Annotated in this window: 51 protein-coding genes (2 of these 51 only partly in view); 28 read left to right on the top strand and 23 right to left on the bottom strand. The window is 73.5% G+C overall.

Translation table 11 applies throughout. The annotated features are described in order from the left end of the window. Positions 1-2,393 carry the 5' portion of a penicillin acylase family protein gene (locus FHS88_RS10740; protein ID WP_184484409.1) on the bottom strand. 7 nt of this gene lie to the left of the window's left edge, so the window shows 2,393 of its 2,400 coding nt (coding positions 1-2,393); its start codon is at positions 2,391-2,393; its stop codon lies off the left edge, out of view. A 397-nt stretch (positions 2,394-2,790) separates the two neighbouring features. Here FHS88_RS10740 and FHS88_RS10735 point away from each other — a divergent pair, with 397 nt between their 5' ends. Next, entirely contained in the window at positions 2,791-6,261 is a 3,471-nt protein-coding gene (locus tag FHS88_RS10735) for a tetratricopeptide repeat protein (RefSeq protein ID WP_184484407.1), read from the top strand. 62 nt (positions 6,262-6,323) lie between these two features. Here FHS88_RS10735 and FHS88_RS10730 read toward each other — a convergent pair whose 3' ends face one another. The 3 genes from FHS88_RS10730 to FHS88_RS10720 all read right to left on the bottom strand — a co-directional run bounded on the left by FHS88_RS10730 (position 6,324) and on the right by FHS88_RS10720 (position 9,336). After that, complete coding sequence (locus FHS88_RS10730; RefSeq protein WP_184484405.1) at positions 6,324-6,776, bottom strand: surface-adhesin E family protein; 453 nt, start codon at positions 6,774-6,776, stop codon at positions 6,324-6,326. Continuing rightward, positions 6,776-8,287: an aldehyde dehydrogenase family protein gene (locus FHS88_RS10725; protein WP_184484403.1), complete on the bottom strand. Its 1,512-nt coding sequence runs from the start codon at positions 8,285-8,287 to the stop codon at positions 6,776-6,778. Before FHS88_RS10725 ends, FHS88_RS10730 begins: the two co-directional genes overlap by 1 nt. A gap of 74 nt (positions 8,288-8,361) precedes the next feature. Further along, positions 8,362-9,336, bottom strand: coding sequence for a Bug family tripartite tricarboxylate transporter substrate binding protein (locus tag FHS88_RS10720; protein ID WP_184484401.1), 975 nt, complete (start codon positions 9,334-9,336; stop codon positions 8,362-8,364). 156 nt (positions 9,337-9,492) lie between these two features. Between FHS88_RS10720 and FHS88_RS10715 the strand changes: the two genes are divergently transcribed. Then, the gene (locus tag FHS88_RS10715; RefSeq protein WP_184484399.1) at positions 9,493-10,698 is read left to right on the top strand and encodes a CaiB/BaiF CoA transferase family protein; all 1,206 of its coding nucleotides are present in this window, start codon (positions 9,493-9,495) and stop codon (positions 10,696-10,698) included. Positions 10,699-10,728: 30 nt separating this feature from the next. Then, positions 10,729-11,562, top strand: coding sequence for an alpha/beta fold hydrolase (locus FHS88_RS10710; RefSeq protein WP_184484397.1), 834 nt, complete (start codon positions 10,729-10,731; stop codon positions 11,560-11,562). Here FHS88_RS10710 and FHS88_RS10705 read toward each other — a convergent pair. Continuing rightward, complete coding sequence (locus FHS88_RS10705) at positions 11,556-12,350, bottom strand: SDR family NAD(P)-dependent oxidoreductase (protein WP_184484395.1); 795 nt, start codon at positions 12,348-12,350, stop codon at positions 11,556-11,558. The genes FHS88_RS10710 and FHS88_RS10705 overlap by 7 nt on opposite strands. A gap of 167 nt (positions 12,351-12,517) precedes the next feature. Here FHS88_RS10705 and FHS88_RS10700 point away from each other — a divergent pair, with 167 nt between their 5' ends. Both FHS88_RS10700 and FHS88_RS10695 read left to right on the top strand, forming a co-directional pair. After that, positions 12,518-13,822, top strand: coding sequence for an NAD(P)/FAD-dependent oxidoreductase (locus FHS88_RS10700; protein WP_246419796.1), 1,305 nt, complete (start codon positions 12,518-12,520; stop codon positions 13,820-13,822). Positions 13,823-13,835: 13 nt separating this feature from the next. After that, positions 13,836-14,222, top strand: a complete 387-nt coding sequence (locus tag FHS88_RS10695; protein WP_184484391.1) for a DUF5368 domain-containing protein — start codon at positions 13,836-13,838, stop codon at positions 14,220-14,222. A 37-nt stretch (positions 14,223-14,259) separates the two neighbouring features. Here the strand turns inward: FHS88_RS10695 and FHS88_RS10690 are convergent, their stop codons facing one another. The 6 genes from FHS88_RS10690 to FHS88_RS10665 form a co-directional block, all read right to left on the bottom strand. Continuing rightward, on the bottom strand, positions 14,260-14,580 hold the full coding sequence (locus FHS88_RS10690; protein WP_184484389.1) for a hypothetical protein: 321 nt from the start codon (positions 14,578-14,580) through the stop codon (positions 14,260-14,262). Next, on the bottom strand, positions 14,573-15,628 hold the full coding sequence (gene hemB, locus FHS88_RS10685; RefSeq protein WP_184484387.1) for a porphobilinogen synthase: 1,056 nt from the start codon (positions 15,626-15,628) through the stop codon (positions 14,573-14,575). The genes FHS88_RS10690 and hemB overlap by 8 nt, the downstream gene beginning before the upstream one ends. Next, positions 15,625-16,950: an O-acetylhomoserine aminocarboxypropyltransferase/cysteine synthase family protein gene (locus tag FHS88_RS10680; RefSeq protein WP_184484385.1), complete on the bottom strand. Its 1,326-nt coding sequence runs from the start codon at positions 16,948-16,950 to the stop codon at positions 15,625-15,627. The genes hemB and FHS88_RS10680 overlap by 4 nt, the downstream gene beginning before the upstream one ends. A 159-nt stretch (positions 16,951-17,109) precedes the next feature. Continuing rightward, positions 17,110-19,374, bottom strand: a complete 2,265-nt coding sequence (locus FHS88_RS10675; RefSeq protein ID WP_184484384.1) for a glycosyltransferase — start codon at positions 19,372-19,374, stop codon at positions 17,110-17,112. Next, positions 19,355-20,311 (bottom strand): glycosyltransferase family 2 protein, encoded by a 957-nt coding sequence (locus FHS88_RS10670; protein ID WP_184484382.1) that lies wholly within the window; start codon positions 20,309-20,311, stop codon positions 19,355-19,357. The genes FHS88_RS10675 and FHS88_RS10670 overlap by 20 nt, the downstream gene beginning before the upstream one ends. A gap of 3 nt (positions 20,312-20,314) precedes the next feature. Further along, positions 20,315-20,923 carry a hypothetical protein gene (locus FHS88_RS10665; RefSeq protein ID WP_184484380.1) on the bottom strand — a complete coding sequence of 203 codons (609 nt, stop codon included), beginning with the start codon at positions 20,921-20,923 and terminating at the stop codon, positions 20,315-20,317. A 116-nt stretch (positions 20,924-21,039) separates the two neighbouring features. Here FHS88_RS10665 and FHS88_RS10660 point away from each other — a divergent pair, with 116 nt between their 5' ends. Both FHS88_RS10660 and FHS88_RS10655 read left to right on the top strand, forming a co-directional pair. Further along, a complete protein-coding gene (locus tag FHS88_RS10660; RefSeq protein WP_184484378.1) occupies positions 21,040-21,870 on the top strand; it encodes a sulfotransferase in 831 nt (276 codons plus the stop codon). Then, on the top strand, positions 21,867-22,781 hold the full coding sequence (locus FHS88_RS10655; protein WP_184484376.1) for a capsular polysaccharide synthesis protein: 915 nt from the start codon (positions 21,867-21,869) through the stop codon (positions 22,779-22,781). Before FHS88_RS10660 ends, FHS88_RS10655 begins: the two co-directional genes overlap by 4 nt. 27 nt (positions 22,782-22,808) lie before the next feature. On the opposite strand, the gene FHS88_RS10650 is transcribed toward FHS88_RS10655, so the two are convergent. From FHS88_RS10650 to FHS88_RS10640, 3 genes are all read right to left on the bottom strand, one after another. Further along, entirely contained in the window at positions 22,809-23,729 is a 921-nt protein-coding gene (locus FHS88_RS10650) for a sugar kinase (RefSeq protein WP_184484374.1), read from the bottom strand. A gap of 1 nt (position 23,730) precedes the next feature. After that, complete coding sequence (locus FHS88_RS10645) at positions 23,731-24,357, bottom strand: bifunctional 4-hydroxy-2-oxoglutarate aldolase/2-dehydro-3-deoxy-phosphogluconate aldolase (protein WP_184484372.1); 627 nt, start codon at positions 24,355-24,357, stop codon at positions 23,731-23,733. Between the two features lie 73 nt (positions 24,358-24,430). Continuing rightward, positions 24,431-24,730, bottom strand: coding sequence for a hypothetical protein (locus FHS88_RS10640; RefSeq protein ID WP_184484370.1), 300 nt, complete (start codon positions 24,728-24,730; stop codon positions 24,431-24,433). A 340-nt stretch (positions 24,731-25,070) separates the two neighbouring features. On the opposite strand from FHS88_RS10640, the gene FHS88_RS10635 reads away from it, so the two are divergent. Next, positions 25,071-26,369, top strand: coding sequence for a hemolysin family protein (locus FHS88_RS10635; RefSeq protein ID WP_184484368.1), 1,299 nt, complete (start codon positions 25,071-25,073; stop codon positions 26,367-26,369). A gap of 4 nt (positions 26,370-26,373) precedes the next feature. On the opposite strand, the gene gpt is transcribed toward FHS88_RS10635, so the two are convergent. Together gpt and FHS88_RS10625 are read right to left on the bottom strand one after the other, a co-directional pair. Next, positions 26,374-26,850, bottom strand: coding sequence for a xanthine phosphoribosyltransferase (gpt, locus tag FHS88_RS10630; protein ID WP_184484366.1), 477 nt, complete (start codon positions 26,848-26,850; stop codon positions 26,374-26,376). Continuing rightward, entirely contained in the window at positions 26,850-27,191 is a 342-nt protein-coding gene (locus FHS88_RS10625) for a tRNA-binding protein (protein WP_184484364.1), read from the bottom strand. The genes gpt and FHS88_RS10625 overlap by 1 nt, the downstream gene beginning before the upstream one ends. 188 nt (positions 27,192-27,379) lie before the next feature. Here FHS88_RS10625 and ggt point away from each other — a divergent pair, with 188 nt between their 5' ends. From ggt to FHS88_RS10610, 3 genes are read left to right on the top strand one after another with little or no spacing between them, the layout of a single operon-like run. Next, positions 27,380-28,990: a gamma-glutamyltransferase gene (gene ggt, locus FHS88_RS10620; RefSeq protein WP_184484362.1), complete on the top strand. Its 1,611-nt coding sequence runs from the start codon at positions 27,380-27,382 to the stop codon at positions 28,988-28,990. 27 nt (positions 28,991-29,017) lie between these two features. Then, positions 29,018-29,521, top strand: a complete 504-nt coding sequence (locus FHS88_RS10615) for an O-acetyl-ADP-ribose deacetylase (RefSeq protein WP_184484360.1) — start codon at positions 29,018-29,020, stop codon at positions 29,519-29,521. Next, entirely contained in the window at positions 29,518-31,014 is a 1,497-nt protein-coding gene (locus FHS88_RS10610) for an amidase (protein WP_184484358.1), read from the top strand. Before FHS88_RS10615 ends, FHS88_RS10610 begins: the two co-directional genes overlap by 4 nt. 177 nt (positions 31,015-31,191) lie before the next feature. Here FHS88_RS10610 and FHS88_RS10605 read toward each other — a convergent pair whose 3' ends face one another. After that, complete coding sequence (locus FHS88_RS10605) at positions 31,192-31,476, bottom strand: hypothetical protein (protein WP_184484356.1); 285 nt, start codon at positions 31,474-31,476, stop codon at positions 31,192-31,194. A gap of 138 nt (positions 31,477-31,614) precedes the next feature. Next, entirely contained in the window at positions 31,615-31,869 is a 255-nt protein-coding gene (locus tag FHS88_RS10600) for an Lrp/AsnC ligand binding domain-containing protein (protein WP_184484354.1), read from the bottom strand. Between the two features lie 188 nt (positions 31,870-32,057). Between FHS88_RS10600 and FHS88_RS10595 the strand changes: the two genes are divergently transcribed. From FHS88_RS10595 to FHS88_RS10575, 5 genes are all read left to right on the top strand, one after another. Continuing rightward, positions 32,058-33,110, top strand: a complete 1,053-nt coding sequence (locus FHS88_RS10595) for an ABC transporter ATP-binding protein (RefSeq protein WP_184484352.1) — start codon at positions 32,058-32,060, stop codon at positions 33,108-33,110. Continuing rightward, the gene (locus FHS88_RS10590; protein ID WP_246419795.1) at positions 33,107-34,099 is read left to right on the top strand and encodes an ABC transporter ATP-binding protein; all 993 of its coding nucleotides are present in this window, start codon (positions 33,107-33,109) and stop codon (positions 34,097-34,099) included. The genes FHS88_RS10595 and FHS88_RS10590 overlap by 4 nt, the downstream gene beginning before the upstream one ends. Before the next feature lie 73 nt (positions 34,100-34,172). Next, entirely contained in the window at positions 34,173-35,291 is a 1,119-nt protein-coding gene (locus FHS88_RS10585) for an efflux RND transporter periplasmic adaptor subunit (RefSeq protein ID WP_184484350.1), read from the top strand. Between the two features lie 15 nt (positions 35,292-35,306). Continuing rightward, positions 35,307-38,432: an efflux RND transporter permease subunit gene (locus tag FHS88_RS10580; RefSeq protein WP_184484348.1), complete on the top strand. Its 3,126-nt coding sequence runs from the start codon at positions 35,307-35,309 to the stop codon at positions 38,430-38,432. Between the two features lie 64 nt (positions 38,433-38,496). Next, positions 38,497-40,260: a thiamine pyrophosphate-dependent enzyme gene (locus FHS88_RS10575; RefSeq protein WP_184484346.1), complete on the top strand. Its 1,764-nt coding sequence runs from the start codon at positions 38,497-38,499 to the stop codon at positions 40,258-40,260. Positions 40,261-40,332: 72 nt separating this feature from the next. Here FHS88_RS10575 and FHS88_RS10570 read toward each other — a convergent pair whose 3' ends face one another. Further along, entirely contained in the window at positions 40,333-40,728 is a 396-nt protein-coding gene (locus FHS88_RS10570; RefSeq protein WP_184484344.1) for a carboxymuconolactone decarboxylase family protein, read from the bottom strand. Between the two features lie 50 nt (positions 40,729-40,778). Between FHS88_RS10570 and FHS88_RS10565 the strand changes: the two genes are divergently transcribed. Beyond that, a complete protein-coding gene (locus FHS88_RS10565) occupies positions 40,779-41,270 on the top strand; it encodes a flavodoxin family protein (protein ID WP_184484342.1) in 492 nt (163 codons plus the stop codon). Positions 41,271-41,309: 39 nt separating this feature from the next. Here the strand turns inward: FHS88_RS10565 and FHS88_RS10560 are convergent, their stop codons facing one another. After that, positions 41,310-42,281 (bottom strand): Bug family tripartite tricarboxylate transporter substrate binding protein, encoded by a 972-nt coding sequence (locus tag FHS88_RS10560; protein ID WP_184484340.1) that lies wholly within the window; start codon positions 42,279-42,281, stop codon positions 41,310-41,312. Positions 42,282-42,410: 129 nt separating this feature from the next. Next, the gene (locus FHS88_RS10555; RefSeq protein WP_184484338.1) at positions 42,411-43,652 is read right to left on the bottom strand and encodes a class I SAM-dependent methyltransferase; all 1,242 of its coding nucleotides are present in this window, start codon (positions 43,650-43,652) and stop codon (positions 42,411-42,413) included. A 98-nt stretch (positions 43,653-43,750) separates the two neighbouring features. Here FHS88_RS10555 and FHS88_RS10550 point away from each other — a divergent pair, with 98 nt between their 5' ends. From FHS88_RS10550 to FHS88_RS10530, 5 genes are all read left to right on the top strand, one after another. Beyond that, on the top strand, positions 43,751-44,269 hold the full coding sequence (locus tag FHS88_RS10550; protein ID WP_184484336.1) for an invasion associated locus B family protein: 519 nt from the start codon (positions 43,751-43,753) through the stop codon (positions 44,267-44,269). Further along, positions 44,266-45,453, top strand: coding sequence for a 23S rRNA (adenine(2503)-C(2))-methyltransferase RlmN (rlmN, locus tag FHS88_RS10545; protein ID WP_246419794.1), 1,188 nt, complete (start codon positions 44,266-44,268; stop codon positions 45,451-45,453). Before FHS88_RS10550 ends, rlmN begins: the two co-directional genes overlap by 4 nt. Before the next feature lie 96 nt (positions 45,454-45,549). Further along, positions 45,550-46,752, top strand: a complete 1,203-nt coding sequence (locus FHS88_RS10540) for a pyridoxal phosphate-dependent aminotransferase (RefSeq protein WP_184484332.1) — start codon at positions 45,550-45,552, stop codon at positions 46,750-46,752. After that, positions 46,749-47,735, top strand: coding sequence for a GNAT family N-acetyltransferase (locus FHS88_RS10535; RefSeq protein ID WP_338146523.1), 987 nt, complete (start codon positions 46,749-46,751; stop codon positions 47,733-47,735). Before FHS88_RS10540 ends, FHS88_RS10535 begins: the two co-directional genes overlap by 4 nt. An 18-nt stretch (positions 47,736-47,753) precedes the next feature. Beyond that, positions 47,754-48,275 (top strand): DinB family protein, encoded by a 522-nt coding sequence (locus FHS88_RS10530; RefSeq protein WP_184484330.1) that lies wholly within the window; start codon positions 47,754-47,756, stop codon positions 48,273-48,275. Positions 48,276-48,279: 4 nt separating this feature from the next. Here the strand turns inward: FHS88_RS10530 and FHS88_RS10525 are convergent, their stop codons facing one another. Continuing rightward, the gene (locus FHS88_RS10525; protein ID WP_184484329.1) at positions 48,280-49,164 is read right to left on the bottom strand and encodes an alpha/beta fold hydrolase; all 885 of its coding nucleotides are present in this window, start codon (positions 49,162-49,164) and stop codon (positions 48,280-48,282) included. Between the two features lie 101 nt (positions 49,165-49,265). Between FHS88_RS10525 and FHS88_RS10520 the strand changes: the two genes are divergently transcribed. The 3 genes from FHS88_RS10520 to FHS88_RS10510 are packed head-to-tail and all read left to right on the top strand — an operon-like array spanning position 49,266 to position 51,378. Next, entirely contained in the window at positions 49,266-49,679 is a 414-nt protein-coding gene (locus tag FHS88_RS10520) for a carboxymuconolactone decarboxylase family protein (RefSeq protein ID WP_246419793.1), read from the top strand. After that, complete coding sequence (locus FHS88_RS10515; RefSeq protein WP_184484327.1) at positions 49,679-50,587, top strand: NAD(P)-dependent oxidoreductase; 909 nt, start codon at positions 49,679-49,681, stop codon at positions 50,585-50,587. Before FHS88_RS10520 ends, FHS88_RS10515 begins: the two co-directional genes overlap by 1 nt. Then, on the top strand, positions 50,584-51,378 hold the full coding sequence (locus FHS88_RS10510; RefSeq protein ID WP_184484325.1) for an N-acyl homoserine lactonase family protein: 795 nt from the start codon (positions 50,584-50,586) through the stop codon (positions 51,376-51,378). Before FHS88_RS10515 ends, FHS88_RS10510 begins: the two co-directional genes overlap by 4 nt. A 12-nt stretch (positions 51,379-51,390) precedes the next feature. Here FHS88_RS10510 and FHS88_RS10505 read toward each other — a convergent pair whose 3' ends face one another. Beyond that, a complete protein-coding gene (locus FHS88_RS10505) occupies positions 51,391-51,717 on the bottom strand; it encodes a multidrug DMT transporter permease (RefSeq protein WP_184484323.1) in 327 nt (108 codons plus the stop codon). A 49-nt stretch (positions 51,718-51,766) separates the two neighbouring features. Here FHS88_RS10505 and FHS88_RS10500 point away from each other — a divergent pair, with 49 nt between their 5' ends. The 3 genes from FHS88_RS10500 to thrS all read left to right on the top strand — a co-directional run. Beyond that, on the top strand, positions 51,767-52,903 hold the full coding sequence (locus FHS88_RS10500; RefSeq protein ID WP_184484321.1) for a glycosyltransferase: 1,137 nt from the start codon (positions 51,767-51,769) through the stop codon (positions 52,901-52,903). After that, on the top strand, positions 52,903-53,808 hold the full coding sequence (locus FHS88_RS10495) for a glycosyltransferase family 9 protein (protein WP_184484319.1): 906 nt from the start codon (positions 52,903-52,905) through the stop codon (positions 53,806-53,808). The genes FHS88_RS10500 and FHS88_RS10495 overlap by 1 nt, the downstream gene beginning before the upstream one ends. A gap of 61 nt (positions 53,809-53,869) precedes the next feature. Beyond that, positions 53,870-54,429, top strand: the start of a protein-coding gene (gene thrS, locus FHS88_RS10490; RefSeq protein ID WP_184484317.1) for a threonine--tRNA ligase. 1,381 nt of this gene lie beyond the right edge of the window; the window shows 560 of its 1,941 coding nt (coding positions 1-560); it begins with the start codon at positions 53,870-53,872; the stop codon falls past the right edge of the window.

Here is a 54,429-nt window from a genome sequence, read left to right as displayed (position 1 = left end):
CCCGCGACGGCGGCGGGCAGCAGGCGCAGGCGCCCGCCCGGCGCGCCCTCGAGGGGGCCGAGGCGCAGCATCGCGCCGTCCCGCCACAGCGGCAGCATGTCCGCCCAGTGGCGGCTCATCGGATGGCCGGACTGGCCGGTGGCGATCACCGCCAGCGCCCCGTCGGGATGGGCGAGGTCGAAGACGCCCCGGAAGCCTGCGCCATGCACATTGCCGAAGACGCCGCCGGATTCGGCGCGGAAGCCGGCGCGGTTGACCGTCTCGCCGTCGCCCGCGCTCGGCGTCGCGATGCGCGTCAGCGCGCCGAGGCCGGGGATGAAGCGCAGCACCGCGTGCTCGAACCGCGCCGGATGCGCCGCCTCCCAGCGCCAGCGGGCCGGGTCGGGTCCGTGCACCGGGGCGAGGTCGGCCACGGCGCGGTCGAAGGAGGCCGAGAGGAGCGGGCCGCAGCCCTGCTCGCCGCACCAGCGCGCCCCGGCCTCGGGTGAGAGCAGGACATGGCGCAGGAACTCGGGGCCGGGGCGCCAGGCCTCGCCGGGCAGGCCGGCGCGCTCGATCAGCGCGCGGCCGAAGCGGCCGAGGGTGGCGTGGAAGATCACCGGCTGCGGGCGGTCCCCGGTCATCTCGCCCTGCCAGCCGGCGAGCAGCGCCTGCGCCGCGGCGCCGCCGCTTGTGGGCCGCGGGGCGGCGAGCAGCACGGGCAGCACCTCGCGCGCGAAGAGCGAGAGGCGGTCGGCCTGGATGGCGGCGAAATCCTCCGCCGTGGCGCGCGGGGCGGCGGCGAGCAGGTCGCCGATGCGCCGGAACCGCCAGTCCCCGTACCAGTCGCGCCCGAGGAAGGGCTCGGCGCCGGGCGGCGCGACGCGGTTGTTGGCATTGGCGAGCACGCCGCTCGCCGGGTTCGCCGCATGGGGCATCTCCTCGAAAGCGAGGAAGCCGTCCCAGGCCGCGCTGCCGTCCCAGCCCGGCGCGGGCATGGCGCCGTCATGGCCGCGGCGGCGCGGCATGCGGCCGGTGAGGAACATCGCGATCGCGCCCTCGGCATCCGCGACCATGAGGTTCTGCGCGGGGCTCGTGATCAGCCGCGCGGCGGCGCGCGCATCGGCGATGCCGCGCGCGGCGTTCAGCGCCATCAGCCCTGCCGCGGCGGTATCCCCCGGCGCGAGGTTGGCCATGGCGACGGTGACGACCGTGCCGTCGGGTCTTCCCTCCGGCGCGTCGAGGTCGGAGACGACCGGGCCGCGATGCGTCTCGCGCACGCGCATCGTCACCGGGCTGCCCCAGCGGACGCGGATCACCTCCTCCCGCTCGCGGAAGGGCAGGCGGCCTTCGGGCGTGCGGTAGTGGCCGGGGCCGTCGAGCCGCTCGATGAACACGTCCTGGGTGTCGGAATGGGTGGTGGTGAAGCCCCAGGCGATGCGCTCGTTGCGGCCGATGACGATGCCGGGCACGCCCGGCGCGGTCGCGCCCGCGAGCACCCTTCCGCCGGGCAGTTCGATGCGCGCGAGATACCACAGGATCGGCGCCGAATAGCCGAGATGCGGGTCCGCCGCGAGCAGCGGCGCGCCGGTGGCCGACCGCTCCGCCGCCACCGCCCAGGCATTGGAGGCGATCGCGGGCAGCGGCGCATCGGCGGGGAAGACCGGCAGCGCGGCGATCAGCCCATCCAGCCCGCCGAGGGCCGGGCCGGCGAGGCGGCCGGCATCGGCGGGTGCCTCGGCCATGCGCCAGGGCTCGTCCGGGCGGCCGGGCGAGCGGTCCTCGGGCCAGAGATCGGCGAGGCGCTCGGGCCCGAGGGCGGCGGCGACGCGGGCGCGCTCCAGTTCTGTGCGCCAGTTCCCCGACAGCCAGAGACCCATCACCTTGCCCCAGAGCAGGCTGTCCGCCGGGCGCCAGGGCTCGGGGGCGCCGAGCAGGATGAACTCGGGCGCGGAGAAGCGGCCGCGCGCCGCGATCCAGGCGTTCACCCCGGCGGCATAGGCCTCGAGTGCACGGCGCGTCTCGGCCGGCAGGGCGGCGAGGTCGGCCTCGGCGCGCGGCACGAGGCCGAGCAGGCGCATGAAGCGGTCCGCCCGCAGCGCGGCCGCGCCGGTGACCTCGGCGAGCCGCCCGGCGGCGCCGCGGCGCATCATCTCCATCTGGAACATCCGGTCGCGCGCGTGCATCCAGCCGAGCGCGGCCCAGGCATCCTCCTCGGTCGCGGCGCGGATGCGCGGGATGCCGTGGGCATCGAGCGCGACCTCGATCGGGGCGGACAGGCCGGGCAGCGGCAGGCTCGCCTCCCGCGCGGGCAGCGTCCACCAGGCGGCGCCGAGCAGCCCGCCGGCGGCGAGCAGCACGATGCCGGCAAGCCCGGCCAGGATCCGGCCCGTCCAGCGCAAGACCTTTCTCATGGCGGGAAGATGGGCGCGGTGGGGTCGCGGGGGAAGCGGGCGGCCTGCGGATCGTGGCGCGGACGGCCGGAGCGGGAGAAGCTGGCCCGCGCCCGGTCCGATGCCAGCGGATGAAGGGTTTGACCTTTCGGCGCTGGCATCGCACGCGAGGCGGAGAGGCGGCCGCGCGCCAACCGATACTCGGCGGGCAAGACTGTCCGCCGGGCATGAGGCCGTGGCCGGCAAGGGCTCGGTGCCGGTGCCGCCCGCGACGCGCGGTTTCCTCCGCCCGGCGATTGGTCTAGAGCCGCGCGCGCATGATGTCTGGCGCACCACGTCGCGACCCGCGGCCCCGCGGCCCGGCCGCCCGGCGCAAGGTCCGCGCCGCGTGGGGCCGGGGCCGCCCGGAGGCGGCGCGATGATCCCGCCGCGCGGCCCCGGCCTGCCGCCCTCCCGCCTGCTGCACGAGGCCCAGGGCATCCGCGTCTTCCATCGCCCGGGGCGCACCGCCTGGTCGCTCATCGTCCTCGGCCCGCGCCAGCCGGACCCGCAGCCGCACAACTGGTGGGGCATCGGCCTCGCGCGGCGGGAGGAGGTGGACGTGATCGGCATCGCCGCGCGCGACTTCACCTGGTTCCCGCCCGCGGCGATGGCGGAACTGCTGCCGGTGATCCGCGCCACGGCGCGGCCGGAGGCGGTGGCCTACGGGTTCAGCATGGGCGGCTACGCCGCGCTGAAATACGGGCGCGCGCTGGGGGCGCGGGGCGTGCTCGCGCTGTCGCCGCAATACTCCATCGACCCGGCCGACGGCACCGTGGGCCGGCGCGGCCTGACCTACTACGACCCGGCGCTGCATGCCGGGATGCGCGTCACACCCGGCGAGTATCCCGACCCCGCGCTGCTGATCTGGGATCCGCTGGTCGGCCCCGATGACCGCCATGCGCGCGCCATCGCCGCGCTGCCCGGCATCCGCCCCCTGCCGCTGCGCATGGCGGGCCATGCGACGCCCGCCGTGCTGGCCGAGACCCGGCGCATCGTGCCGGTCGCGGAGGCCCTGCTGGCCGGGGATGCGGCGCGCGCCGCGGCCATCATCCGCGAGGCGCGGCGGCAGGCGCCGACGGTGCTCTCGGCGCTGGTCCCGGTGCTGCAGGCGCGCGGGCGCGATCGCTGGGCCGAGGCAGCCCGGCGCCGCATGGCCGATGCCCGGCCCAACCGCGCCCGGGCGATCGAGGCCGAGGCGCGGGCGCGCGCGCGGCTCGGCGATGCGGCGGGCGAGCTGCGCGCCCTGCGCCGCTGGGTGGCCGCCGCCCCTGGGGATCTCGAACCGCGTCTGCGGCTCGTCGAGACGCTGCTGGCCGCCGGCCGGCCGGCGCTGGCGATCCGCGCGGGTCGCGAGGCGATCGCCGCTGGCCTTGCCGATGCCCGGCTGCACGCGGCGCTGGCCGAGGCCGAGGCGGCCCTGCCGCCGCGCGGCGCCCGGCCCGCCCGGCCGGTGGCGCGCCTGCTGCACGAGACGGCGGGGCTCAGGCTGTGGCATCGCGAGGGGGAGGGGCCGGGCACGCTGGTCGTCCTCGGCCCGCCGCGCGCCAGCCCGGCCGAGGCCGCGAGCTGGTGGGGCCAGGCCATGACGGCGGCGATCGGCTGGCCGGCGCTGGCGATCTCGGCCCATGGCGAGGGCGGCTATTCGCCCGCGGAGATGGCCGCGCTGTTCCCGCATCTGCGTGCGGCGGCGCAGGGGCCGCTGCTCGCCTTCGGTGCCGGGGCCGGCGGGCATGCCGCGCTGCGCCATGCGCGGGCGATGGGCGCGGTCGCGGCCATCGCCGTCTCGCCCCTGGTCCCGGCCGCCGCGCCGCCTGACCTGCTGCCGGAGGGGCCGCCGCCGCTTGCCATTCTCGCCTTCGATCCGCTGCGGCCGCCGGAGCGGATCCATGCCGGCCGGCTGCTCGGCCTGCCCGGCCTCCTGGCGGCGCGGCTGCCGCGGGCCGGGGCGGGTCTGGCGGCGCTGCTGGCCGAGGCGGGGGTGCTCGCCCCGGCCTTCGAGGCGGCGCTGGAGGGCGATGCCGAGGCGGCGGTGGCGGCGCTGCGGCAGGCGCGGCGGGCCTCCCCGCGGCTGCGGGGCGCGCTGGCGGCGGCGCTCGATGCGCGCGGGCACGGGCGTTGGGCGCGCGCGCTGGAAGCGTCCGCGCCGCCGCCGCCGGATGCGCCGCGGCCCGAGGATCTGCGTCGCGAGGCCGAGCGCCTGCGCCTCGCGCGGCGCGGCGCCGAGGAGGAGGCCGTGCTGCGCCGCTGGATCGCCGCCGCGCCCGCCGAGGCTGAGCCGCGGCTGCGCCTCGCCGAGCATCTGGCCGCCACGCGGCGGGCCGGCGAGGCGGCGGCGGTGCTGCAGGCCGCGGTCGCGGCGGGGCTGGGCGGCGTGGCGGCGCGGCGGCGGCTCGTGCTGGCGCTGCGCGCGGCCGGGCAGGGGGCAGAGGCGGTGGCCCAGGCCGAGGCGCTGGCCGCGGCGACGCCCGGGGATGCGGCGGCGCAGGTGTTGCTGGGCGAGATGCTGCTCGCCGCCGGGCGCGGCGCGGAGGCCGAGGCGGCCTTCGCCCGCGTGCCGGAGGAGCCCGCCGCGCGGCTCGGCCTCGCGGTGACGGAGGCGGCGGCGGCGCCCGACCGGCCGCCGGGGCCGCGCCTCGCCGCGCTGCTCGATGCCATGCAGGCCGGGCCGGCGCCGGAGGCGGAATGGCAGCGGCTGATCCTGCGCCTGCGCGGCCAGGGCGCGCACCGGCCCGCGCTGGCTGCGGCCGAGCGCGCGGCGCTGGCGCATCCTGCCTCGGCGCCCGGGCGGCTGCGGCTCGCGCGGATGCGCATTGCCGCCGGGCAGGACGAGGCGGCGATCGCCGGGCTGCGCGCGCTGGTGGACGAGCAGCCCGGCGCGGCGGAGGCATGGATCGGGCTCGCCGAAGCCCTCGCTGCCACCGGCCGCGGCGCCGAGGCGCGGGCGCTGCTGGCCGATGCGGCGGCGCGGATGCCGGATCATCCCGGCCTCGCGCTGCGCCAGGCGACGCTGCTGCTCGCCGCCGGGCTCGGTGCGCGCGCCGAGGCCGCGGCGCGCCGGGCCATCGCGCTCGCGCCGGGGGAGGAGGCGGCGCATCTGGCGCTGGTGGATGCGCTGCGGCGGCAGCAGCGCCTCGGCGCGGCGCTGGAGGCGGCGCGCGCCGGCTCCGTCGCCGTGCCCGAGAGCGCAACGCTGCTGATGCGGCTCGCGCGCATGCTGCGCGAGGCCGGGGAGCCTGGCGCGGCGGCCGATGCCTTCGCCCGTCTGGTCGCGCTGCCGCAGCCCCCGCGCCAGGCCTGGCTCGGGCTGACCGAGGCGCTGGCCGAGGCGGGCCGCGCGGAGGAGGCGGAGGCCGCCGCCCGGCGCGGCATCGCCGCCGTGCCGGGATTCCGGGCGTTGCAGGCGCTCTACGGCGCGCTGGTCCTCGCCCGGGCGGGGGAGGGCGAGGCCGCCGCGGCGCTCGCCTCGGCGATGGCGGCGGAGGGCTCGCCGGCGGCGGTGGCGCTGGCCCTCGCCGACGCGCTGGAGCGGACGGGACGGCGGCGCGAGGCGCTGGCGCATCTCGGGCGCGCCGTCGCCGCCATGCCGGGCGAGGCGGCGCTCGAGGTGCGGCTCGGCGAGGTGCTGCTCGCGGAGGGGCGGGCGGAGGAGGCGGCGGCGCTGTTCGCGCGTCTGGTCGAGGCCGCGCCCGGCCTCGCGCCCGCCTGGATCGGGCTTTCGGATGCGGAGCGGATGCGCCGGCGCATCAGGCCGGCGGTGGAAGCCTATCGCCGCGCCGTCGCGGCTGGGGCGGAGCCTGTCGCGCTGCGCGAGCTGCACTTCCGGCTCTTCGGCGAATACGGGGGCTGACGAGAGGCCGGATCAGCCCGGGCGGGCGAAAGGGGGCCGCGCGCTGCCGGGAGCGCAGCCGGTCACAGGCTGCAGGCGGCGTCGAGGAAGGCGCCGCCCAGGGTGCCGGGCAGCGCCGGGCGGAAGCCGCTGCCGCGCGGGCGCTCGGCATGGACGGGCTCCTGCCCGCCGAGGCGGGCGAACCACGCGCCTTCGAGCGGGCGCCAGAGGCGTTCGGCGCAGCGGTACTCGCCGAGGAAGCGCACCGATTGCGCGCGGCCGCCGGTCTCCGGGATCGGGATGGATTCGCGCAGGTTGAGCAGGATCCAGGCGCGGCGCACCGCGCCCGTCGCGACGAGGCCGTTCTGCTGCACATAGCCGCTGACGATGTCGCCCTCGGTCGAGAGCGCGGGAATGGCGCGCCAGCCCGCCGGCGGCGGCGGGTAGGCGGGCGGTTCGGGTGCGGCCGGCCCCGGCGCCTCGGCGGCGCAGGCCGCGAGGAGGAGGGCGAGCGCGAGGGCGGGCCGCGCGCGCATCAGGCCATGTTCACCATGATGGTCTTCTTGTGCGTGAAGTGCTCGAGCATCGCCTCGAGCGAGGCCTCCTTCCCCAGGCCCGACTGCTTCACCCCGCCATAGGAGAGGTTCGCCTGGACCACGAGGTTCTGGTTGATCTGCACGAGCCCCGCCTCCAGCCTGTGCGCGAGGTCGAGCCCGACCTTGAGGTTGTTGGTCCACAGCGAGGCGGCGAGGCCGTAGTCGGAATCATTGGCCTCCGCGAGCACCGCCTCCGCATCGTCGAAGGGCTGGATGACGGTGACGGGGCCGAAGATCTCCTCGCGCACCAGGCGGCTGTCCCTGGTCAGCCCGGTGAAGATCACCGGCTGGATGAAGAGGCCCTTCTTCAGCGCCGGGTCGGTCGGCAGGGCCGAGCAGACATGCGCCGTCGCGCCCGGCGTGGCCATGCCTTCCGCGATGTAGGCGCGCACCTTCTCGAGCTGGGTCTCGCTGACGATGGTGCCGATGTCGGTGTTCTCGTCGAGCGGGTCGCCCATGACCATCTTGTTCACCGCGTCCTTCATGGCCTGGACGAAGCGGTCGAAGATCGGGCGCTCGACGTAGATGCGGCTCGCGGCGGTGCAGGACTGGCCCTGGCGCGTGAAGCGCATCGAGGTGAGCGCGCCGGCCACGGTCTTGTCGAAGTCGCAGTCGGCGAAGACGATCATCGGCGACTTGCCGCCGAGTTCCAGCGTGACCGGGATCAGCTTCTCGGCCGCGGCCTTGGCGACGATCTTCCCCGTCTCGACGCTGCCGGTGAAGGTCACCTTCGCTACCCGCGGATGCGCGACCAGCGGCGCGCCGCATTCGGGGCCGAAGCCGCTCAACATGTTGAACACGCCGGGCGGCAGGATGCGGTTCATGATCTCGCAGATGCGCAGCACCGCGAGCGGGGCTTCCTCGGCCGACTTCACCACCACGGAATTGCCGGCCACCAGCGCGGGGGCGACCTTCAGCGCCATCAGCAGCATCGGCACGTTCCAGGGGATGATCGCGCCGACCACGCCGAGCGGCTCGCGCACCGTGACCGAGAGCACCTTGGGGTCGAAGGGCACGCTCTCGCCCTTCAGTTCCGAACCCAGGCCGCCGAAGAACTCGAAGATGTCGGCGACGACATTGGCCTCGACGCGGCTTTCGGTGCGCAGCGCCTTGCCGGTCTCGAGCGCAATCAGCCGGCCGAGCTCATCGACATGCTCCTTGAGGAGCTGCGCGCACTGGTGGACCAGCGCGCCGCGCTTGCGGGCCGGGACCTTGGCCCATTCCTTCTGCGCGCGGGCGGCGTCCTGCACGGCGGCGTCCACATCCGCCGCATCGCCTTCCGCGGCGCGCGCCACCTCGGCCCCGGTCGCCGGGTTCACCACCGCGAAGGTCTTGCCCGACCGCGCGGGCACATAGGCGCCGCCGATGAAATGCATGCCGGAGAGCGCCTTCGCCAGCGCGAAGGGGTCGGTGGAGGGCGCGGCGGGGGTGGGGTGCGGGCGGTCGAGCATCGGGCGGTCCTCCGGAGGCGGGTCGGCGGCAGGCATAGACCCGCCGCGCGCCGGAGGGAACTGCCCGGGCGGGGCTATTGGCGGGTGATCCGGACACCCGTTTCGGCAACGACGCGACGCCAGCGCTCGGCCTCGTTGCGCACGAAGGCCGCGGCGCTTTCCGGCGTGCTGTCGGCCACAGCGACGGTGCCGACCTCGCCCAGGCGCCGGGACACCTCGGGTTCGGCAAGGGTGGCGTTGAAGGCGGCATTGAGCCGCGCCACCACGGGCCCGGGCGTGCCGGCCGGCGCGAAGGCCAGGATCCAGGTCTCCGCGTCGAAGCCGGGGATGCCCATGTCGGCGATCGCCGGCAGGTCGGCCTGCGGTCCGGAGCGCCGCAGGCTGGCGCGCGCCAGGGCCCGAAGCCGGCCATCGGCGATGGCCGCGGCGACGGTAGGGGCGGATTCGACCATAAAGGTGACCTCGCCGGTCAGCAGCGCCTGCAGCGCCGGCCCGCCGCCGCGATAGGCGACATGCTCGACCCGCACGCCGGCGCCCTTGGCGAACCACTCGCCCGCCAGGTGCGGCATGGAGCCGACACCGGCGGAGGCGAAGTTGTGCCGCCCGGGCTCGGCCCTCAGCCGCGCGACGAGCCCGGCCATGTCGGTGATGCCGCTCGCCGCCGGCACGACCAGCACGAAGCCCGTCACGCCGAGCAGTGCGACCGGGGCGAAGTCGCGGATCGGGTCGTAGGGCAGGTCGGTGAAGACCGCGGGATTCACCGCATGGGTGGAGGCGGTACCGATCAGCAGCGTGGTGCCGTCCGCCGGCTGGCGGCGGACATGGTCGGCCGCGGTGGCGCCGCCCGCGCCGGCGCGGTTCTCCACCACCACGGACTGACCGCCGAGATGCGCGCCGAGGCGCGCGGCGATGATCCGCGCGCCGATGTCGGTGGTGCCGCCCGGCGCGAAGGGCACGACGAGGGTGAGGGCGCGTGCCTGCTGGGCGAAGCCGGGCGCCGGCAGCAGGCCGAGGGCGGCGGCGAGGGCTTGGCGGCGGCGGAGCGTCATGGCGAGATCCTTCAGGCTGTGGCCGGCAATGGAGCCTTGCGCGCAGCCTGCCATGCCGCGTGCCGCGGTGCGATGGCACGACGATGACAGGGGCCGGGTTGCCGCAGCGCGGGGCGGCGACTAAGCCTGCCCGCGAGCCATCACCGGAGCCTCCTCATGTCCCAGCCGGCCGGCCCGCTTGCGGGCCTTCGTGTCCTCGACCTTACCCGCGTCCTCGCCGGGCCCACCTGCACCCAGATGCTGGGCGACCTTGGCGCCGAGGTGATCAAGATCGAGCGCCCCGAGGCCGGCGACGACACCCGCGGCTTCGCGCCCCCCTTCTGGCCCGAGACGAAGGAAAGCGCCTATTTCCTCGGCGTGAACCGCAACAAGAAGTCGGTCACGCTCGACATGGCCAAGCCCGAGGCGCAGGCCATCCTGCACCGGCTGCTCGAGACCACCGACATCCTGGTCGAGAACTTCAAGGTCGGCGCGCTGGCCAAGTACGGCCTGGGCTGGGAGCAGCTGCGCACGAAATACCCGCGGCTGATCTACTGCTCGATCACCGGCTTCGGCCAGACCGGCCCCTATGCGCCGCGGCCCGGCTACGACGCGCTCATCCAGGCCATGGGCGGCGTGATGTCGCTGACCGGCGAACCCAACGGCAGCCCGCAGAAGGTGGGCATCCCGGTCGCCGACCTCTTCGCCGGGCTCTACGGCTGCATCGGCATCCTCGCCGCGCTGAACCACCGCAACGCGACCGGAGAGGGCCAGCAGATCGACATCGGCATGCTGGACACCCATGTCGCCTGGCTCGCGAACCAGGGGATGAACTATCTCGCGACCGGGGAGAACCCGCCGCGGCTCGGCAACCAGCACCCCAACATCAGCCCCTACCAGGAATTCCCCACCAAGGACGGCTACATCATCCTCGCGGTCGGCAACGACCCGACCTTCGAGCGCTTCTGCAAGGCCTTCGGCTGCGAGCACCTTCTGGCCGACGCGCGCTTCGCCACCAACCCGAGCCGCGTGGCCAACCGCGACCTCGTGACGGCGACGCTGACGCCGGTGATGAAGACGAGGACCACCGCCGAATGGGTGCAGGCGCTGGAGGCGCAGAAGATCGGCTGCGGGCCGATCAACACGCTCAAGGACGTCTTCGCCGACCCGCATGTGCAGGCGCGCGGGATGACGCTTGAGATGGATCATGGCAGCGGCGCGAAGGTGAAGGTCATTGCCAACCCCGTGAAACTCAGCGCGACGCCGCCCACCTACCGCTCGGCGCCGCCCGTGCTGGGCGAGCACACGGAGGAGGTCCTGTCCGGCCTGCTCGGCATGTCGGCGGCGGAGATCGCGGCGCTGCGGGAGAAGGGCGTCCTCTAGCCCGCGGCCGCGCCGGAAGGAGGGGGTTCGATGCGCGAAGGCGCGGTGCGGTGGCTCTCGCCCGCCGGCTTCTTCACCATGCGCTGGTGGGAATGGGGCCCCGAGGATGGCGCGCCGGTGGTCTGCGTGCACGGGCTGACGCGCTCGGGCCGGGACTTCGACGCGCTGGCGCGGCATCTCGCCGGGGCCGGGCGCCGCGTGATCTGCCCCGACCTGCCCGGGCGCGGCGCCTCGGACTGGCTGCCCGACCCGATGCTCTACCAGCCGGCGGTCTACATCGCCGCGCTGTCCCATCTGCTGGCGCGGCTCGACGGGCCGGTGGACTGGGTGGGCACCTCGCTCGGCGGCATCTGCGGCATGGGCATCGCGGCGATGGCGGGCCACCCGATCCGGCGGATGGTGCTGAACGATGTCGGCGCCTTCGTGCCGAAGAAGGCGATGGCGCGCATCCGCGACTACCTCGGCACCGAGCCGGTGTTCCGCGACATCCCGGCGCTTGAGGCGCATCTGCGCGCGGTGCATGCGCCCTTCGGCGCCTTGTCCGATGCCGAGTGGCGGCACCTCGCCGAGACCTCCGCCCGGCCGGCTGAGGGCGGCATCGCGCTGCACTACGACCCCGCCATCGCCGCGCCGATCCGCGCGGCGGAGGCGCAGGCGCTCGACATGCAGGGGCTGTGGGAGAAGGTGCGCATCCCCGTGCTGCTGATCCGCGGCGCGGAGAGCGACCTGCTGCTGCCCGAGACGGCCGCCGCCATGGCCGCCGAGCCGCATGTCACGCTGGCCGAGGTGGCGGGCGCGGGCCACGCGCCGGCGCTGATGGATGCGGCGCAGATCGCGCTTGTGGCCGAGTTCCTGGCTCAGTAGCCGGGGCGCGGCGTGAGCTCCATCATCACCTGGTCGAGGCCGCCATCCACCAGCAGTTCCGCGCCGTTCACATAGGCGGCGCGCGGGCTTGCGAGGAAGGCGACGGCATCGGCGATGTCCTGCGGCGTGCCGACGCGGCGCGTCGGGATCATCGCCTCCCGCCGCTCCAGGATGCCGGGCGCGCGGTAGAAGGCTTCCGAGAGCGGCGTGCGGACGAAGCCGGGGCTGACCACGTTGCTGCGGATCCCATCCGGCCCCCATTCCAGCGCGAGCTGGCGCGAGAGCATCGCCACCCCGGCCTTGGACGGGCTGTAGGCGCCCGAGCGCGGCTGCGGGTTGCTCGCCGCGATGGAGGCGATGTGGACCATCGCCCCGCCGCCGCAGGCGAGCATCTGCGGCCGCGCCGCCTGCGCGCAGGCGAGATAGCCTGTGAGGTTCACCGCCAGGAGCGCGTTCCATTCGGAAAGCGGCAGCTCCGCGAGCGGGCCGGGGCGCAGAACGCCGGCATTGTTGACGAGGATCGCGGCATCCCCGAGCGCGGCCCGCGTGGCGGCGAAGGCCGCGGCGATGGAGGCGGGGTCGGTGGTGTCGCAGGCGGCCGCAACGGCCACGGCGCCCTCGGCGCGCAGCGCGGCGGCGGCGGTTTCCGCCGCGGCGCCGTCAAGGTCGAGCAGCCCGACCCGCGCGCCCGCCCGCGTGAGCTCGCCCGCGATGGCGCGGCCGATCCCGCCTGCCGCGCCGGTGACGAGCGCCACGCGGCCCGCCAGTCCCAGCCACTCCGATGCCATGAGCCGGACCCTCCCGCGCGCAGGCTCGCGCGGCGCGGCGCGCGCGCCCAGCCGCCGCGGCGACCGCAGGGGAGGCTTGCCGAGCAAGAGAAAGTATGATCTTATATAAGCATCAATAAATGTGCGGGGCCGGTCGGCTTCGCCCCAGGAGGAGCAGCATGCGGACAATGGCGGGAGGCCTCGGCCGGCGCGGCCTTATGGCGGGGGCGGCGGCGATCGCGGCGCTGGGCGCCTCGGGAGCCGCGGCGGAGCATCCGGTCCGCACGCGCGCGAAGATCGTCATCGTCGGCGCCGGCGCGGCAGGGCTTGCGGCCGCCTCGCGCCTCGCGCAGCGGCTCGATGGCGCGGAGATCACGCTGCTCGACCGCCGGCGCGAGCATCTCTACCAGCCGGGCTTCACCCTCGTCGCCGCCGGGCTGAAGGCGCCAGGCTATACCGTCTCCGCGACCCGCGACTATGTGCCGCGCGGCGCGACCCTGATCGAGGAGGCGGCGGCCGAGATCGACCCGGTGGGGCGCAGCGTCACCACCGAATCCGGCCGGCGCGTGCCCTATGATTTCCTGATCGTGGCCACCGGCCTCGCGCTCGACTACGCGGCGATCGAGGGCATGGACGTGAACCGCATCGGTCGGGACGGCCTTGGCAGCGTCTATGCCGGGCCGGAGCAGGCGGCGGCGACCTGGCGGGCCATGTCGGACTTCGCCGACCGCGGCGGCACGGCGCTGTTCCTGCGCCCCGCGACCGAGATGAAATGCGCCGGCGCGCCGCTGAAATACGCCTTCATCACCGACGACGTGCTGCGCCGGCGCGGCAATCGCGGCCGGGCGGAACTCGTCTACAACGCGCACAACCGCGCGCTGTTCTCGGTGCCGATCGTCGCCGAGAAGGTGCGGATGCTCTACCAGGAGCGCGGCATCCGCGTGAACCACGACCATGTGCTGCGCGCGATCGACCCGGGCCGGCGCATCGCGACCTTCCGCACGCCGGGCGGCGATGTCGAGCAGCGCTACGACTTCATCAACGTCGTGCCGCCGATGCGCGCCCCGCAGGTGGTGCGCAACTCGCCGCTGCCCTGGCAGTCCGGCCCCTTCGCCGCCGATGGCTGGGCGGAGGTGGACCGCCACACGCTGCGCCATGTCCGCTTCCCCGAGGTGTTCTGCGTGGGCGACGTGGCCGGCGTGCCCAAGGGCAAGACCGCGGCCTCGGTGAAGTGGCAGGTGCCGGTGGCCGTGGACCACCTCATCGCCACCATCCAGGGCCGGCAGAGCAGCGAGCGCTACAACGGCTACACCTCCTGCCCGCTGATCACGCGCATCGGTCGGGCGATGCTGGTGGAGTTCGACTACAACGACAACCTCGTGCCCTCCTTCCCCGGCGTGATCGCGCCGCTCGAGGAACTCTGGATCACCTGGATCATGAAGGAGGTCGGGCTGAAGCCGACCTACCTCGCCATGCTGCGCGGCCGCGCCTGAGGAGGAGACGACCATGAAGGAACTTGATCTCGCGACGCTGGTCGCCGTCTTCGAGGAGATGCTGGGCTGGACGCTGTGGCCGATCGTCGCGGCCTGCGCGGTCGCGACGCTGGCCTTCCTCTACGTGGTCCTGCGCGACCGCGGCGTGGTGGCTGGGCGGATGCTGCGCGCGGAACTGCTCGGCGTGCTCGGCGGCGTCGCCGCGGTGGCGGTGATGTTCGTGGTGACCAACTCCTCGCCCGCCGATCTCGGCGGCCCGATCGACTGGCTGCTCGTCGTCGGCATCTTCGCCGCCGGGCTGGTCGGCACCGTCATCGCGTCCTACGCGGCGATGGGCCTTTTCGCCCGGGCGCCGGAACGGGCGGGCGCGGCACTGCGCGAGCGCGCCCTCGGCGCGTGATCCCGGGCGCGCGGGGGTGCCGCCCGCGCGCGCCGCTTCAGCCGCGGCCGAGCCCGAGCCGGCGCCTGAGCTTCTGCCAGGCCGAGAGCGTGCCCGCCGGCGCCGCGGGCAGCGGCGGCAGCCGGGCCGCATCGGCGGCCGGCAGCAGCGCCACCCGCTTCTCCCTCAGCGCGGCGAGGCGCCGCCAGGCGCGCGCCTGGTCCTCGCTGCCGGGTGAGGCGCGGCGGAAGGCGATCAGCGCCTCCACTTCGGCGCGGTGAAGGCGGATCGCGGCCACCGCCGGATCGGTGCCGCGGTCGGAGGCGCCGTGCCAGGGGCGGCGCAGCGCCTCCTCGGGCAGGGCGGCCTTCTCATCCACGGCGGAGCAGCGCCGCGGCCTCGACCGCGAAATAGGTCAGCACACCATTCGCGCCGGCGCGCTTGAAGCCCATCAGGCTTTCCATCATCGCGCGCTCGTGCTCGATCCAGCCGTTCTGCACCGCGGCCATGATCATCGCGTATTCGCCGCTGACCTGGTAGGCGAAGGTCGGCACGCCGAAGCGGTCCTTCACGCGGCGGACGATGTCGAGATAGGGCATGCCCGGCTTGACCATGACCATGTCGGCGCCCTCGGCGAGGTCGAGTGCCACCTCGCGCAGCGCCTCGTCCGAGTTGGCCGGGTCCATCTGGTAGGTCTTCTTGTCCCCGCGCAGCGCCTTGCCCGAACCCAGCGCGTCGCGGAACGGGCCATAGAAGGCCGAGGCGTATTTCGCCGCATAGGACATGATGCGCGTGTCGATGAAGCCCTGCGCGTCGAGCGCCGCGCGGATCGCGCCCACGCGGCCGTCCATCATGTCCGAGGGCGCGATCACGTCGATCCCCGCCTCGGCTTGGTTCACCGCCTGCCTGACCAGGATGGCGACGGAATCGTCGTTGTGCACGTAGTCCCCGGTGCGGGTGGCGCGGATCACGCCGTCATGGCCGTGGTCGGTGTAGGGGTCGAGCGCCACGTCGCCGATCAGGCCGATCTCGGGGAAATGCTTCTTCAGCTCGCGCGCGGCGCGGCAGATCAGGTTGTCGGGGTTGAGCGCCTCGGTGCCCTCGGCGTCCTTCGCCTCGGGCGGCGTGGCGGGGAAGATGGCGATGGCCGGCACGCCAAGCCGAGCGGCTCCTTCGACATGCTTCGCCACGCGATCCACCGTCACGCGCACCTGCCCCGGCATGGAGGCGACGGGGCGTTCCTCGTCGCGGCCCTCGATGACAAAGATCGGCCAGATCAGGTCGTCCACCGAGAGGGTGTTCTCCGCCACCAGCCGCCGCGTCCAGGCGTCGCGGCGGTTGCGGCGCAGCCGGACCGCCGGGTAGGCGCCCTGCGCGGCGGGCGCCTCGGCGAGGAAGGGCGCAGACTGGCGGCGGTCGGCGTTCATTCGGCGGCGGCCTTCATCCCCGGCCCCGTCGCGGCGGCGAGCGCCTGGTCGAGATCGGCGATGATGTCGTCGATGTGCTCGATGCCGATGGACAGCCGCACATAGCCCGGCGTCACGCCCGAGGCCGCCTGCTCGGCTTCCGAGAGCTGGCTGTGCGTGGTGGTGGCCGGGTGGATGGCGAGGCTGCGCGCGTCGCCGATGTTCGCGACGTGGTAGAACATCCGCAGCGCCTCGATGAAGCGCTGTCCGGCCTCCTTGCCGCCCTTGAGCTCGATGCCCATCAGGCTGCCGTAGCCGCCCTTGAGATGCGCGTCGGCGCGGCGCTTCCACTCGCCCTCCATCAGCGAGGGATGGATCACCTTCGCGACCGCGGGGTGCTGCGCGAGATGGGCGGCGACCCTCAGCGCATTGGCGCAGTGCCGCTCCATGCGCAGCGGCAGCGTCTCGAGGCCCTGGATGGTCAGGAAGGCGTTCATCGGCGCCATCGGCGCGCCGATGTCGCGCAAGAGGCAGGTGCGCATGCGGATGATGTAGGCGATCGGCCCGAGCGGCTTGACCGCCTGCGTCCAGACCGCGCCGTGGTAGGAGGGGTCGGGCTTGTTGAGCGTGGGGAAGCGCTCGGCATGCGCCTCCCAGTCGAAATTGCCGCCATCCACCACGAGGCCGCCGATGCTGGTGCCGTGGCCGCCGATCCACTTCGTGGTGGAGTGCATCACCACCGCCGCGCCGTGCTCGAGCGGGCGGCAGATCACCGGTGCGGCCGTGTTGTCCATGATCAGCGGCACGCCGAGCCTGCGGCCGAGGGCCGCGACCTCGGCGATGGGGAAGACGTGCAGCTTCGGGTTGGGCAGCGTCTCGGCGTACCAGCAGCGGGTGCGCGCGTCGGTGGCGCGGGCGAAGGCCTCGGGGTCGGCGGGATCCACGAAGCGGACCTCGACGCCGAACTGCTTGAGGGTGTTGGCGAAGAGGTTCCAGGTGCCGCCGTAGAGGTCGGTGCTGCTGACGATGTTGTCGCCCGCCTCGCAGAGATTCATCACGCAGAAGGTCGTCGCCGCCTGGCCCGAGCCGAGCGCGAGGCCGGCCACGCCGCCCTCGAGCGCCGCGACGCGCTTCTCGAGCACGTCCACGGTCGGGTTCATGATGCGGGTGTAGATGTTGCCCAGTTCGGCCAGCGCGAAGAGGCGCGCGGCATGGCCGGTGTCCTGGAACTGGAAGGAGGTGGTCTGGTGGATCGGCACCGCCACCGAGCCGGTGGTCGGGTCCGCGCGCCAGCCGGCATGCAGCGCGATGGTCTCGGGGTTGGTGAAGCTCGGTGCGGACATCGGCGTCTTCCCGTCTGCGGCGGTTTCCTCGCCCCTCAACTGCCACGGGACGGGGCGGGGCGAAAGGGAAATGGCGCCGCCTGCGCCGCGGCGGCCCGGCGGAGAAGGCGATGGCCCGGACCGCACGGGCCGGGAGCAAGGCCGCCTCCGCCCGCCCCTTCAGCCGATGAGCCGGCCGAGTTCGGCCCAGATCCGCGCCCAGCCGGCATCGCGGGCGAACTCCTCCGCTGCGGCGCCATCCGGCGGCGTCTCGGCGGCGCGGTCATAAGCCGCCATGGCGAGCGCCGCGGAGGCGAGGCCCCGCGCGCGGGCCGAGGGTCCGGGCGGGATGGCAAGAACCTCCGGCGCGCCGGGATCGGCGGTGCGCAGATGCGCGATGCCGGCGCGCAGCGCCAATTCGCGCACCGGCCCGGCGCCCGGTGGGCGGCCGTGCTCGACCACGAAGGCCGGCCGCCGGCCGCGCCAGGTCGCGGGGTCGAGGAAGGCGGCGGCCGGGGCGAGGCTGACGCTGCCCGGGCGGATCGCGAGCGGCCCCGATGCCGGTCCCGAAGGGGGCTGCCCGCCCGGGGCGAAAAGGATCACCGACCGGCCGAGCGTGCCGGTGGCGAAGGCGAGGATGGGCAGCAGGCCGGGCGCCCCCGCATCGGCGGCGAGGATCGCCACCGGCCCGGGCCGGCCGCCGCGCAGGGCTGCCAGCAGGCGGCTTTCCTCGCCGCGCCAGAGCAGCGGGGCGGTCGCGCGCTCGGCCCCGCTCGCGCGCAGCAGGGCAGCGGTTTCCGGGCCGGGCCCGCTCTCCAGGAGCAGGAAGCGGGGGAAGGCGCGGGCCAGGGGCGCGAGGGCCTCGGCGGCGGCGATATGCGCCAGCCCGGCATGGGCGATGCCGAGGCGGGTGGCGACCGGCGCCGCGGGCGGCGCATCCGGCAGGGCGACGAACCAGGCGGCGAGATGGGGTTCGGCGAGCAGCGCGGGCAGGCTCTCGCGCCGCAGCGTCTCGGCGTCGAGCGCCTCGGCCACCGCGGGCGGCAGCGGGCCGGCGGCGGGCTCCACGGCGATGCGCGCGGCGGCGGCGAGCAGGCGCAAGGCCGCCGGGTCGGCCGCCTCCGGCGTGCCCGAGAGATGCAGCAGCACGGGCGCGCGCAGCCCGGCATAGCGCGCGGCGTCCAGCGCATGGTCGAAGGCGAGGAGGCCGGGGCGCGCCTGGTCGAAGCGCATCGCGATAACGACCGAGGGCGGCAGCCGCGCGGCGCGCCGGCCCGCCTCGGCGAGCGTGCGCGCCACCGCAGCGCGCGCCACCGCCGCGCTGCGCCTGGAGGCCTCGGCGAGCGCCGCGATGCCGTCCGGTTCGCGCACCAGGCGATGCGCGGCGCGCAGCATGGCGGCGAAGTCGGCGCAGGCATGGAAGGGGTGGCTGGGCTCGTAGCCCTCGAAGGCATGGGCATGGCTGATGACCGGCAGGCCGCGCGAGAGCGCCTCGCCCACCTTGATCTTGAGCCCGGTCGAGAAGGCGAGCGGGGCGAGCACCACGTCCACCGCCTCGTAGAAAGTGTCCACCTGCTCGACCTCGCCCATCATGCGGAGCCAGGGCAGGCGCAGGCGTTCGAGCAGGCCGCAGACCGAGCCGGCGAGCACCACCTCGACCGGCAGCAGGGTGCGGCGAAGATAGGCGTCGGCCTCGCGGATGAAGGCGCGGATGTTGGTCGCGTTGATGCTGTTGCGCCCGCCGAGGATGCCGAGGCGCAGCACGCCGTCCGGCGCGCGGCGCGGGGTCTCGGGTGCGAAGGCCTCGACATGCGGCAGCGTCGCGACGGGGCGCGGCGTGAGGCGGCGGAAGGCCTCGGCCTCCTGCTCCTTGATCGCCCAGACGATGTCGGCGCGGCCGAGGGCGATCGCCTCCTCGGCCTCGGTGGTGTGAAAGTATTCGGGGGCGATGCCGTGCGCGGCGAGCAGCGCCCGCCGCCCGGCGAAGCGGTCATGCGTGTCGAGGATGCGCAGCACGTCCGGCGGCGCGTGCTCGAGCGCCTTCGACAGCCAGGTGTAGTTGACGATCAGCGCGTCGTAGCGCCCGACCCTGAACAGCCAGTCGAGCATCTGCCCGATCGCCGGGTCCCACCATTCGTCGATGGCGTGGTCGGGGCCGGAGGCGGGGCGGGCGTGCAGCGGGCGGGTGACGGGGCAGAGGAACACCTCGTCCCATTGCCGCGCCATCTCGGCCTGCGCGGCGCGCGGCAGGCGCGTGCGCCAGGCCTCGTCCGAGGGGTAGTGCAGCAGCGCGGTGCGCGCGCCCTCGCGCCGCAGCGCGCGGTTCACTTCCAGGATGCGCGCGCGGTTGCCCAGGGTGACCGGCGCCGTCGGCACCGGCGAGAGGACCAGCACCCGCACTCCCGCCCAGGCGCCGCGCGGCGGTTCAGAGGTCGTCGTGCTCATCGAGGCCGGCGAGCAGCGCCGTGACGGCGTTGTAGACGGCCGAGACCTGCCAGCGGAAGGCGGCGGGGTCGTCCTTGGCGAGCGCGAGGCCGCGCAGCGTGCGGTCGGCCGGGTTCTGCGCGAGGAGGTAGGACTTCACCGCGAGCCACGAATCGTCGCCCCTGGCCATGCGCGCCTCGGGCTCGCGCAGGTAGTCCGAGACGGCCTGCCAGGCGGCGCGCCGGCGGAACCAGCGCTGCGTGAGCCGCGCCGGATCGATCAGGTGCTCCACCACCGCATCCGGCGCATAGGCGGCCGCGCCGCCGAGGGCGCGGATGCGCGCGGTCACCGCCGTCTCCTCCGAGGAGAGCAGGCTCGCCCCGCCGCCGGTGCGGCCGAGGGAGGTGTCGAACCCGCCGGCCTCGCGCAGCGCGGCGATGCGGAAGGCGATGTTGGCGCCGGCGACCCATTCGCGCTCGGTGAGCAGGCGCCGCTCGGGGCCGAGATCCACCACGGTGAGGTCGCCGAGCATCTCGTCGGGCAGCCAGTCGGGGCGGGGGGCGAGCCAGACCGGGCGGACCGGGCCGCCGAGCACGCCCACCGCATCGCCGAAGGCCTCGAAGGCGGCGAGCAGCGCGGCGAGCCAGCCCGGGGCGGCGCGCGCATCGTCGTCGAGATAGGCGATGAGCGGCGCGCGGGCGCGCTCGGCGGCGAGGTTGCGCGCGCGCGAGAGGCCGGGCCGCGGCTCGTGGAACCAGGCGAGGTTCGGCGCATCCGCGAAGGCCGCCGCCTCCCGCGCCGAGCGCAGGCCGTCGCGGGAATTGTCCACCACCACCACCTCGAAGGCGTCGGTCGGCAGATCCTGGGCGAGCAGGCTGCGGATCGCGCCGGGCAGCAGGTCGTAGCGTTCATGCGTGCAGATCGCGGCGGTGATGCGCGGCGGCGGGGCGCTCGCCATGGCTCAGGCGCGGTCGAGGCGCAGCGACTGGAAGGCGACGCCGAGCATGCGCTTGTCCGGCAGGCCCCGCGCCGAGGGCGAATGGACATGCGGCACGCGCAGGACGATCGGCGTCGGGCCCTCCGCCGGGCGCGGCGGGATCGGGGGCGAGACCAGCACCTTCTCGCTGCCGCGCCGCGTCAGCGGGTGGGGCTCGCCGTCCACCTCCAGCACGAGGTCCTTGGCATTGGCCGGGACGCCGAAATGGAACAGGCGCAGCGTGGTGACGAGCGGCGCGGAGCGGTCGATCCAGGCCTCGAAGCGCACCTCGGGGGCCGGGCCGGTCCAGCGAAAGGCGCCCTCGGGGCCCCATTCGAGGCGGTAGAAGCCGTCGGCGGCGGGCAGCAGCTCGTCGGCGGCGATGGCGAAGGCGATGGGCAGCGAGGCGGCGGGCGGCGCGGGGGCGGGCGGCGGCTCGGCAAGGCCTGCCGCGGCGGCGGCCTCGCGCAGTTGCAGGGCGCGTTCGAGCGCCTCGACGCGCGCGCGGAGCGCGGCGAGTTCGCCGCTCAGCCCCGCCGCCGCGCCGGGTTCCGGCACCGGCGCGGCCTGGGGCGTATCCGGTGTGGCGTCCATCAAACCCTGCTCCGGCGCCGTGGGTGGCCTTGCGCCGACTATAGGTTTCGCCCCCGGGGCGCGGAAGCCGCGGCATGCTTCCGCGCCGCCGCGGCGCGTGCCACACGGGGCGGGCCATGCCCGACGCCGCCACGCCGCCCCGCTACCCCGACTTCCTGTGCATCGGCGCGCAGAAGGCGGGCACGAGCTGGCTCGACGCCAACCTGCGCCGCCATCCGGGCGTCTGGATGCCCTGGATCAAGGAGCTGCAATACTTCAATCACCTCTACATCCCCGGCCATCGCGGCTGGACGGATGCGCACCGGCGCCGCCATGCCGAGCGCGCCATCCGCGGCGTGCTGCGCCGCGCGGGGGAGGGGGCGCTCGATATCGGCCTGATCCACGCCATCGCGGCGGTGGCCGCCGAGCCGCTCTCCGATGCCTGGTACGGGCGCATCTTCGCCCATGCCGGGCCGGGGCGGATCTGCGGGGAGGCGACGCCGGAATACAGCCTGCTGCCGCCCGAGGGCATCGCGCATGTGCATCGGCTCAATCCGCGGATGAAGGTGATCCTGCTGCTGCGCGAGCCGCTGGCGCGCTGCTGGTCGCATCTGCGCATGCTCGCGCACGGGCGGGCGGATTTCGACTTCCTCGCCGCCGCCGCGCTGCCCGACGTGCTGGCGCGCGCCGATTACCCGCGCATCCTCGCGGCATGGCGGGCGGTGTTCGGGGCGGAGCGGGTGATGGTCCGGCGCATCGAGGATGTGGCGCGGGAGCCCTCGCGCTTCTGGCACGATCTCGCCGCTTTCCTCGGCATCCCGTGGCATCCGCGGCTCGAGGCCCATGCGGCGGAGCCGGTCTTCGTCGGGCCCGAGATGGAACTGCCCGCGGCGGTGGAACGGCGGCTGCGGGAGGGCCTCGCGCCGGTCTATGACCGCATGGGGCCCTATGAGCGGTTTCCCGGATGACGGGCGGGCTGGACTTCTACCGGCCGAACCCTCGCGTGGCCGGGTCGGCGCCGGGCTTCTACCCCTTCATGGATGCGCTGCTGGAGCGGCATGGCGCCGCGGTGGCCGAGGCCGTCCGCGCCGCCTTGGAGCGCCGGGCCGAACGACCGGGGCCGGTGCCGCGCCGGGTATGGCTGCATTGGGCGCAGGGGTGGGCGGCGGCGCCGCCGGTCGCTCTGCTGTGCCGCGATTCGTGGCTCGCATGGAACCGCCGATACGATGTCGTGCCGACGGACGAGGCGGGGCTTGCGGATCTCCTCGCAGGGGTCGCTTGGGAGCCGGCGCGATTCCCCCCACGCATCCGGGCCGATGCGCTGCGACTGCGGCTGCTCGCGCGGCGGGGCGGGGTCTGGGCGGATGCGACGGTCTTCTGCAGCCGGCCGCTCGAGACTTGGCTGCCGTTCTGCACGGCGGATTCGCGCTTTTTCGTCTTCGCCTTCCGGCCCGGTGGCGATCGCGGGCTCGCAAGCTGGTTCATCCAGGGGGACGGGGGCTCTCCGCTCCTCGCCGCGTGGTCGGCGCTGTTTGATCTCTACCTCGCGGAACTGTCGCGGCGACGACAGGCACCGCATGCCTATTTCGCGCTGCACTACGTGTTCGACATCGCGCGTCAGCTCCTGCCCGAGACGCGCGACGAATGGGAGACGATGCCGAAGCTGCCCCCGGCCCAGGCCGGCGGCGCGGTGCTCCGGATGCTGGAGGCCGGCGACAAGGCGGGGCTGGGGGAGGCGGAGCAGGCGCGGCTCGCCCGGCTGCTCCACGAGATCCCGCTCCACAAGCTGAGCTGGAAGGGCGCGGTCGCGGCGGGCGGCGCGCGGGTGGAGGCGGTGTTCGCCGCGCTCAGGGCCTGCCTCGCCGCTGGGCGCGCCTGAGTCCGGGCCCGGACCCCCGCGCGGCAGTCACGCCCCGAGCAACCCTCGCACCGCCTCCGCGCGCGGGATGGGCGCGACCGCGCCGTAGCCGGTGGTCGCGAGCGCGGCCGCGGCATTGGCGTAGCGCGCGGCCTCCTCCGGCGCGTCGCCGGCGAGGGTGCGGGCGAGGAAGGCGCCGGCGAAGGCATCGCCCGCCCCGGTCGCGTCCACCGTGGCGACGCGATGGCCGGGGATGCGCGCGCGGGCCTCGCGCGTCGCGACGAGGCAGCCCGCGGCACCGCATTTCAGCACCACGAGCGGGCAGAGCCGGAGATAGAAATCCGCCACCGCGTCGGGCTCCGTGAGGCCGGTCAGCGCGGTGGCATCCTCGAGCGAGGGGAGGGCGATGTCGGCCATGGCGATCGCCGCATGGATCACCGCCGCGGCGCGGGCGGCGGGCCAGAGGCGCAGGCGCAGGTTGGTGTCGTAGGAGATGCGGACCCCGGCCTCGCGCGCGATGGCGATGGCGCGGAAGGCGGCGTCGCAGGCGGTCTCCGAGATCGCCTGGCTGATGCCCGAGAGGTGCAGGATGCGCGCGGCGCGGATGGCGGCCTCCGGCACGTCCTCGGGGCGGTAGCGGGCGGCGGCGCTGCCGCTGCGGTAGAAGGTGAAGTGGTGCCCGCGCGCATCATGCGTGACGAGGTAGATGCCGGTGGGCGCGGCGGGGTTGCGGAGGACGGTGGAGGCGTCCACGCCCTCGCGCGCCCAGAGGGCGAGGAAGGACTCGCCCGGCCCGTCGGCGCCGATGGCGCCGACATAGCCGACGGAGGCGCCCTGGCGCGCGGCGGCGATGGCGGCGTTGGAGGTGTCCCCGCCATGGCCTTCGAGATAGAGGCGGCGCCCGTCCGGGCCGGCGGGCTGCTGGTTGAACTCCAGCATCGGCTCGCCCATGCAGAGCAGGTCCGGCATCTCAGGCCCGCATGATGCCGAGCGCGTCCTCCGCCGCGCGCCGGACGGCGGCGCGGTCGCCGGCGGCGATCAGCGCCTCGTCCACCAGGCGGCCGCCCATGCCGACGCAGGCGGCGCCGGCGGCGAGGTAGTCGGGCGCGTTGCGCGCATCCACCCCGCCGGTCGGGCAGAAGGCGACATCGGGGAAGACCGCGCGCAGCGCGCGGATGTGCTGCGGCCCGCCTGCCGAACCCGCCGGGAAGATCTTCACCATGTCCGCGCCGGCGGCGAGCGCGGCGCGGATCTCGCTCGGCGTCATGGCGCCGAGCATCAGGCATGCCCCGCCATCCTGCGCGACCGGGGCGAGGGCGGGGTCCACCCAGGGGGCGACGAGAAAGCGGGCGCCGGCCTCGATGCAGGCCTCGGCTGTGCGGGCATCGGGGACGGTGCCGGCGCCGACCAGCAGGTCCGGGTCCGCCGAGAGGGCGCGGATCAGGGCCGGGGCCTCGGGGACCGTCATGGTGATCTCGAAGACGCGGAAGCCGGCCTCCTGCAGCCAGGCGACGGCGGTGGCGGCGCGGGCGGCGGTGGAGGTGCGCACCACCGGGATGATGCGTGCGGCGCGGAGGCGGGGGATCAGGGGATGCATGGCGCGGGCGTTTCCTTCCGCCGCCATGCTCCGGCGCCGCGCGGGCGGCGGCAAGAGCGCCAGGGACGGCCGGTCAGACCGCCATGCGGTCGGCGGTGGCCTGCAGGCGGCGTGCGGAGGCGAGGGCGCGCTCGATCTCGGCGGCGGTCATGTCGAGGGCGTGGCGGTAGCCGCTCACGCTGTCGCCGAGGCGCGACATGGTGCGCGAGAGGTCTCCGATGGCCGCGCGCAGGCCGGCGGTGGCGTGGGACTGGCTGGCCACGGCCTCGTCGAGGCGGCGCAGGGCGAGGCGAAGCCGATCCTCGGGCCGCCGAGGGAAGAGGGCGATGCCTTGCGGCGTTGGCTCGGAGGACGGGCGGGACAGGTCGCTCATGGGGCCTCTGCGTGCGCGGATTAATCCTTTCTTAACGCGACGCATGAACGAAGGCGAGCGGAAAATGTCTCGGTTTTTGTCGAATGTCGCGAAATTTCGTTGAACCTCCGGCCCCGCGTGGTGATGGCGGGATACTCGAAGTGAGGTAGTTCAATAGTATAGACGATCATTCGCAAGCGAGATCGCAATTTTTGCGCGAGTTCTGGTCATTGCCGCGTCGCTGCGCGCTCGGATCGTTTCGTGAGACGACGGCCCCCTCGCCACCGTCCCGCCCCCGGCCCGGTTTCCGCCGCCGCGGCCGTTACGCTAGAAGGCAGCGGCGGAGGCCAATACCCCCTAGATGAGCATCCTCTTCGAGGTCGGCGTCATCATCGTGCTGGTGCTGCTCAACGGCGCCTTCGCGATGAGCGAACTCGCGATCGTCTCCTCCCGCCGCGCGCGCCTGCAGGCCATGCAGCGGCGCGGCAGTGCCGGCGCCGCCGAGGCGCTCGCGCTTGCCGAGAACCCGCAGCGCTTCCTGCCCACGGTGCAGGTCGGCATCACCCTCGTCGGCATCTTCGCCGGCGCCTTCGGCGGCGCGCGGCTCGCGGGCACGCTCGGCGAACTGTTCGACGCCATCCCCGGTGTGGCGCCCTTCGGGCGCGAGATCGCCTTCGGCCTCGTCGTCGTCGCGATCACCTATCTCAGCCTCATCCTCGGCGAGCTGGTCCCGAAGCAGATCGCGCTGCGCAACCCGGAGCGGGTGGCGGCGCTGGTGGCGCGGCCCCTGTCGGGGCTCGCGCGCATCACGGCGCCGGTGGTCTGGCTGCTCGGCAAGTCCTCGGCCCTCGTGCTCGGCCTGCTCGGCCCGCCGCCGCCGCCCGAGCAGTCCGTGACGGAGGAGGAGGTGAAGGCGGTCGTCGCCGAGGGCGCGCAGGCCGGCGCGCTCGAGCATGAGGAGCGCCACATGATCGAGCGCGTCCTGCGCCTCGCGGACAAGCCGGTGCGGGCGCTGATGACGCCGCGCAACGACCTCGCCTGGCTCGACCGCTCCGACCCGCCGGAGGAGATCGCCCGCCGCCTGCGCGAGAGCGAGGTGACGCGCTTCGTCGTCGCGGACGGGCGCGTGGACAATGTGGTCGGCGTGGTGGTGGCGAAGGACCTGCTGGACCAGCTGCTCTCCGGCGGGCCGCTCGCCATCGCGCCGGTGCTGCGCGCGCCGCTGGTGCTGCCCGACACGCTCTCCGCCCTCGATGCGCTGGAGCGGCTGCGCGGGGACCGGCTCGGCATGGCGCTGGTGATGGACGAGTACGGCTCCTTCGAGGGGGTGGTGACCGCCTCCGACCTGCTCGAGGCCATCGTCGGCGATCTCGGCCCGGCCGAGCCGATGCCGGACGGCACGGCGGTGGTGCGCGCGGATGGTTCGCTGCTGCTCGACGGCTCCATGCCCTCGGACGAGCTGCGCGCGCGGCTCGACCTGCCCGACCTGCCGGGCGCGGGCACCTACCACACGGTGGCGGGGCTGATGCTCGCGCTGCTCAAGCGCGTGCCGAAGGAGGGCGACCGCATCGTCTGGGCCGGCTGGCGCTTCGAGATCGTGGACATGGACGGAAGGCGCGTGGACAAGGTGCTGGCCACGCGCGAGGAGATGGCGGTCTGAGCCGCTATTTCGCCTGGGTCTTGGCGATCGGGGCGATGAACTGCGGCTCGGTGTCCCAGGGGAACAGGATCCAGGTGTCCTGGCTCACCTCGGTGATGAAGGTGTCCACCGTGGGCTTGCCGGCGGGCTTCGCATAGACGGTGGCGAAATGCGCCTTGGGCAGCAGCGCGCGGATGACGCGCGCGGTGGTGCCGGTGTCCACGAGGTCGTCGAGGATCAGCCAGCCCTCGCCGTCGCCGGCCGCGGCGGGGGGCTTGGCGACGCGCGGCTCGCCGCGGGTCTGCTCGTCGTAGGTGAGGATGGAGACGCTCTCGATGAGCCGGCAATCGAGTTCGCGCGCGATGATGGCGGCCGGGATCAGCCCGCCGCGGGTGATGGCGACGATGCCGCGATAGGGGCCGCGTTCGAGCAGCCGCCAGGCGAGCGCCTTGCTGTCGCGGTGCAGCTGGTCCCAGGTGACAGTGTAGTACTTCTGCGCCATCAGAACATCTTCCCCCCGTCCGGCACCCTGAGGTCCGGCTTGAGCAGCACCACCGCGCCGTTCTCGTCGGGCACGCCGAGCACCAGCACCTCGCTCTCGAACCCGGCGATGCGCCGGGGCGGGAAGTTGACCACCGCGATCACCTGGCGGCCGATCAGCCGGTCCGGCGCATAATGGACGGTCAGTTGCGCGGAGGAGCGCTTCACCCCGATCGTGCCGCCGAAATCCACCCAGAGGCGGATCGAGGGCTTGCGGGCCTCGGGGAAGGGCTGGGCGTCCGCGACGGTGCCGACGCGGATGTCCAGGCGGTCGAAATCCTCGATGCTGGCGATGCGTTCCATGGGGTGCCCTGGGCGCGCGCGGCGGAGGCCCGGCGCCGCCATCCCCTCTAATGCCGAACCGCGCGCGGCGCGAGAGGGGCCTTGCCGGGGCCGGGGCTGCCCTGCGCGCGGCGCCGGGCGCGCGGGCTTTCCAAGCCGGCGGTCCCGTTGCATGGAGGGGGCAAGCAACAGACAGGTCCGTCCATCCCATGCGTGATTTCCACCTCCCCGGCCGCAGCCCTGCCTATGGCACCAACGGCATGGCCGCGACCTCGATGCCGCAGGCGACGCTCGCCGCCCTCGACATCCTCCGCGCCGGGGGCAATGCGCTCGACGCCGCCATCGCGGCCTGCGCGGTGCAATGCGTGATCGAGCCGGAATCCACGGGCATCGGCGGCGACTGCTTCTGCCTCTATGTCCCCGCCGGGTCGTCGAAGGTGATCGCGCTGAACGGCTCCGGCCGGGCGCCCGCCGCGGCCACGCCCGAGGCGCTCCGCGCGGCGGGGCTGAGCGCGATGGTGAACACCTCGGCCCACTCGGTCACGGTGCCCGGGGCGATCAGCGCCTGGGAGCTGCTGAACCGCACCCATGGGCGGCTCGGCCTCGATGCCATCCTCCAGCCCGCGATCCGCTACGCCGAGGAGGGCTTCGCCATCTCCCCGCGCGTGCACCACGACTGGGTGGGGCTGGTGGGCAAGCTGTCGAAGCACGAGGCCTCGGCGCGGCGCTTCCTGGTGGATGGGGAGGCGCCGGCGCTCGGCAGCCGCTTCGTGCAGCCAGAGCTCGCGCGCACGCTGCGCGCCATCGCCGCGCGCGGCAAGAAGGCCTTCTACGAGGGCGAGGTGGCGGCGGACATCGTGGCGACGCTGCGCGCCGCGGGCGGCCTGCACACCGAGGAGGATTTCGCCCGCGGCGCCGACGTGGCGGAGTTCGTCGAGCCGATCTCGATCTCCTGGCGCGGCATGGAGGTGTTCCAGTGCCCGCCGAACGGGGTCGGGATGCATGTGCTGCAGATCCTCGGCACTCTTGGCAACCTCGCCACGCCCGAGGGCGGGCCGGGCACGGCGCTGCGCTATCACCGCCACATCGAGGCGGCGCGCTTCGCCTATCGCGACCGCGACGCCTTCCTCGCCGACCCCTCCCAGGTGGAGGTGCCGGTCGGCCGGCTGCTCGATCCTGACTATCTGAAGCGCCTCGCCGCCGCGATCCGCGACGATGCGGCCATCAGCGAGGCGGAGCTTCCGCCGCCGGGCGAGAGCGACCTCGCGAAGCACAGGGACACGGTCTATCTCTGCGTTGTGGACCGGGACGGCAATGCCTGTTCCTTCATCAACTCGCTGTTCGAGGGGTTCGGCTCGGGGATCCTGGCCGAGAAGTCGGGCGTGATGCTGCAGAACCGCGGCTTCGGCTTCCGCCTGCAGGAAGGCCACCCGAACTGCATCGCGCCGAACAAGCGGCCGCTGCACACCATCATCCCCGGCATGGTGATGAAGGACGGGCAGGCGATCATGCCCTATGGCGTGATGGGCGGGCGCTTCCAGCCGATGGGCCAGACGCTGTTCCTGACCAACCACTTCGAGTTCGGCCTCGACGTGCAGGAGGCGATCGACTTCCCCCGCCTGATGCCGCAGGAGGGCAAGGTGCAGATCGAGCGCGGGATCCCGGGCGCCGTCGTGGACCGCCTGCACCGTATGGGCCATGTCTGCGAACTGGTGGACAAGCCGCATGGCGGCGGACAGGCGATCCTGATCGACCGCGCGAAGGGCTGCCTCGTGGGTGGTTCGGACCCGCGCAAGGACGGCTGCGCGCTCGGCTACTGAGCCGCCGCCGGGGCGGGGGAGGGAGCGATGCCGATGCGCGCCATCCGCGCCGACATCACGGCGCTCGACGTGGATGCCATCGTCAATGCGGCGAACGGCGCGCTGGCGATGGGCGGGGGCGTCTGCGGGGCGATCTTCCGCGCCGCCGGGGCGGAGCGCCTGGCCGAGGCCTGCGCCCCGCTCGCGCCCTGCCCGACCGGCGAGGCGCGCATCACCCCGGGCTTCAGGTTGCGGGCGCGGCATGTGATCCACGCGGTCGGGCCGGTCTGGCGCGGCGGGACGCAGGGGGAGGCGGCGCTGCTCGCCTCCTGCTACCGCGAGAGCCTGCGCCTGCTGCACGAGGCGGGCGGGCGCTCCATCGCCTTTCCCGCCATCTCCACCGGCATCTTCGGCTACCCGCCGGAGGAGGCGGCCCGCATTGCGGTCGCGACGGTCCGGGCGGAAGGTGCCGCGCGGGGCGATCCCGACGTCACCTTCGCCTGCTTCGACCAGCGCATGCTCGCCCTCTACGAAAAGGAACTCGGCGCATGAGCGAACCCTGCGACCTGACGGCGCTCGAGGCGCGGCGGCTGATCGGGCGCCGCGCGCTTTCGCCGGTGGAACTGCTCGAGTCCTGCCTGCGGCGCATCGGCGAGGTGAACCACGCCGTCAACGCCATGGTGGCGATGGACGAGCCGGCCGCGCGCGCCGCCGCCCGCGCCGCCGAGGCAGCGGTGATGAAGGGCGAGCCGCTCGGCCTGCTGCACGGGCTGCCGGTGGGCATCAAGGACCTCGAGGAGACGAAGGGCCTGCGCACCACCTATGGCAGCCCGATCTTTGCCGATTTCGTGCCCGACGCCGATTGCGGGATGGTCGCGAACCTGCGCCGCGCGGGGGCGGTGGTGATCGGCAAGACCAACACGCCGGAGTTCGGCGCCGGGGCCAACACGCGCAACGCCGTCTATGGCGTGACGGGCAACCCGTTCGATCCGGCGAAATCCGCCGCCGGCTCATCGGGCGGGTCGGGCGTGGCGCTCGCCTGCGGCATGGCGCCGATCTGCTCGGGCTCGGATACCGGCGGCAGCTTGCGCAATCCGGCGGCCTTCAACGGGATCGTGGGGTTCCGGCCCTCGCCGGGCGTGGTGCCGTCCGAGAAGCGCGGGCATGGCTGGTCGGGCCTGCCGGTGCTGGGCCCGATGGCGCGCACCGTCGCCGACACCGCGCTGATGTTCGCCGCCATGGCCTCGGACGACGCCTCGGACCCGCTCGCCTACACGCTGCATGGCGAGGCGGTGCGCGGCGTGCCCGGGCGCTACCACCCGCTGCAGCCGGTGGACCTTGCCTCGCTGCGGCTCGCGGTGAGCGTGGATTTCGGCCAGGCGCCGGTCGAGAAGCATATCCGCGAGGTCTTCGCCGGCCGCGCCCAGGCGGTGGCGAGGCTGTTCGGCGCGGCGGAGGAGGCCGACCCCGATTGCCGCGGCGGCGACGAGGCCTTCGAGGTGCTGCGCGCGATGCTGTTCCTCGCCGCCCACGCGCAGAAGGTGCGCGAGCGGCCGCAGGATGTCGGGCCCAATGTGCGCGCGAATGTCGAGGAGGGGCTGCGCTACACGCTCGAGGACGCGGCGCGGGCCGCGGCGGCGCAGACGCGGCTCTACCGCGCCTGGCAGCATTTCTTCGCCCGCCACGACGTGCTGATCACGCCGGCCATCACCGTCTCGCCGCGGCCGTGGAAGGAACTCTACCCGGCCGAGATCGACGGCAAGCCGACGCGGACCTATTTCCACTGGCTTGCCTGCGCCTACTACCCGACGCTGGCGGGGCATCCGGCGATCTCGCTGCCGATGGGGCTCGACCGGCTGGGGATGCCCTTCGGGCTGCAGATCGTGGGGCCGCGCGGCGGCGATGCGCTGGTGCTGCGTGTGGCCGCGGCGATCGAGGAGGCCTTCGCGCACGACCCCGTGCTGCGCCGGCCGGTGCCCGACCTCGCGGCGCTGCGCGCGGCGCCGCCGATCAAGGCGATGCCGGGCGCGGTCGGCTGGGACTGATACCTTGCGGACAAAGGATCGACCTTTGTCCGCAAGGTATCAGGATCTGGTTCCGCGCGCGGCCGCCCCACCAGCCCCGCCCGCCGGTATGATGCAGGGCGGGCGGAGGATCGGCCGCCGCCCCTCGGATACCGTGGGGCGCAAGTCCGACGCCTTCGCCGCCGCCGTGACGGCGGGCTACCAGCCGCGCGGATAATGGGCGCGGGCGTAGGGCGCCCCGTAGCCATAGGCGGGGCGCGGCGCCCGATACCCGTAATGGGAGTCGTAGCCGCCGCGGCGATGGTTGCGGCGGTGGTAGCGGTCGTCGCGGCCGTCATTGGCGGCGAGCAGCGCGACCCCGGTCAGCGCCGCGATGCCGCCACCGAGCGCGAGCGTGCCGCCCCAGTCGGTGGTCCCGTCCGGGTGCTGACAGGCGCCGAGGGCGAGCGAGGCGGAAAGGGCGAAGGCGGGAAGCAGGCGCATCGGGCATCCTCCTGAGGCCGCAAGCATGCCCGCGGGCCATGGCCGTGGCGCGGCGCGGCGGGGGCGTCGCGATGGCGGGCGGGGCGCCTTTCGCCACAATCCCCGCGTGGTGCGCCGGCGGGCGCGCCGCGCCCTGCGTCAGGACCGCCCGCCGGAGAAGGCGTTGAAGGTCTGCAGCGTGTAGGTGTCCTTCACGCCCGGCACGGTCTGCACCTTCTCGACGACGAACTCGCCGATGTCGCGGTCGGGCTCGAGGTAGAACTTCCCGAGCAGGTCGTACTGGCCGGAGATGGAATGCATCTCGGACAGCTCCTCGATGGTGTCGGCCATGTCGCGCGCGACGCGATAGGCCTGGCCCATGTCGCATTTGATCATCACGAAGATAGCGCGCATCGCCGGGTCCGTTGCTGCGGTGCGGCAGGGTGCCGCCTGCGGGTCTTCTACATCATCGCGGCGCCGGCGTCGCGCCGCGGCGGGTGGCGCGGCCTTGGGCTTGGCGCCCAGTTCCTGGGCAGCCATGCTATCCTCTCCTTGGGCGCGCGGCGCCGCGCCACGGCACGGGGGTTGCTTGCGTGGAGGACATGACAGTCATCAGCCAGGCCCCCGACCGCGGGGGACCCGCCCAGCCGCTGCTCGAGGTCAAGGGCCTCGTGAAGCACTTCCCCATCCGTGGCGGGCTGTTCGGCCGGCAGGTCGCTGTGGTGCGCGCGGTGGACGGGGTGGACCTCGCCATCCGCAAGGGCGAGACGCTCGGCATCGTGGGCGAGTCGGGTTGCGGCAAGTCCACCACGGCGCGGCTGCTGATGCGGCTGATCGAGCCCGATGCGGGGACCATGGTGTTCGACGGCGAGACGGTGGGCGGGCCCGAGGAGACGGGTGGCGTGCCCCTGCGCGACTACCGCCGCCAGGTGCAGATGGTGTTCCAGGATTCCTACGCCTCGCTGAACCCGCGCCTGACCATCGAGGAGACCATCGCCTTCGCGCCCAAGGTCCATGGCGTGCCGGCCCATGAGGCGCGGGAGCGGGCGCATGAGCTGCTGGCGGCGGTGGGCCTCGCGCCCGGCCAGTTCGCCCAGCGCTATCCGCACGAACTCTCGGGCGGGCAGCGCCAGCGCATCAACATCGCCCGCGCGCTGGCGCTGCAGCCGCGGCTCGTCATCCTCGACGAGCCGGTCTCGGCGCTGGACAAGTCGGTCGAGGCGCAGGTGCTGAACCTGCTCGTGGACCTCAAGGAGAAGTTCGGGCTGACCTATGCCTTCATCAGCCACGACCTCAACGTGGTGCAGTACATCTCGGACCGCGTGCTGGTGATGTATCTCGGCAAGGTCGCCGAGACCGGGCCGGTCGAGGAGATCTACGAGCGCCCCGCCCATCCCTACAGCCGCGCGCTGCTCGCCTCCCGCCCCTCGATGGACCCGTCGCAGCGCCGCACCGAGCCGCCGCTCACGGGCGACCCGCCCAACCCGGTCAACCCGCCCTCGGGCTGCCGCTTCCGCACCCGCTGCCCGATCGCCGAGGGGGTCTGCGCCGAGCGCGAGCCGCCGGCGGCGCATCTCACGGCCGGGCACGAGGCATCCTGCCACGCCGCGCTGCCGGGCAGCGGGCACAGCCTCGCCGGGAGGCTCGCGGCATGAGCGCGGCGGTGCGGATGGAGCCTTCGGCGCCGCTGGTGCGCGCGCGCAACCTGACGGTGCGCTTCGTCAGCCGCGACGCCACGGTGCATGCGGTGAACGGGGTGGACCTCGACCTCGCGCAGGGGGAGGTGCTGTGCCTGCTCGGCGAGTCCGGCTCGGGCAAGTCGGTGACGCTGCGGGCGCTGATGAAGCTGTTGCCGCGCCAGGCGCGCGTGGGCGGGGAGATCATGGTCGCCGGGCGCGACGTGCAGGCGATGGACGAGCGGGCGCTCGCCGATTTCCGCGGCGGCGACGTGGCGATGATCTTCCAGGAGCCGATGACCGCGCTCGATCCCGTCTTCACCATCGGCCGGCAGATCGCGGAAGCCGTGCAGCGGCACGAGGGCGTCTCGCGCGCCGCGGCGGATGCGCGGGCGCTCGAACTCCTGGAACTGGTGCAGATCCCTTCGGCAAAGCGGCGGCTCGCGGCCTACCCGCATGAGTTGTCCGGCGGGCTTCGCCAGCGCGCGATGATTGCGGTGGCGCTCGCCTGCAAGCCCCGGCTGCTGCTGGCCGACGAGCCGACCACGGCGCTCGACGCCACCGTGCAGATCCAGGTGCTGCTGCTGCTGCGCGAGTTGCAGGAGAGGCTCGGCATGGGGGTCATCTTCGTCACCCACGACCTCGGGGTGGCGGGCGAGATCGCGGATCGGGTGGCGGTGATGTATGCGGGCCGCGTGGTCGAGGAGGCGCCGGTGGTGCCCTTCATGGCCGCGCCCATGCATCCCTACGCCCAGGGCCTGCTGGGCGCGACGGTCCATGCCGGGATGCGCGGCAAGCGGCTGACCACCATCCCCGGCGCGCCGCCGAGCCTCGAGACCGAGCCGGTGACCTGCGCCTTCGCCCCGCGCTGCGCGCTCGCGCAGGAGGACTGCCTCGCCGGCGTGCCCGAGGCGCGGGCGATGGGGGAGGGGCGGATGGTCCGCTGCCTCAGGCCGGTTACAAAGTGATGCGGGGCCCCGTGCGGGCTTGCCGAATATGAGGGCTGCGCTCAGATAGTTCCCGTAACGGGGCGAGCTGACGATGCGTGCGGTCACCCAGGTGGCGATTCTCGCCCTGCTCGGCGGTGCCGGGGCAGCATGGCACTTCTACGGCGAGCAATGGGGCGTGACGCCGCCCATGCAGTTGCTCGGGCTGAGCCAGCCGGCCGCACCAGGCGCCGCGCGCGGCGGCGGGCCGGGTGGGCCGGTCGGGGTGGTGGTGCAGCCGGTGCGCGTCGCGCCCGTGATCGAGCGGGTCGAGAGTGTCGGCACCGTGCGGGCGCGCGAGGCGGTGACCATCACCTCCAAGGTCGCCGGCATCGTCGAGACGATCCGCTTCACCGAGGGCCAGCGGGTCGAGGCCGGGGAGACCCTGGTGCAGCTCGATGCCGCGGCGCTCCGGGCGGAGCTCGACCAGGCGCGCGCGCTGCTCGATGACGCGCGCAACCAGCTCGTGCGGGCGCGGCAGCTCCAGCCGGGGCAGACCATCGCGGCGCAGCGCCTCGAGACGCTGGAGGCGCTCGCGCGCCAGGCCGAAGGCCGGGTGCGGCAGGCCGAAGCGCGGCTCGAGGAGCTGCGCGTGACCGCGCCCTTCGGCGGGCGCGTGGGGCTGAGGCAGGTCAGCCCCGGCGCGCTGATCCAGCCGGGGACGGCGATCACCACGCTCGACGACACGGCGAAGGTTCGGGTCGAGTTCTCGGTCCCCGAGGTGCATCTCGCGCGCATCCGTGTCGGCAGCCCGGTCAGCGCGCGCAGCACGGCCTATGGCGAGCGGCGCTTCCGCGGCAGCGTGACCGTGATCGACACGCGCATCGACCCGGCAACGCGCACGGTGCGGGTGATCAGCGAGTTCGACAATGCGGACGAGGCGCTGCGCCCCGGGCTGTTCCTGACGGTGGAGCTGGTGCTCGAGGAACGCGAGCGTGCGCTGCTGGTTGCCGAGGAGGCGATAGACCCGGTGGGTGACCGCGCCTTCGTCTACGTGGTGCGCGACGGGCGCGCGCGGCGGCAGGAGGTGCGTCTTGGCCTGCGCCTGCCCGGCGAGGTCGAGATCCGCGAGGGGCTGAACGCGGGCGAGCCGGTGGTGGTGCGCGGCATCCAGAGGCTGCGCAACGACCTGCCGGTGCGCGTGGTCGAGACGCTGACGCGGCCGACGAGCTGAGGGGCGGCAAGGGCGATGGTTCTCTCCGACGTCTCGATCAAGCGGCCGGTCTTCGCCACCGTCATCAGCCTGATGCTGACGGTGCTTGGCCTCTTCGCGCTGCAGCGCATGCCGATCCGCGAGTATCCGAAGATCGACCCGCCGGTCATCCAGATCACGACCACCTATCGCGGCGCCTCGGCCCCGGTGGTGGACAGCCAGATCACCGAGATCCTGGAGGCCGCGGTCGCGGGGATCGAGGGCGTGAAGCTCATGTCTTCCCAGTCGCGGGACGAGCGCAGCCAGATCACGCTCGAGTTCCTGCTCTCGCGCGACGTGGACGCGGCGGCGAACGACGTGCGCGACCGCGTGGCGCGCGCGCTGGCGCGCCTGCCCGAGCAGGCGGACACGCCGGTGGTCGCCAAGGTGGACGGCGACAGCCGGCCCATCCTCTGGATCGCCCTGGCCTCGGACCGGCTCTCGCCGCTCGACCTGACCGACGTCGCGCGGCGGCGGATCGTGGACCGGCTCGCCATCGTCGAGGGCGTGGCGCAGGTCATCATCTCCGGCGAGCGGCGCTTCTCGATGCGCATCTGGCTCGACCGCCAGGCGCTGGCCGCGCGTGGGCTGACGGTGCAGGACGTCGAGGACGCCATCCGGCGCGAGAATGTCGAGCTGCCGGGCGGGCGCATCGAGAGCACGGCGCGCGAGCTGACGGTGCGCACCGACACGCGGATGAGCCAGCCCGAGCAGTTCCGCGAGATCGTCATCGCGCGCGGCGCGGGCGGGGCGCAGGTGCTGCTGGGCGAGGTGGCGCGCGTCGAGATCGGCGCCGAGGACAATCGCGGCGCCTACCGGATCAACGGGCGGCCGGCGATCGGCCTCGGCATCCTGCGCCAATCCACGGCCAACACGCTCTCGGTCGCCGAGGGCGTGAAGGCCGAGATGGAGCGCATCCGGCCGAGCCTGCCCGAAGGCATCGACGTCATCGTCGGCTACGACGAGAGCCTCTTCATCAGCCAGTCCATCTACGAGGTGAAGCACGCGCTTCTCATCGCGCTCGCCTCGGTGATCGGCGTGATCTTCCTGTTCCTGCGCTCGCTGCGCGCGACGATCATCCCGGCGATGGCGATACCGGTTTCCATCATCGCCTCCTTCATCGCGATGGCGGCGCTGGGATTCTCGGTGAACGTGCTGACCCTGCTCGGCCTCGTGCTGGCGATCGGCCTCGTGGTGGATGATGCGATCGTGGTGCTCGAGAACATCCACCGCCGCATCGAGGAGGGGGAGGAGCCGCTGCTCGCCTCCCTGCTCGGGGCGCGGGAGATCGCCTTCGCGGTCATCGCCACGACGCTCGTGCTGGTGGCGGTGTTCGTCCCGCTCTCCTTCATGGGGGGCAATACGGGGCGGCTCTTCGTCGAGTTCGGCCTCGCGCTCGCCGCCTCGGTCGTGTTCTCGGGCCTCGTCGCGCTGACGCTGACGCCGATGATGTGCTCGAAGCTGCTGAAGCCGCACGAGGGCGAGACCTGGCTGGTGCGGGTAAGCGAGCCCGTCTTCGTCGGCATGAACAACGCGCTGCGCTGGACGCTGGACCGCGCCCTGCGCGCGCCGCTGCTGGTGCTCGGCGCGGCGGGGCTGCTCTCGGCGCTGGCGGTAGCGCTCTACAGCGTGCTGCCCAAGGAGTTCGCGCCGACCGAGGACCGCGGCGTGGTCATCATCCCGACGACGGGGCCCGAGGGCGCCTCCTTCGCCTACACGATGGAGCATGTGATGCAGATCGAGCGCCTGCTCCAGCGCTATGTGGACAGCGGGGAGGCGCGCGCCGTCTTCGCCACCGTCGGCGGCTTCCAGCGGCCGGCCATCGGCAATGTCGCGAACGTCTTCGTGCGCCTCGCCCCCTGGGCGGAGCGCGAGCGCAAGCAGCAGGAGATCGCCGCGGAGATCTTCCCGCAGGTCGCGGCCGTGCCGGGCGTGCGCGCCTTCGCGCTGAACCCGGCCTCGCTCGGCCAGCGCGGCTTCCAGCCGCCGGTGCAGTTCGTGATCGGCGGGCCGGACTACGACACGCTCGTGCAGTGGCGCGACCGCTTCCTCGAGCGCGCGCGCCAGAACCCGCGGCTGCTCAACCTCGACCACAACTTCAAGGAGACGAAGCCCGAGGTCCGCGTGCAGATCGACCGGCGCAAGGCGGCGGATCTCGGCATCTCCATCGCCGCGGTCGGGCGGACCATCGAGACGATGCTCGGCTCGCGCGAGGTCACCTCCTACGTCGTGGGCGGGCAGGAATACAAGGTGTTGCTCCAGGCGCCGGAGGAGGCGCGGCTTTCGCCCTACGACCTGCAGAACGTCTTCGTCCGCACCGGATCGGGCGGGCTGGTGCCGCTTGCGAACGTGGTGACGCTGAGCGAGCGCGCGCGGGCGCAGACGCTCGCGCGCGAGGACCGGGTGCGGGCCATCACCATCACCGCCTCCCTCGCGCCGGGCTATTCGCTGGGCGATGCGCTCGACTTCCTCGACGGCGTGGCGCGGGAGGTCCTGCCCTCCGATGCGCGCATCGCCTATCGCGGGCAGTCGCTCGAGTTCCGCGAATCCTCCGGCGCGCTCTACGTGACCTTCGCGATGGCGCTGCTGGTGGTCTTCCTGGTGCTGGCCGCGCAGTTCGAGAGCTTCGTCCACCCCCTCATCATCCTGCTCTCCACGCCGCTCGCGGTGACGGGCGGGCTGTTCGGGCTGTGGTGGACGGGGCAGTCGCTGAACGTGTTCAGCCAGATCGGCATGATCCTGCTGATCGGCCTGATGGCCAAGAACGGCATCCTGGTGGTCGAGTTCGCGAACCAGTTGCGGGACCGCGGGCTGTCCGTGCGCGATGCGGTGCTGGAGGCCTCGGTGGTGCGGCTGCGGCCGATCCTGATGACCTCGATCGCGACGGTGCTCGGCGCGCTGCCGCTGGCCATGGCGACGGGCGCGGGGGCGGAGAGCCGCATGGCGCTCGGCACCGTGATCGCCTGGGGCATCTCGGTCTCGACCTTCGTCACGCTCTATGCGGTGCCGGCGCTGTATCTGCTGCTCGCGCCCTACACCAGGCCGATCGGGGCGATCGCGGCGCGCCTCGCGGATCTCGAGTCGAGCCGCCGGCCGGGCCACGGGACGCAGCCGGCGGAGTGACGGCGCGGGCGGGAGCGGCTAGCCTCCGCCCCGCCGCGATTTCGAACACGGGAAGGATGGCCGGATGACTGAGGCACGGCGCGCCACGCCTGGGCGCACGGGGGGCAAGCTGCTGGCGGATGCGCTGGTGGCGCAGGGAGTGACGCACGCCTTCTGCGTGCCGGGCGAATCCTATCTCGACCTGCTCGACGGGCTCTATTCGGTGCGCAACCGGTTGCAGCTCGTGACCTGCCGCTTCGAGGCCGGCGCGGTCCACATGGCCGAGGCGCACGGCAAGCTGACCGGCAAGCCCGGGGTCGCGATCGTCACGCGCGGGCCGGGGGCCTGCCACGCCGCGATCGGCGTGCATGTCGCCTTCCAGGATTCGACGCCGCTGGTGCTGCTGGTCGGGCAGATCCCGGTCGAGGAGACCGACCGCGAGAGCTTCCAGGAGGTGGACTACCGCCGGATGTTCGGCCCGATCGCGAAGTGGGTCACGCAGATCGACGACGAGAAGCGCATCCCGGAACTGATGGCGCATGCCTTCGATGTCGCGACCTCCGGCCGGCCCGGCCCGGTGGTGGTGGCGATCAGCGAGGAGATGCAGAAGCGGCTCTCTACCGTGCCCGACATCGGCCCGGCCGAGGTCCTGCCGCCGCACCCCGCCCCGGACGCGCTGCCGCGGCTGATGGACATGCTGGCGCGGGCGAAGCGGCCGCTCGCCATCCTCGGCGGCTCGCGCTGGACGGCGCAGGGCAAGGCCGATATCCGCGACTGGCTGCTGGCGAATGACCTGCCGGTCTCGGTCGCCTTCCGCCGCATGGGGCTGTTCGACGGCACCTCGCCCAACTACGTGGGCGATCTCGGCGTCGGCGCGGATGCGGGCCTCGTGGCCAAGGCGAAGGAGAGCGACCTCGTGCTCGCCATCGGCACCCGCATCGGCGAGCCGGTGAGCCAGGGCTACACGCTGTTCGACATGGCCGGCGCGACGCCGATCGTGCATGTCTATCCGGATCAGGCCGAGATCGGGCGCGTCTATCGCCCCGCCCTCGGCATCGTCTCGGAGGTCAATGCCTTCGCCGCCGCCGCCAAGGCCGCCGGCGCGGTGAAGAAGCCGGCCTGGAGCGCCTGGACGAAGGAACTCCGCGCGCTGCGCGTGGCGCAGGCCGTGCCGCCGGACTACGAGGGGCCGCTCAATCTCGCCACCGCGCTGCAGGCGCTCGAGAAGGAACTGCCCGAGGACACGATCTTCACCACGGACGCCGGCAATTTCGCGACCTGGCCGAACCGCTTCATGCATTTCGGCGAGAAGCAGGATTTCCTCGGGCCGACCAACGGCGCGATGGGCTACGCCGTGCCGGCGGCAATCGGCGCGAAGATCACCCATCCCGAGCGCGCGGTGATCGGCTTCGTCGGCGATGGCGGCTTCCTGATGACGGGGCAGGAGATCGCGACCGCCTTCCACCACTCGGTCAACCCCGTGATCCTGGTCTTCAACAACCAGATGTACGGCACCATCCGCATGTACCAGGAGCGGACCTACCCGCACCGCGTCTCGGGCACCGCGCTGACCAACCCCGATTTCGCCAAGTTCATCGAGGCCTTCGGCGGGCATGGCGAGATCGTCGAGCGCACCGAGGAGCTGGTGCCCGCCGTCAAGCGCGCGCTCGCGTCCGGCAAGCCTGCGGTGGTCGAGGTGCGGACCAACCCCGAGCAGGTGACCAACCGCGCGACCATCGCCGAGCTGCGCGCGCAGGCGGCGAAGGCGGCGGCCTCCGCGACGAGGCCCGAGACGGCGAAGGCGGCGCGCACGCCGGCCCCGCGCCGGACCGGGCCGCGGCCGCGCTGACCGCGTGCCGGAGAGGGGCACCACCCCTCTCCGGGCCTGACCCCGCCCGAGGCAGGGGGCCTTCGGACACCCTTAGCCGGCGCCGGCTTCGCGCAGCACCTCCTCGGCCGTGCGCATCGCTGCGATGGCGGCGGGGAAGCCGGCATAGGCGCAGGCATGGGTGATGACCTCGGCGATCTCCTCCGGCGTGCAGCCGTTGTTCAGCGCGCCGACGAGGTGGCCGCGGAGTTCGTGATGCTGGCTGAGCGCCACCAGCATGCCGATCGTCACCATGGAACGCTCGCGCCGCGTCAGCGTCCCGCGCGTCCAGAGGGAGGCGTAGGGGAACTCCTCGGACAAATGCCGCAGCGCCTGGTTCAGCGGCGTTGTGCTGGCGTCGCGCCTGGCCATGTAGGCCTCGCCCAGCACCTCGCGCATCGCTTGGCGGCCGGTGGCGCGCAGCGCCTCGTGCGCGGTCTCGTCGGTCATGTGGTTCGCTCCCTTCTGCGTCCGTGCGACTGTAGGCGCGGGAGGGCGCGATGACGAAGACGCTGCTGATCGTGTTCCATTCCATGACCGGCGGCACGCGCGCCATGGCCGAGGCCGCGGCGCGCGGCGCTGGGGGGCAGGGGGTGGCGGTGCGCCTGAAGCCCGCGGCGTCGGCCGGGGCGGAGGATCTCCTCGCCGCGGATGGCTACGTCTTCGCAGCACCCGAGAACCTCGCTGCGATCGCGGGCATGATGAAGGACTTCTTCGACCGCACCTACTACGCCGCGCTCGGCCGGATCGAGGGGCGGGCCTGCGCCATCATGGTCTGCGCCGGCAGCGACGGGCAGAACGCCGCGCGGCAGATGGCGCGCATCGCGACGGGCTGGCGGCTGCGAACCGTGGCGCCGCCGCTGATCGTCTGCACGCATGCGCAGACGCCGGTGGCGATCCTCGCGCCCAAGATACTCGGCGCGGAGGATGTGGCGCGCTGCGAGGAACTCGGCGCGACGCTCGCGGCCGGGATGGCGATCGGCATGTTCTGATGCCAGGAGGGCGAAGGGTGTTCCTGCGCCCGTGCGGCATCAGTCGATCTGCGCCCCGGAGGCGCGCACCACCGGGGCCCATTTCGCCACCTCCTCCCGCATGAAGGCGTTGAAGGGCCCGGGGCCGAGCGGCCAGGGCTCGGCGCCGTAGTCGCGGATGCGCTGGGCGATGGCCGGATCCTCGAGCGCGGCGACGAACTCCGCGCCCAGGCGCTCGCGGATCGGCTGCGGCACGCCCGCGGGCGCGGCGATGCCGTACCAGGAGGCGACGTCGAAATCCGGCACGCCCTGTTCCTGCAGCGTCGGCACTTCCGGCATGGTGCTCGCCCGCCGCGCGGTCGAGACGCCGAGCGCGCGCAGCATCCCCGCCAGCACCTGCTGGCGCGAGGCCGGCGCGTTGTCGATGGCGAAGAGCGTCTCGCCGTTCAGCACCGCCGCCATGGAGGGCGCGGTGCCGCGATAGGGCACATGCGTCACCTCGATGCCCATGCGCATGCCGAACAGCAGGCCGGAGAGATGCGAGGAGGTGCCCGACCCGGCGGAGGAGAAGTTCGCGCGCGCCGGATTGGCGCGGCAGAAGGCGACCAGATCCGCGACGCTGCGGATCGGCCCGTCGCCCTTGACGATCAGGACATTGGGCAGGGCGGCGATGCGCGCCACGCCCGGCAGGTCGCGCAGCGGGTCGAAGGAGAGGCGGCGGTAGAGCGTCGGCCCGATGCCGTGCGAGGCGATGTGGTTCACGTAGTAGGTGTAGCCATCGGGCGCGGCGCGCGCCGTCACCTCCGCCCCCACCATGCCGCCCGCGCCGGGGCGGGGCTCGATGACGAGGGGCTGGCCCAGGCGCTCGCGCAGGCGGTTCTCCATCATGCGCAGGAAGATGTCCGACACGCCCCCCGCGGCCCCGCCGATGACGAAGCGGATCGGGCGGTCGGGCCAGGAGCCCTGGGCGCGCGCAAGCGGCGCGGCGAGCAGGGCGCCGGCGCCGCCGGCGAGCAGGCGTCGCGTGATCATCCTCGTTTCCTCCGGCCATGGTTCGGCGAGGCCGCAGCCTAGGACGGATCGCCCACGGCGCGCAGCAGCCTTGCATCGAGCGCAACGATCGGCGCTGCGCGCACCCTGCGCGCCGGAGGAACACCCTCGCTATGGCGCGGCGAGCAGCATCCGGTTCACCGCTTCGAGCGCGCGCGCGAGCGCCGCGAAGTCCCGCGCGAAGGCCTCGCGCGAGACGCCGTTGGCGGCGAGTTCGTCGCCGATCGCGCCGATGCTGCGCCGCCCGTCCACGCGCGCGAGGATCGCCTGGGCGAGCCGGGGCAGGGCGACCGGCACGGTCAGCCCGTCGAAGCCCACGCGCAGCACGCCGTCGCCGCCGATCTGGCGGGCGAGTTTCGCGCCGTCGAGCTCGCGCAGCACCGGGACGGCGGCGGGGTCGTCCCAGGGCGGGGCGGGGGGTGCTTCGCCCTTGCGCACGCAATAGGCGATGTGGATGCCCATGTTGCCGGACGCGGCCTCGGCGAGCGCCGCGCGGGCCACGGGGTCGAGCAGGGCGGTGCGTTCGCGCAGCCGCGGATCGGTGAGGAAGGCGTCGGGGTCGTAGCGCAGCGGCTCGACCAGGCAGCGGAACTCGAGCCCGGCGGCGTCGAGCAGCGCGGCGAGCTGCGGCACCGTGAAGGCGACGTCCCGGGGGTTCAGCAGCAGGTCGTAGATGCCGGCGTCGCCGCCCTGGATGTGGTCGGTGATCCAGGGGTTGCGGCGCAGCCAGGCGGTCTCGGGCGTCTGGCGCCAGAGGCGTTTGGCGATCTCGACGCGCTCGGCGGGCGGGCGGTCCGGCGGGGCGATCAGCCGCAGCGCGTCCTGCAGCATGTAGACCCCTGTCCGGCCGTGCGGGGCATAGACCATCAGCCCGATCCCGCCACCCGGCGCCAGCACCGAGACGAGCGCGCGCAGCCCCGCCAGCGGGTCGGGCATGTGGTGCAGCACCCCGCAGCAATCCACGTAGTCGAAGGGACCGAGCCCGCTGCCGGGCAGGTCGAGGATGGAGGCCTCGGCGAAGATGACGTTGCCGAGAGACCGCGCGGCCACCCGCGCCTCCGCCACCCGGCGCGCGGCGGCGGAGCGGTCGAGCCAGGTGACCGAGCCCTCGCGCCCCGCCCAGGCCATCTGCTGGGCGAGCATCACCGTCCCGTCCCCGGAGCCGCCGCCGGCCATCAGGGCCGAGAGAGGGCGCGCGGCCGGGCGGCGGGCGCCGAAGATCCAGTGGTCCACCTCCCGCAGATGAGAGGGGCTGCCGACGACGAGCCGCTTCGCCTCGTCCCGCGGGTCCCGCTTCGGGTAGGGGAAGGCCTCGTATTGCGCGGCGAGGGCGGCATCGGCGGCGTCGGTCATGGCCCGCCTGTTACGCCGGGACGGCGTGCCGGGCCAGAGCGCCGCGGTTGCCCGCGGCGGCAGGGCTTCGTATCTAGGGGTGCATGCGATCCGTTCTCATGCTTACGGCCCTTGCGGCCCTGGTTGCGATTCCCGCCCTGGCGCAGCAGCGCGGGGGCGCGGCGCAGACCCAGCCGCAGCAACAGCAGCAGCCGAGGCGGCTTGGCGATTTCCAGGCCTGGACCGCGGCGGTGCATCAGGAGGGCGGCCAGAAGGTCTGCTACGCCTTCACCCGCGCGACGCGCACCGACCCGGCGCGGGAGGGCGTGATCCTGACCGTGACGCACCGGGTGAACGGGCGCGACCAGGTGGCGCTGAGCGCGGGCTATGCCTATCCGCGCAATGCCGCCGTCACGGTCGCGGTGGGGCAGACGCAGATCCCCTTCTACACGGGCGGCAATTCCGCCTTCGCCCGCGACGGGCGGGCGGCGGTCGCGGCCTTCCGCGGCGGGCTGACGGCGACCGCGCGCGGGCCGCGCGCCGGCGGCCGGGGCACCGCGACGGACACCTTCAGCCTGTCCGGCTTCTCCGCGGCCTACGAGGCGATCAGCCAGGAATGCCCGGCGGGGCGGCGATGAGCACGCCCCCCGCCACGGACGGGCTGGCCGAGGCGGAACGGGCGCGCATCCTCGCCAAGGCCGCCCTCTTCGCCCCGCCGCCGGCGACACTGCCGGACGGGCGGCGCGACCTCGTCGGGCTCTCGCGCGAGGAACTCGCGGCCGAGATGGCCGCGATCGGGGAGAAGCCCTTCCGCGCGAAACAGCTCTGGCACTGGATCTACCACCAGGGCGAGACCGATTTCGCGAAGATGACCACCATCGCGAAGCCGATGCAGGCGAAGCTCGCCGAACGCTTTGTGGTCGGCCGGCCGGAGGTCGCGACGCAGCAGGACAGCGCCGACGGCACGCGCAAATGGGTCTTCGCCTTCCGCGACGCCCAGCGGGTCGAGACGGTCTACATCCCCTCGCCCGAGGAGGACCGCGGCGCGGTGTGCATCAGCACGCAGGTGGGCTGCACGCTCTCCTGCACCTTCTGCCACACCGGCACGCAGAAGCTGGTGCGCAACCTCGGCGCGGCGGAGATCGTGGGCCAGTTCATGGCGGCGCGGGATTCCTACGGCGAATGGCCCTCGCCCAAGGACGGCGCGCCGCGGCTGCTCTCGAACATCGTCGTCATGGGCATGGGCGAGCCGCTTTACAACTACGAGAACGTGGCGAAGGCGCTGCGCATCGTGATGGACCACGAGGGCATCGGGCTGAGCCGCCGGCGCATCACGCTCTCGACCTCGGGCGTGGTGCCGATGATGGACCGCTGCGGGGCCGAGCTCGGCGTGGGTCTGGCCGTTTCGCTGCATGCGGTGACCAACGAGTTGCGCGACGAGATCGTGCCGCTGAACCGCAAATACCCGATCGAGGAGCTGCTGGCCGCCTGCCGGCGCTACCCCGGCGCGTCGAATGCGCGGCGCATCACCTTCGAATACGTCATGCTGCGCGGGGTGAACGATTCCGAGGCCGATGCGCGCGAACTCGTGCGCCTTCTGCGCGGCATCCCGGCCAAGGTGAACCTGATCCCGTTCAACCCCTGGCCCGGCAGCGCCTACAGGACCTCGACCAGCGAGGCGATCAGGCGCTTCGCGGCCATCGTGAACGATGCGGGCTATTCGAGCCCCATCCGCCGCCCGCGCGGGCGCGACATCCTGGCGGCCTGCGGGCAGCTCAAGACCGAGAGCGAGCGGACGCGGCGCGGCGCGAAGGCGGCCTGACGCGCGGCGCGCGGCATGGCCGACGGGGGGCAATTCCACCCCGCCGGATATTGCTCTAGGGTCCGGGCCTTTCCGCCTGCAAGGACAGAGACGCCGATGCCCGCCCTCGCCGCCCGACTGAAGGAAGTCTCCATTTCCGCCTCCGTCGTGATGACGATGAAGGGGCGCGAGCTCGCGGCGAAGGGGATCAAGGTGATCAGCCTCGCCTCCGGCGAGCCCGACTTCCCGACGCCGATGCACGCGATCGAGGCCGCGCACAAGGCCGCGCTCGCGGGCGACACCAAGTATCCGCCGCAGGACGGCACCAAGGCGCTGAAGGAGGCGGTGCAGCGCAAGTTCAAGCGCGACAACAACCTCGACTACGCGCTGGACGAGATCATGGTCGCCAATGGCGGCAAGCAGTGCATCTACAACGCGCTGATGGCGACGGTGGACCCCGGCGACGAGGTGGTGATCCCCGCGCCCTACTGGATCTCCTATGCCGACATGGCGAAGGTTGCGGGCGGCAGGCCGGTGCTCGTGAACTGCCCGCAGAACAACGGCTTCAAGCTGCGCCCCGAGGACCTCGACGCCGCCATCACGCCGCGCACCAAGTGGGTGATGCTGAACTTCCCCAACAACCCGACCGGCGCGGCATGCTCGCGCGCCGAGATGAAGGCGATCGCGGAGGTGCTGAAGAAGCACCCGCATGTCTGGGTGATGACCGACGACATGTACGAGCACCTCGTCTATGACGGCTTCGAGTTCTGCACCATCGCCGAGGTCGAGCCCGCGCTGAAGGACCGCACCCTCACGGTCAACGGCGCCTCCAAGACCTACGCCATGACCGGCTGGCGCGTCGGCTTCTGCGGCGGGCCGAAGGAGCTGATCAAGGCCATGGTGAACATGCAGGGCCAGGCGACCTCGGGCATCTCGACCATCAGCCAGGCCGCCGCGGCGGCGGCGCTGGACGGGCCGCAGGACCTGGTGCGCGAGCGCGCCGAGGAATACCGCCGCCGCCGCGACATGGTGGTGGAGATGCTGAACCAGGCGCCGGGCATCGCCTGCCACAAGCCCGAAGGCGCCTTCTACGTCTTCCCCAACATCGCGGGCTGCCTTGGCAAGACGACCAAGGGGGGCAGGAAGCTCGAGACCGACACCGACTTCGCCCTGGCGCTGCTCGAGGAGAAGCACGTCGCCGCGGTGCAGGGCGCCGCCTACGGCATGTCGCCCTATCTGCGCATCTCCTACGCCACTGACATGGAGAGCCTGCGCGAAGCCTGCTCGCGCATCCAGGAGTTCTGCCGGGAACTCGCGTGATCCGGGAGGGCAGGGACACCGACGCCGAGGGCTTCATCGCCCTGATCGGCGCCTGCTGGGCGGAGTATCCCGGCTGCATCCTCGACGTGGATGGCGAGGTGCCGGAGCTGCGCGCGCTCGCGACCTGGTTCCGCGAGCAGGGCGGGATGCTCTGGGCCGCGGAGCGGGAGGGGCGCGTGATCGGCATGGTCGGCACCCGCCCGCTGAAGGAGGACGCGGCCTGGGAGATCTGCCGCATGTATGTGGACGCCGCGGCGCGCGGGGAGGGGCTTGCGGCGGCGCTGCTCGGGGCCGCCGAAGGCCATGCGCGCGAGGCCGGCGCCGAGCGGATGGTGCTCTGGACCGACACGCGCTTCACCCGGGCGCACGGCTTCTACGAGAAGCACGGCTATGTCCGGCAGGGCTCGATCCGCATCCTCGACGACATCTCGCATTCGCTGGAGTTCCGCTACGCCAAGCCCGCGCGCGGGCTGGTGGTGGAGGCGCTGGACGCCGCCGCGGCGGCGAGCGCGGAGCGGCGGCTCGCCGAGATCCTGATCGCCTGCGTGGCCGAGGGCGCCTCGCTGGAGTTCCTCCCGCCGCTGCCGCGCGAGCGCGCGCTGGCCTTCTGGAAGGGCGCCTCGGCGGCGGTGGCGGCGGGCAGCCGCGTGGTGCTCGCCGCCTGGCTCGATGGCAGGCTCGCGGGGACCGTGACGCTCGACCTCGTCGCCGCGGAGAACCAGCCGCATGTCGCGGGCATCCAGAAGCTGATGGTGGACCCGGCCGCGCGGCGCGCGGGCATCGGCCGCGCGCTGCTGCGCCGCGCCGAGCAGGCCGCGCGCGCGCATGGGCGGCGGCTCGCGATGCTCGACACGCGCCGCGGCAGCGCGGCGGAGGCGCTCTATCGCAGCGAGGGCTGGACCGAGCTCGGCGGCATCCCCGGCTTCGAACTGGACGGGGCGCGCCAGCCGCAGGAGACGGTGTTCTTCTGGAAGGCGCTCTGACGGGCGCGGAGGCCGAGCATGATCAGCCCCGACTGGTGCCGCATGATGGCGGCCTACAACAGCGAGATGAACCGGCGGATCTACGCCGCGGCGGAGACGCTAGACGACGCCGTGCGGCGCGCGGATCGCGGCGCCTTCTGGGGCTCGCTGCACGGCACGCTCTCGCACCTGCTGTGGGGCGACACGCTCTGGATGAGCCGCTTCGACGGTTGGGAGAAGCCGCCCGTCGGCATCAAGGACAGCGCGCGCATGGTCGAGGACTGGACGGCGCTGAGGCAGGCGCGCACCGCGGCCGATGCGCGGATCGAGGCCTGGGCCGGGGGGCTGACGCCCGCGCGCCTTGCCGCGCCGCTCACCTGGTTCTCCGCGGTCGCCCAGCGCGAGACGACGCTGCCGCTCTGGATCTGCGTCGCGCATTTCTTCAACCACCAGACACATCATCGCGGCCAGGCGCATGCGCTCATCACCGCCGCGGGCGCGCGCACGGAGGATACCGACCTGCCCTGGGTTGTGGATCCCGTCGCGCTGGGGCTCGCTTGACCGCTCAGGCGCGCAGGAAGCCCTCGAGCCGCGCCAGCACCTCCGCCGGCGCTTCCTCCGCGAGGTAATGGCCCGAGGCCACGGCCGCGCCCTCCAGCGGGCCGGCCGCGTAGCGCCGCCAGACCGCCATCGCGTCGTACCATTTCGGGATGCTGCCCTTCGCCCCCCACAAGACGAGCAGCGGGCAGCCGATGCGCTGCCCCGCATCGCGCGAGGCGCGGTCATCCGCGAGGTCGATGCCCGCCGCGGCGCGGTAATCCTCGCACATCGCCTCGATGGTGCCGGGCTGGCGCAGCGCGGCCAGGTAGTCGGCCCGCGCCTCGGGATGGAAGAAGCCGGGGGGCTTGGGCTCGCGCGAGGTGTGGAAGTCGAACCAGCCCTCGAGGTCGGCGCGGATCATGCGCTCGGGCCCCGGATGGCGCTGGGCGAGGAAGAACCAGTGCCAGTAGCCCAGGCCGAAGGCCATGTCGGCGCGCTCGAAATGCTCGAGCGTGGGGACGATGTCCATGGTGCAGAGCCGCTCCACGGCCTCAGGGTGGTCGAGCGCCATGCGGTGGGCGACGCGCGCCCCGCGGTCATGCGCCACCACCTGGAAGCGCGCATGGCCGAGCGAGGCCATCAGCGCGACCATGTCCGCCGCCATGGCCCGCTTGGCGTAGGGGGCGTGGTCCTCGCTCACCGCCGGCTTGGCGGAGAAGCCGTAGCCGGTGAGGTCCGGGCAGATGACGGCGAAGCGCCGCGCCAGGGCCGGGGCCACCCTGTGCCACATGGCGTGGGTCTGCGGGTTGCCGTGAAGGAGCAGCAGGGGCGGGCCCTCGCCGCCGCGCCGCAGGCGGAAGCGCTTGCCGGCGGCCTCGCGGAACTCGAGCGTGAAGCCTTCGAAGAACATGCGCGCGTTGTCTCCCGGCGCAGCATCGCATGGCCGCGCGGCGCCGTCGCCCCGGTTGACCATGCCCCCGCGACGGGTCAGCGTGAAGCAACATATCCCCGATGGAGGAACGCACGATGTCCGACGACCAGGCACTGTTCGACAAGGGCCTGCCCATCCGCCGCGCGGTGCTGGGCGCCGAGTATGTGGACGGCTCCATGGCCAAGGCCGACGACTTCATGATGGCCTTCCAGCGCGCCACCACCGCCTGGGCCTGGGGCTGGGCCTGGGGCGAACCGACGCTGGACCGCAGGACGCGCTCGCTGCTGAACCTCGCCATGCTGACCGCGCTGGGCAAGATCCCGGAGGTGAAGCTGCATGTGAAGGGCGCGCTGAACAACGGCATCACCGTGGACGAGATCAAGGCGACGCTGCTGCACGCCACGGCCTATTGCGGCATCCCCGCCGGGCTCGATGCCTTCAAGGCGGCGCATGAGGTGCTGGTGGCCGAGGGCGCGCTGCCGGGGAAGAAGTGATGTCCGCGCCGATCAAGCGCGTCGCCTTCCTCGGCATCGGCAACATGGGCTGGCCGATGGCGGCCAATCTCGTGAAGGCGGGCTTCACGGTCACGGTCGCCGACGTGGTCCCCGGCCGGGCCGAGGCCTTCGCGGCCGAGACCGGCGCCAAGGCCGCCGCCACGCCGGCCGAGGCCGCCGCCGGGGCGGAGTGCGTCGTCACCATCGTCCCCACCAGCAAACAGGTGGCCGAGGCGATGGAGGCCATCGCGCCGTCGCTCGCGCCGGGAATGCTGGTGATCGACATGACCTCGGGCCAGCCGGGCCGCACGCGGGAGATCGCGTCGGCGCTGGCGGCCAGGGGGGTGGCGATGGTGGACTGCCCCGTCTCGGGTGGCGTGCCGCGCGCAAGGACCGGGCAGCTCGCCATCATGGCCGGGGGCGCGGATGCGGATCTCGACCGCGCCGAGCCCGTGCTCAAGGCCATGGGTACCTCCATCCATCGCTGCGGCCCGATCGGCGCGGGGCAGGCGATGAAGGCGCTGAACAACCTCGTCTCCGCCGGTGGCTATCTGATCGGCATCGAGGCGCTGCTGATCGGCCAGCGTTTCGGGCTCGACCCCGCGAAGATGGTGGACGTGCTGAACGCCAGCACGGGGATGAACAACTCGACGCAGAAGAAGTTCAAGGAATACGTGCTGTCCCGCCGCTTCGACGCGGGCTTCGGCCTCGACCTGATGGTCAAGGACCTCTCCATCGCGCTCGAAGTGGGGCGCGAGACGGCGACGCCGACACCCTTCGCCGCGCTGTGCCGCGAGATGTGGGCGGCGGCGGCGGCGATGCTGGGGCCCGGCGCGGACCATACGGCGGTGGCGAAACTGTCGGAGCAGATCTCCGGCACCGTTCTGGGAGGCAATGTCGAGACATGACCTGGGAAGCCTATGCCATCCGCTACGGGCGGCACGAGCGCACGGCGCAGGCCAACCACCTGCTGCCGCTGCCCGACCCGCACGAGGCGATGCCGCTCGACTACTATGTCTGGCTGCTGCGCGGGCCCGGCGGGCGGGAGATCGTGGTGGACACCGGCTTCGATGCCGAACTGGCGGCGAAGCGCGGGCGCAGGCTGTCGCGCGCGGTGGGCGACTGCCTATCCGCCATGGGCACGGACCCCGCGACGGTGCAGGACGTGATCATCACCCACCTGCACTACGACCATGCCGGCAGCCTCGGCATCTTCCCCAAGGCCCGCTTCCACCTCCAGGAGCGGGAGATGCACTTCGCCGTCGGCCGGCACATGTGCGTGCATGCCATCCGCATGCCCTTCGAGGCCGAGCATGTGGTCGCGATGGTCCGCGCCCTCTATGCCGATCGCGTCGAGTTCCATGACGGCGATGCCGAGGTCGCGCCCGGCGTCACGGTGCATCGCGTCGGCGGCCATTCCGACGGGCTGCAGGTGGTGCGCGTGGAGACGGCGCGCGGGCCGGTGGTGCTCGCGTCCGACGCCATGCATTTCTACGCCAATGCGCTGAGCGGGAACCCCTTCCCGATCATCTTCGACCTGGGCGCCATGGCGGCGGGCTGGCGCACGGCCAAGCGGCTGGCCGGCGGCGACGACAGCCGCGTCATCCCCGGCCACGACCCGGCGGTGCGGGAACGATTCCCCGCCGTCGAGGGCCAGCAGGGCGAGGTCGTGGCCCTGCACCTGCCGCCCCGCGCCTGAGCGGCGGGGCGCTCAGCCGGCGATGGTCGCGACGGCGGCGAGCAGCCCGCCGGCGCAGAAGATGGCCGAGATGCGCGGCCAGGCCGGCAGCGGGCCGACATGGCCGAGCAGCGCATTGACGCCGAGCGACCCGATCAGCCCGGCCAGCGGCTGCGACCAGTGCAGCCGCGCGAAGCCCCAGACGATGAGCACGATCCAGGCGATGAAGGCCGCGCGCGCGAGCCATTCCCACGCGATGTCCGCCGCGGGGGTGGCCGGGCGCATTTCGGGCGCGGTGGAGCGCGAATGGATGAAGCTCCCGGCCGAGAGCATGAGCATCGCGATGAAGTAGTTGGACATGCGCCCATGACTTGCGCCGCTGCCCGCTTCGGCGCAAGACCCGCGCGCCGTGACCCCGCCCGCCGCCGCCCCCGCCATCCTGCAGGTCCTGCCCGCGCTGGTCTCGGGCGGGGTGGAGCGCGGCACGCTCGAGATCGCCGAGGCGATCGTCGCCGCCGGGTTCCGCGCCTTGGTCGCATCCGCGGGCGGGCCACTGGTGGAGCCGCTCGAGGCGCTGGGCGCGCGCCATGTGCGCCTGCCGCTCGCCGAGCGTTCGCCGCTGGCGCTGTGGCGCAATGCCCGCGCTCTGGAGCGGATGGTGCGCGAGGAGGGTGTGACCATCCTGCACGCCCGCTCCCGCGCGCCGGCCTGGTCGGCGCTGCTGGCCGCGCGGCGCACGGGGGCTCGCTTCGTCACCACCTATCACGGCACCTACAACGAGGGCTTTCCCGGCAAGCGGCTCTACAACTCGGTGATGGCGCGGGGCGATCGCGTCATCGCCATCAGCCGCTTCATCGCGGCGCTCGTGGCCGAGCGGCATGGCGTGGGCGAGGACCGGCTGCGCGTGATCCCGCGCGGCGTGGACGAGCGCGCCTTCGACCCGGCCGCCGTGGCGCCGGAGCGCGTCGCGGCGCTGCGCGCGGCCTGGGCGGTGCCGGAGGGGCGGCCGGTGGTGATGCTCCCGGGCCGCGTGACGCGCTGGAAAGGCCAGGGCGTGCTGGTCGAGGCCATGGCGCGCCTGCCGGGCGATGCGCTGGCCCTGCTGGTGGGCGATGCGGAAGCGCGGCCGGCCTTCCGTGATGAACTTGTCGCGCGCATCGCGGCGCTCGGCCTCGGAGGGCGCGTGCGCCTCGTCGGCCACGCGCGGGACATGCCGGCGGCGCTGCTGCTCGCCGATGTCGTCGTCCATGCCTCGACCGATGCCGAGGCCTTCGGGCGGACGGTGATCGAGGCGCAGGCCATGGGCCGCTGCGTGATCGCATCCGACCTCGGCGGCCCGACCGAGACGGTGCAGGACGGTGTCACGGGCTGGCGCGTGCCGCCCGGCGATGCAGCCGCGCTCGCCGCCGCCATCGGGCGCGTCCTCGCCATGCCGGCGGCCGAGCGCGCGGCGGCCGGGGCGCGGGCCCGCGCCGCCGTGCTCGCGGGCTACACCACGGCGCGGATGCAGGCCGCGACGCTTGCCGTCTATCGCGAGCTGCTGTGATGCGCGTGCTGGTCATCAAGCTCGCCGCGCTGGGGGATTTCGCGCAGGCCTTCGGGCCCTTCGCGGCGATCCGCGCGCATCATCCCGATGCGCGGATCACGCTGCTGACCACGCGACCCTATGCGCCGCTGGCGCGCATGGCGCCCTGGTTCGACGAGGTGTGGGAGGACGGGCGGCCCGACTGGACCGACATCCCGGCCGTGCTGCGGCTCGCGCGCCGGCTCGGGGCGGCGCGCTTCGACCGGGTCTATGACCTGCAGACCTCCGCGCGTTCCTCGCGCTACCGCTGGTTCGTCGGGCGGCGTGCGGAATGGTCCGGCATCGCGGCCGGCGCGTCGCATCCCCATGCCAACCCCGCGCGCGATTCCATGCACACGGTCGAGCGCCAGCGCGAGCAGCTCGAGATGGCGGGGATCCGGCACTTCCCGGAGCCGGACCTCGCCTGGCTCGATGCCGACGTGACGCGCTTCGGCCTGCCGGAGCGGTTCTGGCTGATGGTGCCCGGCGCCTCCCCCGGCCGCCCTCGGAAACGCTGGCCGGAGGACCGCTTCGCCGCGCTCGCCGCGCTCCAGCCGCTGCCGGCCGTGGTCATCGGCGGGCCGGCGGAGAAGGCGATCGCCGCCGCCATCACCGCGGCCGAGCCGCGCGCGCTGGACGTCACCGGGCGGACCGGCTTCGCCGACATCGCGGCACTCGCGCGCCGCGCCGCCTTCTGCGTCGGCAACGACACCGGGCCGACGCATCTGGCCGCGGCCTGCGGCTGCCCGACCCTCGCCCTCTTCGGGGAGGACAGCGACCCCGCCCTCTGCGCGCCGCGGGGAAAGCGCGCCTCCTTCCTGCGCCATGTGCCCCTCGCCGGGCTGGAGCCCGGCGCGGTGGATGCCGCCATCGCGCGCCTGACTTGACCCGGAAGGGCGCGGTGCCCATGGTCCGCGCCCGGTTTCGCCCCCAGGAGATGCCTGCCCGATGCCTGCGATCACCCTGCCCGATGGTTCCGTCCGTTCCTTCGACGGGCCGGTCACGGGCACGCAGGTCGCGGCCGCGATCGGGCCGGGGCTGGCCAAGGCGGCGCTGGCGATGGAGGTGGACGGGGCCATCCAGGACCTCGCCCGCAGCATCGAGGCCGACGCATCGGTGCGCTTCATCACCCGCAAGGACCCGGAGGCGCTGGAGCTCATCCGCCATGACTGCGCGCATGTCCTGGCCGAAGCCGTGCAGGACCTGTTCCCCGGGACGCAGGTGACGATCGGGCCCGCGATCGAGAACGGCTTCTACTACGACTTCGCGCGCAACGAGCCCTTCACGCCCGAGGACTTCGGGGCCATCGAGGCGCGCATGCGCGAGATCATCGCGCGCAACGCGCCCTTCGAGCGCATCGTCACCACCCGGCACGAGGCGATGGCGCTGTTCGAGGCCAAGGGCGAGAAATACAAGGTCGAGCTGATCCGCGACCTGCCGCGCGGCGAGACCATCACGCTCTACCGCCAGGGCGAGTGGGTGGATCTCTGCCGCGGGCCGCACATGCG

Origin of the sequence: Neoroseomonas alkaliterrae (assembly GCF_014199195.1) — a bacterium.
Lineage (GTDB): Bacteria > Pseudomonadota > Alphaproteobacteria > Acetobacterales > Acetobacteraceae > Neoroseomonas > Neoroseomonas alkaliterrae.
The sequence above is the reverse complement of the archived record's forward strand: the minus strand, read 5'-3'. Positions and strand labels throughout refer to the sequence as shown.

Coding starts and splice junctions, on each gene's coding strand:
- FHS88_RS10735 (WP_184484407.1), top strand. CDS start 2,791: ATGATCCCGCCGCGCGGCCCCGGCCTGCCGCCCTCCCGCCTGCTGCAC.
- FHS88_RS10730 (WP_184484405.1), bottom strand. CDS start 6,776: ATGCGCGCGCGGCCCGCCCTCGCGCTCGCCCTCCTCCTCGCGGCCTGC.
- FHS88_RS10725 (WP_184484403.1), bottom strand. CDS start 8,287: ATGCTCGACCGCCCGCACCCCACCCCCGCCGCGCCCTCCACCGACCCC.
- FHS88_RS10720 (WP_184484401.1), bottom strand. CDS start 9,336: ATGACGCTCCGCCGCCGCCAAGCCCTCGCCGCCGCCCTCGGCCTGCTG.
- FHS88_RS10715 (WP_184484399.1), top strand. CDS start 9,493: ATGTCCCAGCCGGCCGGCCCGCTTGCGGGCCTTCGTGTCCTCGACCTT.
- FHS88_RS10710 (WP_184484397.1), top strand. CDS start 10,729: ATGCGCGAAGGCGCGGTGCGGTGGCTCTCGCCCGCCGGCTTCTTCACC.
- FHS88_RS10705 (WP_184484395.1), bottom strand. CDS start 12,350: ATGGCATCGGAGTGGCTGGGACTGGCGGGCCGCGTGGCGCTCGTCACC.
- FHS88_RS10700 (WP_246419796.1), top strand. CDS start 12,518: ATGGCGGGAGGCCTCGGCCGGCGCGGCCTTATGGCGGGGGCGGCGGCG.
- FHS88_RS10695 (WP_184484391.1), top strand. CDS start 13,836: ATGAAGGAACTTGATCTCGCGACGCTGGTCGCCGTCTTCGAGGAGATG.
- hemB (WP_184484387.1), bottom strand. CDS start 15,628: ATGAACGCCGACCGCCGCCAGTCTGCGCCCTTCCTCGCCGAGGCGCCC.
- FHS88_RS10680 (WP_184484385.1), bottom strand. CDS start 16,950: ATGTCCGCACCGAGCTTCACCAACCCCGAGACCATCGCGCTGCATGCC.
- FHS88_RS10675 (WP_184484384.1), bottom strand. CDS start 19,374: ATGAGCACGACGACCTCTGAACCGCCGCGCGGCGCCTGGGCGGGAGTG.
- FHS88_RS10670 (WP_184484382.1), bottom strand. CDS start 20,311: ATGGCGAGCGCCCCGCCGCCGCGCATCACCGCCGCGATCTGCACGCAT.
- FHS88_RS10665 (WP_184484380.1), bottom strand. CDS start 20,923: ATGGACGCCACACCGGATACGCCCCAGGCCGCGCCGGTGCCGGAACCC.
- FHS88_RS10660 (WP_184484378.1), top strand. CDS start 21,040: ATGCCCGACGCCGCCACGCCGCCCCGCTACCCCGACTTCCTGTGCATC.
- FHS88_RS10655 (WP_184484376.1), top strand. CDS start 21,867: ATGACGGGCGGGCTGGACTTCTACCGGCCGAACCCTCGCGTGGCCGGG.
- FHS88_RS10650 (WP_184484374.1), bottom strand. CDS start 23,729: ATGCCGGACCTGCTCTGCATGGGCGAGCCGATGCTGGAGTTCAACCAG.
- FHS88_RS10645 (WP_184484372.1), bottom strand. CDS start 24,357: ATGCATCCCCTGATCCCCCGCCTCCGCGCCGCACGCATCATCCCGGTG.
- FHS88_RS10640 (WP_184484370.1), bottom strand. CDS start 24,730: ATGAGCGACCTGTCCCGCCCGTCCTCCGAGCCAACGCCGCAAGGCATC.
- FHS88_RS10635 (WP_184484368.1), top strand. CDS start 25,071: ATGAGCATCCTCTTCGAGGTCGGCGTCATCATCGTGCTGGTGCTGCTC.
- gpt (WP_184484366.1), bottom strand. CDS start 26,850: ATGGCGCAGAAGTACTACACTGTCACCTGGGACCAGCTGCACCGCGAC.
- FHS88_RS10625 (WP_184484364.1), bottom strand. CDS start 27,191: ATGGAACGCATCGCCAGCATCGAGGATTTCGACCGCCTGGACATCCGC.
- ggt (WP_184484362.1), top strand. CDS start 27,380: ATGCGTGATTTCCACCTCCCCGGCCGCAGCCCTGCCTATGGCACCAAC.
- FHS88_RS10615 (WP_184484360.1), top strand. CDS start 29,018: ATGCCGATGCGCGCCATCCGCGCCGACATCACGGCGCTCGACGTGGAT.
- FHS88_RS10610 (WP_184484358.1), top strand. CDS start 29,518: ATGAGCGAACCCTGCGACCTGACGGCGCTCGAGGCGCGGCGGCTGATC.
- FHS88_RS10605 (WP_184484356.1), bottom strand. CDS start 31,476: ATGCGCCTGCTTCCCGCCTTCGCCCTTTCCGCCTCGCTCGCCCTCGGC.
- FHS88_RS10600 (WP_184484354.1), bottom strand. CDS start 31,869: ATGCGCGCTATCTTCGTGATGATCAAATGCGACATGGGCCAGGCCTAT.
- FHS88_RS10595 (WP_184484352.1), top strand. CDS start 32,058: ATGACAGTCATCAGCCAGGCCCCCGACCGCGGGGGACCCGCCCAGCCG.
- FHS88_RS10590 (WP_246419795.1), top strand. CDS start 33,107: ATGAGCGCGGCGGTGCGGATGGAGCCTTCGGCGCCGCTGGTGCGCGCG.
- FHS88_RS10585 (WP_184484350.1), top strand. CDS start 34,173: ATGCGTGCGGTCACCCAGGTGGCGATTCTCGCCCTGCTCGGCGGTGCC.
- FHS88_RS10580 (WP_184484348.1), top strand. CDS start 35,307: ATGGTTCTCTCCGACGTCTCGATCAAGCGGCCGGTCTTCGCCACCGTC.
- FHS88_RS10575 (WP_184484346.1), top strand. CDS start 38,497: ATGACTGAGGCACGGCGCGCCACGCCTGGGCGCACGGGGGGCAAGCTG.
- FHS88_RS10570 (WP_184484344.1), bottom strand. CDS start 40,728: ATGACCGACGAGACCGCGCACGAGGCGCTGCGCGCCACCGGCCGCCAA.
- FHS88_RS10565 (WP_184484342.1), top strand. CDS start 40,779: ATGACGAAGACGCTGCTGATCGTGTTCCATTCCATGACCGGCGGCACG.
- FHS88_RS10560 (WP_184484340.1), bottom strand. CDS start 42,281: ATGATCACGCGACGCCTGCTCGCCGGCGGCGCCGGCGCCCTGCTCGCC.
- FHS88_RS10555 (WP_184484338.1), bottom strand. CDS start 43,652: ATGACCGACGCCGCCGATGCCGCCCTCGCCGCGCAATACGAGGCCTTC.
- FHS88_RS10550 (WP_184484336.1), top strand. CDS start 43,751: ATGCTTACGGCCCTTGCGGCCCTGGTTGCGATTCCCGCCCTGGCGCAG.
- rlmN (WP_246419794.1), top strand. CDS start 44,266: ATGAGCACGCCCCCCGCCACGGACGGGCTGGCCGAGGCGGAACGGGCG.
- FHS88_RS10540 (WP_184484332.1), top strand. CDS start 45,550: ATGCCCGCCCTCGCCGCCCGACTGAAGGAAGTCTCCATTTCCGCCTCC.
- FHS88_RS10530 (WP_184484330.1), top strand. CDS start 47,754: ATGATCAGCCCCGACTGGTGCCGCATGATGGCGGCCTACAACAGCGAG.
- FHS88_RS10525 (WP_184484329.1), bottom strand. CDS start 49,164: ATGTTCTTCGAAGGCTTCACGCTCGAGTTCCGCGAGGCCGCCGGCAAG.
- FHS88_RS10520 (WP_246419793.1), top strand. CDS start 49,266: ATGGAGGAACGCACGATGTCCGACGACCAGGCACTGTTCGACAAGGGC.
- FHS88_RS10515 (WP_184484327.1), top strand. CDS start 49,679: ATGTCCGCGCCGATCAAGCGCGTCGCCTTCCTCGGCATCGGCAACATG.
- FHS88_RS10510 (WP_184484325.1), top strand. CDS start 50,584: ATGACCTGGGAAGCCTATGCCATCCGCTACGGGCGGCACGAGCGCACG.
- FHS88_RS10505 (WP_184484323.1), bottom strand. CDS start 51,717: ATGTCCAACTACTTCATCGCGATGCTCATGCTCTCGGCCGGGAGCTTC.
- FHS88_RS10495 (WP_184484319.1), top strand. CDS start 52,903: ATGCGCGTGCTGGTCATCAAGCTCGCCGCGCTGGGGGATTTCGCGCAG.